The sequence below is a fragment of the Pseudonocardia sp. Ae331_Ps2 genome, from assembly GCF_001932405.1.
In the GTDB taxonomy this organism is placed as follows: domain Bacteria; phylum Actinomycetota; class Actinomycetes; order Mycobacteriales; family Pseudonocardiaceae; genus Pseudonocardia.
Genome location: NZ_MCIM01000001.1, coordinates 432,879 through 487,692, shown reverse-complemented (window position 1 = coordinate 487,692; position 54,814 = coordinate 432,879). Strand labels below are relative to the sequence as shown.

Here is a 54,814-nt window from a genome sequence, read left to right as displayed (position 1 = left end):
GCGTCCGACACGGGGCGGCGGGGCCTCCTGCTCCCGGCGGCAGCCGTCCTGCTGCTCCTGCTGGCCCTCACCGGTGCGGTCCTCGTCGGACTGGGCTGGGTGTCCACCAGCCGCGCCGAGGCCGACCGGCGGGAGATCACCGACGTGTCGACCCGCGTCGTGAACGACTTCATCAGCATCGGCGGCGACAACGCCCGCCAGCGCAGCGAGGACCTGCTCGCCGTCGCCGCGGAGCCGTTCCGCACCGAGCTCGGCCGCTTCTCCGAGGTGTTCGGGAAGATCCTGGTGGAGGGGAAGGTGTCGACCGAGGGACGCATCGACGCCGTCGGGATCGAGCGGGCCGACGACGACACCGCCGTCGTGCTGGTCAGCGCGAGCACCACCGTCCGCAACTCCGAGGTCCCCGACGGTGCCAAGCGGGACTTCCGGATGCTGCTGACGCTCGCCCACCAGGAGGGCTCGTGGAAGGTCTCGACCGTGGAGGTCGCACCGTGAGGGTCCCGCTCCCCGGCCGGCGCGCCGTGACGACGACGGCAGGCGTGCTCGCCGTGGTGGTCGCCGTGGCGGCGGTCGTGGTCCACCTGGTCGTCGTCCGCCCGGCCCAGCAGATCGAGCAGGCCAGGACCGACGGGCTCGCCGCCGCCCGGACCCTCACCGAGCAGGTCCTCAGCTACCAGCCCGCGTCCCGGGACGCCGACCTCGCACGGGCCCGCGGGCTCGTCACCGGCGACTTCGGCCGCCAGTTCGGCACCGTCCTCGACTCGGTCGTGGGCCCGGCGCTGGACCGCGGGGTCGGTACCCGTACGACGGTGACCCGGGCCGGTGTCGTCGACGCCCGGCCCGACCGGGTCACCACCCTGCTCTACCTGACCCAGGACGCCAGCCGCGGGTCCGACGACAAGCGGACCACCGTCGGCCGTGCCGAGGTGATCGTCGAGTTCGTCGACGGGCGCTGGTTGGTGTCGGACCTGCGAAACTTCTAGTACGCGAACTGCGAGTCGAGAGGCCACGAGATGACGGGCGTCGAAGTGAAGGTCGAGGGGCTGACGAAGTCCTTCGGTCGGGTCAACATCTGGTCGGACGTGAGCCTGACCCTGCCCGCGGGCGAGGTGTCGGTGTTGCTCGGGCCGTCGGGTACCGGCAAGTCGGTGTTCCTGAAGTCGCTGATCGGGCTGCTGAAGCCTGAGCGGGGATCGATCGTCATCGAGGGTGTGGATCTGTGCAAGTGCTCGGAGTCGGAGCTGTACGAGATCCGGAAGCTGTTCGGGGTGTTGTTCCAGGACGGTGCGTTGTTCGGGTCGATGAACTTGTTCGACAACATCGCGTTCCCGTTGCGGGAGCACACGCGTAAGTCGGAGTCGGCGATCCGGGACATCGTCATGGAGAAGATCGACATGGTCGGTCTGGTGGGTGCGGAGGGGAAGTTGCCGGGGGAGATCTCGGGTGGTATGCGCAAGCGTGCGGGGTTGGCGCGGGCGTTGGTGTTGGATCCGAAGATCATTTTGTTCGATGAGCCGGACTCGGGTCTGGATCCGGTGCGTACGGCGTATCTGAACCAGTTGATCATCGATTTGAACGCGATGACGGATTCGACGTTCCTGATCGTGACCCATGACATCAACTCGGCGCAGACGGTGCCGGACAACATCGGTCTGCTGTATCGCAAGCATCTGGCGATGTTCGGTCCGCGGGAGGTGTTGTTGACCTCGGACGAGCCGGTGGTGGCGCAGTTCCTGAACGGGCGTCGTGAGGGTCCGATCGGGATGTCGGAGGAGAAGGACGCTGCGCAGGCTGCCCGGGAGATGGAGGAGGCGGGTGAGCTGGAGGGTCGTCCGCCGATGAAGCCGCAGTTGGTGGCTTCGACGGGGATGCCGGACCGGAAGGCGGTGCACCGTCGCCGGGAGCGGGTGATGGAGATGTTGCACGAGCTGCCGCCGTCGGCGCAGGAGGCGATCCGGGAGCAGTACGCCGATGTCGACGCGACCGCGCAGCTCGCCGGGCCGTCGCGGGACGGCAGCACCCGGCAGGAGGCGCGGGCGGGAGCGGGCGGCGACGACTGGCCCACCGACGTGCAGCCGCGGGTGCGGGGCTGAGGCGGGCCGTTCCCGGCCCGACGTCGTGGCGCCCGCGCCGGGTGGGACCCACCCGACGCGGGCGGACCGTACTCAGGGGGACAGCACGATCAGCGGACAGTCCGCCGACGGGTGCGCCAGCACCGTCGCGGTGACGCCGTAGACCGCGGCGATCCGCTCCGGGGTCAGCACCTGCGCGGGTGTCCCCGTGGCCACGGCCCGGCCGGCGTCGAGCAGGCACAGCCGGTCGCAGTAGCGCGCGGCCAGGTTCAGGTCGTGCAGGGCCACCAGCGTGGGCAGGCCCAGCTCGCGCACCAGCGCCAGCAGCTCCAGCTGGTGGCGGACGTCGAGGTGGTTGGTCGGCTCGTCCATCACCAGCAGCGCCGGGCGCCCGACCAGTGCCCGCGCGACCAGTGCGCGCTGCCGCTCACCGCCGGACAACGTGGCGAAGCGGCGTCCGGCGAGGCGGGAGAGCTCCAGCAGCTCCAGGGCGGCGGTGACCAGGGCGTCGTCGACCGGGTCGTCGGCGGCGAGCGGGCGCTTGTGCGGCGAGCGCCCCATCGCGACGACCTCGCGCACGGTCAGCGGGAAGTCCGAGGGCATGTCCTGCAGGACCACGCCGACCCGCTGGGCCACCCACCGCGCCGGGGCCCGCCGCACGTCGGTCCCCTCGACCAGGACCGTCCCCGACGACGGCACCCCGACGCGGTAGACGGTGCGCAGCAGCGAGGACTTGCCGCTGCCGTTCGGGCCGAGCAGCCCGACGACCTCGCCCGCGCCGACGGTCAGCGAGACCCCGGCGACCAGCGTGGCCGCCCCGGCGACGACGTGCACGTCGTCGATCTCCAGCGGGGTCACCGCGCACCCTCCCGGCGCCCGTCGCGGCGCAGCAACCACACGAAGAACGGGCCGCCGACCAGCGCCGTGACGATCCCGACCGGCAGCTCCTCGGGGATGACGACGGTCCGCGCGACCAGGTCCGCCAGCACCGTGAACAGTGCGCCGACCAGCACCGCGACCGGCAGGCCCCGCCGGTGACCGGACCCGACGAGGAACCGGACGACGTGCGGCAGCATCAGCCCCACGAAGCCGATCACCCCGCTCACCGCGACCGTCACCGCGACCAGCACGGCGACGACGACGAACATCGCCTGCCGGAACCGGTGCACGTCCAGTCCGAGGGCGCCCGCGCTCTCGTCGCCGGCCAGCAGCAGGTCCAGGTCACGCGCCCGCGACACGAGCACCACGACCCCGGCGCCGAGGACGACCGCCGGCACCACCAGCACGTCCCAGCGGGCGGCGCCGAACCCGCCGAGGGTCCAGAACAGCACCTGCGACGCCAGCGTGGGGCTGGGCGCGGTCAGCACCAGCAGGCTGGTCAGCGCCGACAGCACCGACCCGACCGCGACACCGCCGAGGATCAGCCGCAGGACGGTGATCCGCCCGCCGGAGCGGGCGATCACCAGCACCACGGCGAGGGTCAGCAGCGCCCCGGCGAACGCGGCCACGTTGAGGGTGAGCGCGCCCGCGCCGAGCAGCCCGAACCGCATCACGACCACCGCGCCCGTCGCCGCGCCCGCGGAGACGCCGATGACGCCCGGCCCGGCCAGCGGGTTGCGCACCACGGCCTGCAGCACCATCCCGGCCACCGTCAGCGCCGCGCCGACCAGCCCGGCGAGCAGCACCCGGGGCAACCGGGTGTCGGCGATGATCAGGTCGTCGGCCCGCGACCAGTCCGGGTCGGGCACCCAGGCGGTGCCGCCGACCCGGTGGGCGAGGATCCGCCAGGTCACCGACCAGGGCACGTGCACCGAGCCCGTGGTGAGCGCGAGACCGGCGGCGAGCACCAGCAGCACCGCCAGGACGGCGACCGCCGTCGCCGTCGGCACCCGGCCGCGCCCGCCGTCGCGGCCCGCGCCACGACCGGCGCCGCGGGCCGGCGCGGGATCGGGGAGCGGCCCGTCCGGGCGCAGCACCGCGAGGAGCCGCGCGCGCCCGGTCACCGGAACCGGTCGGGGTGCAGCTCGCGGGCCAGCCGCTCGACGGCGTCGACCGAGCGCGGCCCGGGCTGGGCCTCCGACAGCGGGACCGTCGGGAACGGACCGGCCAGAGCGGGCAGTCCGGCGAGTGCCGGCGTCGCGCGCAGCGTCGCGATCTTCGACTCGACGCTCGGGTCGAGGTAGTCGTAGATGAGGACGACGGCGGGGGCGCGGCGTACGACCTGCTCCCAGGACACCTCGCCCCAGCGCTGGTCGAGGTCGGCGAACACGTTGCGCCCCCCGGCACGCTCGATCATGTCGGTGAGCAGCGCCCGGCCGCCCGCGGTGCGGGGCGCGTCGGTGCCGCTGTTGTAGACGAACACCGGCACCGGATCGACGGTCCCGAGCTGCGCCGCGACGGCGTCGAGCCGGGCCCGCATGCCCTCGACGCTGCGCTCGGCCCGCTCCGGCACCCCGAAGATCGCGCCGATCCGGGTCGTCTCGCCGAACAGGTCCTCGAAGCCCGAACGCCCCTCCCGGCACGACTCGGGGTTGAGGTGGCTGTCGATGCCCAGCTCGGCGAGCCGCGCACGGGTGTGTCCGCTGGACTCGGAGAATCCGTCGGGGTAGCCGGAGTAGACGAAGTCGGGCTCGGCGGCGAGCAGCTGCTCCAGCGACGGCTGGCCCGGCGCGAGCACCGGCACCGTCGCGTACGCCGCGGCGTAGCGCTCGCCGATCTGCCGGTTCCTCAGGTACGCCGTCCCGACCATCGACCGCTCCACCCCGAGCTCCAGCAGCAGCTCGGTGGCGTTCGAGGTCAGGGTGACCGCCCGGGTGGGCGGCGCGGTGTAGGTCGTGGTCACGCCGCAGTTGTCGTCGACGACCGGGAACCCCGCGGCCGGCGCCCCACCGGCCGGGGCGTCGGTGACGGCGGCGCCGCACCCGGCGAGCAGCAGCAGGGACAGGGCGGCGCCGACGACGCGCAGACGGGGTGGGGGCACCGACCCAATGTATGAAAACCTCGTCAGATGTCCATAGTGTCCGGTGTGAGATGGGGCGTGCTCACCCACGCGGCCGGCCCGCGCGACGCGGCGTCCGAGCTGGCCGACACCGTCGGCCTCGCGGTGCTCGCCGAGGAGCTGGGGTTCGCGTCGTTCTGGCTGGCCCAGCACCATCTCGGCGCCCAGCAGGGGCACGCGTCCTCACCGCTGGTGGTCCTGGCCGCGGTCGCCGCAGCCACCTCGCGGATCCGGCTGGGCACCGCCGTCGTCGTGGCGTCGCTGGAGCACCCGCTGCGCCTCGCCGAGGACGCGGCCACCGTCGACGTGCTCAGCGGTGGCCGGCTCGAGCTGGGACTGGGCGCCGGGTCCGACCCGGGCGTCGCCGAGGCGTTCGGCGCCGACCCGGCGCAGCGGTACGCCCGTCTGGGCGCCGCCCTGGACGCGCTCACCGGCACCGGGCCGGCCGTCACCCCGCGGGCACCGGGTCTGCGGGAGCGGCTGTGGCTGGCGACCTCGTCCCCCGAGGGCGTCGACACCGCCGCGCGCCACGGCCTGGGGCTGCTGTCGGGGCGTCGCTCCGGCCCGGCCGGACCCGACGACCGACGCTCCGCCGGGCTGCTGGCCCGGTTCCGCGCCGCCGGGGGTGCCCGGGTCGGGCTGTCCCGGCCGGTGCTTCCCGGCTCCTCGCGCGCGGCCGTGCACGCGCTGCTCGCGCCGCACGTCGCCCGGCGCGGACACGATCCGGCGGCCTGGTTCGCTGCCGGGAACGTCCACGCCGGCACCGGCCCCGAGGTGCGCGCCGCACTGGAGGCGGATCCCTGCCTGCCCTACGCCACCGACCTGCTCTGCCACGTCCAGCCCGCCCGGCTGACCCTGGCCGAGCTGCGTCCGGTCCTGCGCGGGCTGGCGGAGCTGGCCGGCGCACCGCCGGTCGCGGCCGGACCGGGTACGACCGGGGCCACCCCGGCCGGCCGCGGGGGCGCCCGCTGCGGGCCGCTCAGCCCGGCGGCAGCGCCGGATCGGCCTTGAGCGCGACCCCGGACAGCTTCAGCCGCCGCGCCTCGCTCATCAGCAGCGCCAGGGTGGTCGCCGCGGCGGCGTAGCCGGTGCCGTGCGGCGGGCGGACGTTGGAGATGCAGTTGCGCTCGGAGTCGCGGCGCCCGCGGTGGGCGTCGTAGGTGAAGTACAGCCCCAGCGAGTCCACCGAGCTCATCCCCGGCCGCTCCCCGACGAGCACGACGACGTGCCGGGCGCCGAGGGCGGAAGCGATCTCGTCGCCGAGCGCGACCCGGGCCTGGGTGGCGATCACGACCGGGGCCACCCGCCAGCCGTCGAGCCGTTCCAGGATCTCGGCGAGCATCCCCGGGGCGTGCTCGGCGACCGCCCGCGGCGAGAGCCCGTCGGCGACGACGAGCGCCACGTCGTGGTCGCCGCGGGGCAGCTCGGTGCCCGCGGCGAGGCGGCGGCCCAGGTCGGGCCGGGTCAGGTACTCGGTGCGGTCGGCGGGCGCGCCCGCGGCGTGCAGCGTGGACACCCCCAGCCCGGTGATCCGCTCGGCGAGCGCGTCGACGTCGAGCGGGGTGTGCACGGCGTCGCGGGCGGCGGCGTGCGCGGCGCGCAGCTCCAGCAGCCGCGCGGTCGGCAGGGCGTCCCCGGCGCGGCCGAGCGCCACCCGGGCCCGGGTGGAGGCGCGCAGCACGTCGAGCGGGTCGCTCACCGGACACCCGCGGTCAGGGTCCGGACGGCGCCCGCGGGCAGGTCCCGCAGCCGCCCGTCGCCGTCGAGCATGTCCATCGTGGTCAGCCACGCCTCGAACTCCGGCGCGGGACGCAGCCCGAGCACCTGGCGGGCGTAGAGCGCGTCGTGGAAGGACAGCGACTGGTAGTGCAGCATCACGTCGTCGCCGCCGGGCACGCAGATGACGAACGAGCAGCCCGCCGCGCCGAGCAGGGTGAGCAGCGCGTCGGTGTCGTCGGCGTCGGCCTCGGCGTGGTTGGTGTAGCAGACGTCGACACCCATCGGGACGCCGAGCAGCTTCCCGCACATGTGGTCCTCCAGCCCGGCGCGGGTGATCTGCTTGCCGTCGAGCAGGTACTCCGGCCCGATGAACCCGACGACGGTGTTGACCAGCAGCGGGTCGAACGCCCGCGCCACGGCGTAGGCGCGGACCTCCAGCGTCTGCTGGTCGACGCCGTGGTGGGCGTCGGCGGACAGCGCGGACCCCTGGCCGGTCTCGAAGTACATGCACTGCGTGCCGACGGTGCCGCGGTCCAGCGACAGCGCGGCGGAGTGCGCCTCCCGCAGCATCGCCAGGGTCACCCCGAACCCGGTGTTCGCGGCCTCGGTCCCGGCGATCGACTGGAACACCAGGTCGACCGGGGCGCCGCGTTCCATGATCTCGATCGAGGTCGTGACGTGGGCGAGCACGCAGGACTGGGTGGGGATGTCGTAGCGGGTGCGGACCTCGTCGATCAGGTGCAGCAGGTCGGTGGTGCGCTGCGGCGAGTCCGTCGCCGGGTTGATGCCGATGACGGCGTCGCCGCAGCCGAGCAGCAGCCCGTCGACGATCGAGGCGGTCACCCCGGCGGGGTCGTCGGTGGGGTGGTTGGGCTGCAGCCGGGTCGCCATCGTGCCGGGCAGCCCGACCGTCGAGCGGAACGCGGTGACGACCGGGGTGCGCCGCCCGACGGCGATCAGGTCCTGCAGTCGCATGAGCTTGGAGGTCGCCGCGACCATCTCCGGGGTCAGTCCGGGGGCGAGCGCGGTGGTGTCGGTGGCCGGGTCGAGCAGGTGCTCGCGGAACTCGCCGACGGTCATCGACGCGACCGGGGCGAACGCGTCGGCGTCGTGCGAGTCGACGATCAGGCGGGTCACCTCGTCGTCCTCGTAGGGGACGACCTGCTCGTCGAGGAAGGTGGCGAGCGGCAGGTCGGCCAGCACCGTCTGGGCGGCGACCCGTTCCTGTTCCGAGCGGGCAGCGACCCCGGCAAGCACGTCCCCGGACCGTTGTGGCGTGGCCGCGGCCAGCAGTGCGCGCAGGTCGGCGAACTCGTGGGTGTGGCCCCCGAGCGTGGTCCGGCGGACCGTCACGTGAGCTCCTCCTCCGCGCGGGCCAGCGCGGCGAACTCCTCGTCGGGTGCCGCGGCGACCAGGTGGTGTCGTGAGTAGAGCGCGAAGTACAGCATGAACAGGGCGAAGGCGCCGAGGGTCGCGCCGGCGGCGACCGGGTCGACCAGGAAGGTCGCGACGACCGCCAGCACCGCGACGACCAGGGCGAACCCGGTCGTCGCGACCCCGCCCGGGGTGCGGTACGGGCGGGGCATCTCCGGCGCGCTCCGGCGCAGCACGATGTGGCTGACCATCATCAGCACGTACGACAGTGCCGCCCCGAACACCGCCATGTTGAGCAGCACCGCGCCCTGCCCTGTCAGCGACAGCAGGAACCCGATCACGCCGGGCACGACGAGCGCGAGCGTGGGGGCCTTGCGACCGTTGGTCACCGACAGGGCCCGGGGCAGGTACCCGGCCCGCGACAGCGCGAAGGTCTGCCGGGAGTAGGCGTAGATGATCGAGAAGAAGCTGGCGACGAGCCCGGCGAGACCGACGTAGTTGACGACGACGCCCGCCGTGGACCCGCCGAGCGCCTCCACCAGCGGGTTGCCCGACTCCGAGAGCGCCTGCGCGCCGAGCGCCCCGGTCGCCAGCACCAGCACCAGCGCGCCGGTGACGAGCAGGACGAGCATCGCCGCGACGATCCCGCGGGGGACGTTGCGCTCCGGGTCGCGGGCCTCCTCCGCCGCGAGCGGGACGCCCTCCAGGGCGAGGAAGAACCAGATCGCGAACGGCACCGCCGACCAGATCCCCAGCCAGCCGAACGGCAGGAACGCCGAGGCGCCGGCGGCGTCGGTCGGCGGGATGTCGACGAGGTTGCCCGCGTCGAACAGCGGCACCGCGGCGACGGCGAAGATCAGCAGTCCGACCACGGCGATCGCGGTGATCACGAACATGACCTTGAGCGCCTCGCCCACGCCGGCGATGTGGATGCCGATGAACAGCACGTACGCGGCCAGGTAGACCCACCAGCCGTCGGTGATGCCGAACAGGCCGAGCGACTCGACGTAGGCGCCGATGAAGGTGGCGATGGCGGCCGGGGCGATCGCGTACTCGATGAGGATCGCGGTGCCGGTCGCGAACCCGCCCCACGGGCCGAGCGCGCGCCGGGCGAAGGTGTAGCCGCCGCCCGCCGCCGGCAGCGCCGAGGACAGCTCGGCCATCCCCAGCACCATCGCGAAGTACATGGCGGCGATGACGACGCCGGCGATCAGCAGCCCGCCGAACCCGCCCTCGGCGAGACCGAAGTTCCATCCCGAGTAGTCGCCGGAGATGACGTAGCTGACGCCGAGACCGGCGAGCAGGACCCAGCCCGCCGCCCCGGTGCGCAGCCGTCGTCGCTCCAGGTAGTCCGACGGATCGTTCGCCATGGCGTCCTCCCGGGGCGCGTCGTCACCGACGGGGCCCGTCGGGTGTGGACAAGCTAGGGAGTCCGGCCCGGTCGCGGACAGGGCCGCGCGGGGTAAACGGTGTGAGGAATGTGTGTCGCCACAGGGGCGGTAGGACACACGATCGTCACAGTCGACGGGTACGGGACGGCCGACCGCGCCGCGGGGTCAGCGCTCGGCCGGCGGCGTGCGCAGCGCCGCGTCCACCATGTCCAGCAGGTCGGCCTCCAGCCGCTCCCGCACCGCCGGTTCCAGGTCCGCCGCCCACAGCGGTCGTCCGCCGATCCCGTCGGCGGCGGCGAGGACCAGCGTGCGCGTCGCCTCCGGCACCCCGTCCCCGGCGAGCGCGGCCTGCCAGCGCTCGTCGTCCACCCGGGCCAGGTCGAGGACCTCGGGCACCGCGAGCAGCTGCGCGATCAGGGTGAACCGTTCCAGGGCCTCGCCCTCGTCGACCGGTGCCAGGCTGGCCCGCACGTAGGCGCGCACCAGTCGTCCGGGGGTGCCCTCGGGTTGGTCGAGGTGGGCGTGCACGGCGTCCCAGAACGCGTCGAGCTCCACCTGCGCCAGGGCGACGAGCAGCGCGGTCTTGCTGGGGAAGTGGTAGACGAGTCCGCCCTTGGAGATCCCGGCCTCCCGCGCGACGAGGTCGAGCGTCGCCCCGATGCCGTGCGTGCGGATGGCGGACGCGGCGGCGTCGAGCACCAGCTTGCGTGTGTCCTCCGGGGACCGTCCGGTCGTGCGACCCATGCGTCCATCCTCCCGTCCGGTGCCGGCGAGACGGACACCACGTCGAAACTAAACCGACCAGTTGGTACAGTTTTGCTCATGTACGCCGACACCACCACCCAGGGGCTCACGCCCCGCCGCCGCTGGGCGGCCCTCGTGGTGCTGTCGATCGCCGTCCTGGTCCTCGCGGTCGACAACACCGTCCTCTACCTCGCCGTGCCCTCGCTGACCGCGGACCTGTCGCCGACGGCGACCGAGATCCTGTGGATCGGCGACGTCTACTCCCTGGCGCTGGCCGGGCTGCTCGTCGTCATGGGGTCGCTGGCCGACCGGATCGGCCGCAAGCGGCTGCTGCTGGTCGGCGCCGCCGCGTTCGGGGCGGCATCGCTGTTCGCGGCGCTGTCCACCAGCCCCGCGATGCTCATCGCGGCCCGGCTGCTGCTCGGCGTCGCCGGCGCGACGCTGATGCCCTCGACGTTGTCGCTCATCCGCACCGTGTTCACCGACCCGGCCGAGCGGGCCCGGGCCGTCGCGGCCTGGGCGGCCGCGGCCAGCGGCGGTGCCGCGGTCGGCCCGCTGGTCGGCGGCGCGCTGCTCGAGCACTTCTCCTGGGGCTCGGTGTTCCTGATCAACGTCCCGATCATGGTCGTGCTGATCGTGGCCGGGGTGTGGCTGCTGCCCGAGTCGCGCGACCCCGCACCGGGGCCGTTCGACCTGGTCTCGGCGCTGCTGTCGATGGCCGCGATCGTGCCGGTCGTGTGGGCGGTCAAGCACACTGTCACGGCCGGGATCGACGTCGCCGGCGTCGCCGCGCTGGCGGCCGGGCTCGCGTTGGGCGCGCTGTTCGTCCGTCGCCAGAGGCGTCTGACCGTCCCGCTGATCGACGTGTCGCTGTTCGCCCGCCCGGCCTTCGCCGGCTCGGTGTTCGCCGGGTTCATGGCCGTGTTCGCCCTCATCGGGACGCTGTTCTTCTTCTCCCAGTACCTGCAGCTCGTGCGCGGGTTCTCACCGCTGCAGGCCGGTCTCGGGGAGCTGCCGACCACGCTGTCGGCGGTCGCCGTCGTCGCCGTCGTGGGGCGGTTCTCCCGCGTGCTGGGGCTCGGCCGGGCGATCGCGGTGAGCCTCGGGCTGGTCACCGGGGGGCTGGTGGCCGTCGCGGTCGCCGAGGGCTTCACCAGCTACCTGTGGCTGGCGCTGGCCCTGGTCCCGCTGGGGCTCGGCGTCGGCCTGACACAGACGCTGACCACCGACGCGGTCGTGTCGTCGGTGCCGCCGCGCAAGGCGGGAGCGGCGTCGGCCATCTCCGAGACGGCGCTGGAGCTGGGGGTCGCGATGGGCGTCGCCGTCCTCGGGTCGGTGGTGTCGCTGATCTATCGCGACCGCCTCACGCTGCCCGCCGGGCTGGACCCGGCCGCGCGGGCCGCGGTGACCGACTCGCTCGCCGCGGGCACGAACGCCCTCGACCCGGCCTCGCCGGTGCTCGACGGTGCCCGCGCCTCGTTCACCGTCGCCATGCAGACGACCTCGCTGATCGCCGCGGCGGTCACCCTGGCCGCGGCGATCGTCGCCTGGCGGACCATCCCGGCGACGGCCGGGACGGTCGCGGAGGACGCGCCGTCGCGTCCGGTCACCCACCGGGGCGGAGCGCGCCGGGGGTGACGGGCGGAGCGGGTCAGTTCCCGCCCGCGCCGCCCCCGCCGGGGCCACCTCCGCCGGGGCCGCCCGGGGTCGCCGCGACGGTGGCCTGCGGCAGCAGGACCTGCTGGCCGTCGTCCAGGCCGGAGCGGACCTCGGTGAACTGGTCACCGACCAGGCCGGGGACGAACTGCCGGGTCACCGGGGCGCCGTCGTCGCCGGGCACGTCGACGACCGAGCGCCCGCCCTCCTGCCGGACGGCGGTGTTGGGCACCCGCAGCACCCCGTTGCGGGCCTCGGTGCGCACGTCGGCCTGTGCGGTCTGGCCGTCGCGCAGCTGGGGGTCGGTACGGTTCAGCACGACGGTCGCGTAGTAGCTCACGACGCCGGAGAGCTGCGTCGCGGTCGGCGCGACGGCCACCACGGTCGCGGGCAGGCTCACCCCGGGCAGTGCGTCGACGGTGACGTCGACCGTCTGGTTCGGCGCGACCCGGGCGGCGTCGCTCTCCTCGAACGGGACGACCAGCTGGTAGGTCTGCAGGTCGTTGAGGGTGATGAACGGGGCCCCGCCGGCCGCGGACGCGCCGCCCCCGGTGGCCCCCGCGGTGCCCGATGCCGCCGACGCCGACCCGACGGCCTGCGGGATCCGGGCGTCGGAGCCGGGGGCGAGCGCGGTCGTGGAGCTCGCGGCGGGCACGACGTCGCCGACCGCGCCGTTGATCGCGGACACGGTGCCGGCGACCGGGCCGCGCAGCAGCGTGTCGTCCAGGCCGCGCTGGGCGTCGGCGAGGGTGTTGCGGGCGTCGGCGACCACGGCGTCCTGCACCGCGACGTCGGCCGGTGCGTCGTTGTTCGCCCCGGTGAGCTGGGAGCGGGCGTCGGCGACCGCGCTCTCGGCGTTCGCGATGGAGACCCGGCCGGAGGCAGCCCCGGTGTCGCGGGTGCCCTCGGCCTGCGCCAGCGCCGTCTGGGAGGCGATGACCTGGCCCTTCGCCGTCGTCACGGCCTGCTCGTCGGCGGCGACGGCGGTGCAGGCCGGGTCGGTCGTGGCCGCGCCGAGTCCGGACCCGCCCGACGTGCCGGACCCGCCGGACAGGCCGCCGAGCAGGCCGCCGCCGGAGGACGCGGCGTCGGGCTCCGGGGTGGCCGGGTCCGGGGTGGCGGTCGCGGTGCTGCCACCGGAGCGCTTGCAGGCCCGCCGGTCGGTCTCCAGCTTCTCCTGCGCCGCGGCGAGCTGCTTGCGGTCGAAGGCCAGCTGGACCTTCGCCCGCTCGACGGCGGTGTCGTTCGCGGCGTTCTGCGCACCGACCTGGTCGCGGGTCGCGGCGAGCACCGACTCGGCCGAGCCCAGCGACGTCTGTGCGGCCTCGACGGTGTTCGCGCCGGTCAGCTTGCCCAGCGACGCCTGCTGCTGGTCCAGGGCGGCCTGCGCGGCGACGACCTTCGACCGGGCCTCGGCGTCGTCCAGCCGGGCCAGCGGCTGCCCTGCCGCGACGGTCTCGCCGACCTCGACCAGCAGCTCGGTGATCCGGCCGCCCGCGGTGAACCCGAGGTTCTGCTGGGTGATCGACACCAGCGAGCCCGACGCCGACACCCCGGTGGAGACCACACCCCGGTCGACGATGGCCGTCGGCGGCGGTTGCTCCCCGCCGCTGCAGGCCGTGAGGCCGACGAGTCCGGCGAGCAGCAGGCTGCCCGCGAGCCGCAGTCGGGTCATGAAGTGCTCCTCAGCTGCTGTCACTGGTGCCGCAGTGCGTCGATGGGCCGCATCCGTGCGGCCCGGTTGGCGGGGAAGCCGCCGGCGAGCAGCCCGATCAGCAGGCTCACCCCGAAGGCGAGCACCACCGATCCGGCCGACACCGTCGGGGCGGGGAAGTCGGGCACGAGGCGGGGCAGGACGATCCCGGCCAGCACGGACACTCCGACGCCGAGCAGGATCCCGATGACCCCGCCGATGCCGGTCAGGACCATCGCCTCGATGAGGAACTGCTGCAGGATCGCGCGGCGGCGTGCGCCGATGGCCTTGCGGATGCCGATCTCGCGGGTCCGTTCGGTCACCGTGACCAGCATGATGTTGGCGACGCCGATGCTCCCGACCAGCAGCGAGATGCCCGCGACCGCCGCGACGAAGATCGTCACGAAGCTCAGGACCTGCGAGGACTGGTCGAGCAGGCTCTGCAGCGCGGTGACGGTGTAGTCGCGGTCCTGCGGGTCGTCGATGCGGTGCCGTTCGTCGAGGATCGTGGTGACCTGCTCGACCGCCTGCGGCACCGCGTCGGTGGACACCGCCCGCACGGTGATCTGGTCGACGTCGTCGCCGCCGCCGGTCAGGTAGGCCCGCGCGGCACCCAGCGGCATGACCGCGACGTCGTCCTGCTGCCCGTTGGCCGCGAGCACGCCGATCACCCGGAACGAGGTGCGACCGATCCGCACCTCCGAGCCGAGCGCCTCGCCGGCGCGGCCGCCGAACAACGTGGCCACCGGGTTGGGGCCGAGCACCACGACCTTCGCCCGGGTCGTGGCCTGGCGGTCGTCGAAGAACGACCCGACGACGAGCTCCCGGTTGGCGATGTCGAGATAGTCGGCGTCGGCGCCGGTCACGCCGCTGCGGACGCTCCCGCCGCCGGCCAGCTGCAGCTGCGCCGAGCCGGTCACCGACGGGCTGACCGAGGCGACCGCCGGGGCGGAGGCCCGGTCGCGCAGGGCGCGGACGTCGGCGTCGGTGAGGTCGCGCGGGGTGCCGGTGCCGCTGATGCCGCCGCGGTCCGGGGTGATCTGGATCTGGTTGGCGAGCGGCCCGAACGCGTCGGCGACGAAGCGCTGCAGCCCGTTGCCGAACGCGACCAGCACGATCACCGCGGCGACCCCGATGATGATCCCGAGCATCGTCAGCAGCGACCGCAGCGGCCCGGCACGCAGGCCCCGTACCGCGATCCGCGCGGACTCCCAGATCGTCATCGGCGCTCGTCACTCACGATCCGGCCGTCGCGCAGGGTCACGACCCGCTTGGCGAACTCGGCGACCTCGGGTTCGTGGGTGATCAGCACGACCGTGCGGCCGGACTCGTTGAGCTCCACGAACAGGTTCATCACGTCGGTGGTCGAGGTGGTGTCGAGGTTCCCGGTCGGCTCGTCGGCCAGGATCATCGACGGGTCGGTGACCAGTGCGCGGGCCACCGCGACGCGCTGCTGCTGGCCGCCGGAGAGCTCGTTGGGCCGGTGGTCGCCGCGGTCGGCGAGCCCGACCCGCTCCAGCGCGCGCCGCGCCCGGCCCCGGCGGTCGCGCCCGCCGGCGTAGACCAGCGGCAGCTCCACGTTGGCCAGTGCGGTGGTGCGCGGCAGCAGGTTGAACGACTGGAAGACGAAGCCGATCTTCTGCAGCCGGATGTCGGCGAGCCGGTTGTCCGACATCCGGCCGACGTCGATGCCGTCGAGCCGGTAACTGCCGGAGCTCGGCACGTCGAGGCAGCCGAGGATGTTCATCATCGTGGACTTGCCCGAGCCGGAGGGGCCCATGATCGCGACGAGGTCGCCGTCGTCGACGCGCAGGTCCACGGAGTCGAGTGCGCGCAGCTCGAGGGCTCCGTTCCGGTAGACCTTGGAGACCCCCTCGAGTTCGATCACGATTCCGGAGATTACGCACGCCGGCATTCCGGGAATTCGTCGGGTCGACTCCGGGAATGGTGGGCAAAAATGCGTCGCCACTCGATCGAGTGAATCACATCACAGGGCCGTCACCTGCGGTTGGTTGATCAGTTTACGCGGAATCGTTGCCATTCCAGGGAGGCGACAGGGTGATCGCCCTCGACGGGGCGCGATGAATTCGTGACCATCTCGTGACCGATCCCGCCGCGAATGCGGCCGGCCCTGTCCGGCTACGGTGCCGTGGACCGAAGCCGGGAGGCCGCATGAGCGAGAGCCGACACCTGCTGGAGGGGCTCGCCGGCCCGACCGTCGCGCTGGAGGCGGTGACCCGGGCGACCCACGAGTTCACCGGGAGACAGGCCCGGCGGGCGGGGCTGCACCCGACCGACCTGTGGGCGCTGCGGCTGCTCGACGTGCACGGCTCGCTCGGGCCGACCGAGCTGGCCCGGCGGCTCGACCTGCGGCCGGCCTCGACCACCGCGCTGATCGACCGGCTCGAGGCGGCAGGTCACCTCGAGCGGGTGCCCGACCCGCACGACCGCCGCCGCGTCACCGTGCGCTCGCGGGAGGAGTCCTTCCGTGCGCGGCTCGCGCAGTGGGAGCCGGCCGTCCGGGCCCTCGACGACGTCGCCCGCCGCCTCTCCGACGACGAGGGTGCGGTCGTCGAGCGCTACCTGCGCGAGGTCGTCGCCACGCTCGACGAGCTCGGCGCCGGGTAGTCCGGGAGGCCGAACGTGTCGACCGCGCCGGTCGGCGTGGCCCCGAGCATTCCGGTGACCCGTTTCCCGGCCGGGCTCGCGACGGCCCGGAACGCGGTGCGCAGCGTCCGGATCCCGGCCCGGGTCCGCGGGTTGGCCAGCCTCAGCGGCGGGAGCTTCTGTGCCCGATCGGTCGCGGGCCGCAGCAGCTCCTCGTAGCGGCGCAGTGCGCCTGCGGTGTCGCCGGGGTGGGAGGCCAGCTCCCCGGCCAGCACGTAGGCACCGATCAGTGCCAGGCTCGTGCCCCCGCCGCCCAGTGGCGACGGGCAGTGCGCGGCGTCGCCGAGGAGCACCACCCGTCCCGAGCTCCAGCGCGGGGCCATGACCTGCCCGACGGCGTCGAAGTACATCGGGGCTCCGTCCGGCCCGTCGCCGAGCTCGCGCAGGATCCGCGGGGCGACCCAGCCCGCGGCGGCGAAGGTCCGGCGGAGGACGGTGCGGACGTCGGCGTCGCCGAGGGTCTCCAGGCCCCGCACCCCGGACAGGAAGGTCAGCATGGCGCGGGTGGTGCCCAGGTTGTCCGGGCGCAGGTGCACCCCGCGCGAGCCGGTCCCGTGGAACCAGTTCCACCAGGCGTTGTCGTCGGTGGTGCGGGGGATCGTCAGGTAGGCGCCGTACATGCCGGTCTCGCGGACCGTGACGTCGTCGAAGACCAGGTCGCGGGTGCGCGACCGCAGCCCCTCGGCGACCACGATGAGGTCGGCGGTGACGGTCGTGCCGTCGTCGAGGGCGACCCGGGCCGGGCCGTCGGCGGTGCCCCGGTCCTCGACGCCGGTGATCCGGGTGCCGAACCGGAACGTCGTGGACGCCGGCGCGGCCTCGATCAGCACCCGGGCCAGCTCCCCGCGCAGGATCTCCAGCTCGGCGGTCGGCCCGTCGGTCGGCCCGGTCGGGTCCATCGGGATCTCCGCGACGGCCCGCCCGTCGTCGCCGATCACGCGGAAGCCGACCTCCCGGGTGCCCGCGGCCCGCACCGCGTCCTCCAGCCCCATCCGTCGCAGGACCTCGCGTGCGGCGCCGCGGACGTCGACGTTGTGCCCCTCGTCGCGCCGTCGCGGCGTGCGCTCCAGGACGGTGGTGCGCCAGCCGTACGCGGCCAGGCGCAGCGCGAGCGCGGAGCCGGCGATGCCGGCGCCGGAGATGAGTGCGTGCCGGGAGGAGGTCATGGTAGTTAGATGACCGAACTACCCAGTCGGCTAAACCTGCGCGACGACCTCGTCTCCCGAGATGGAGCAGAACGCTGTGCCAGATACGATGCGGAACAGCGTTCCGGGCGGCAGGGAGTCTGTGGTGGGTGTGCAGCGGGAACCGGTGCGGTCCGACGCCCGGCGCAGTCGCGCCGCCCTGCTCGAGGCCGCCGCGGCCGAGTTCGTGACCTCGGGCGTCGACGCGCCGGTCCGGGCGATCGCCGCCCGCGCGGGGGTCGGTGTGGGCACGGTCTACCGGCACTTCCCGACCCGGCCCGACCTGGTGGTCGCCGTCTATCGGCACCAGGTCGAGAGCTGTGCCGCGGCCGCCCGGGCCTGCCTGGACGCCGGTCCGACGCCGTTCGACGCGCTCGTGGCGTGGGTCGGGGAGTTCGTCGACCTGGTCGTCACCAAGCACGGGCTGGTCGCGATGCTCGTCCACGACGACGGCCGTTCCGCCGCCCTGCACGAGCTGTTCGTGGAGCGGCTGCTGCCGGCGGCGGAGGAGATCGTCCGGGCGGCTCGGGATGCCGGGCAGCTGCCGTCCGACGTCACCACCTACGAGGTGCTGCGCGGGATCGGCAACCTGTGCTTCGGTGCCGACGCCGACCCTGCCGACCCTGCCGACGCCGACCCTGCCTACGACGCCCGGCGCGCCGTCGGCTTCTTCCTCGCCGGCCTTCGGGTTGCCTAACCGGAACATCGTTCCTCTATAGTAACGGAGGAGGCTCCGTTTCGGGGTCTCCACTCCGTCTCCCGAAGGAGCGCACCATCGTGGACTCCACGATCTCCCTCACCGTCGACGGCCGTCGCCACGAGCTGACGGTCGACACCCGCACCACCGTCCTCGACGCGCTGCGTGACCGGCTCGGCGTGACCAGCGCCAAGAAGGGCTGCGACCACGGCCAGTGCGGTGCGTGCACCGTCCTGATGGCCGGGCCCGGCGAGCAGGGGCCGGGCCGCCGCGTGCTGTCCTGCCTCTCGCTCGCCGTCGCCCACGACGACGCCGCGGTCACCACCGCCGACGGCCTCGGCGACGGGGCGGACCTGCACCCGCTCGCCGAGGCCTTCGTGACCCACGACGCCTACCAGTGCGGCTACTGCACCCCCGGCCAGATCTGCTCGGCCGTCGGGATGCTCGATGAGGCCCGCGCCGGGCACCCCAGCGCGGTCACCTCCGACCTGTCCGCCGACGGGCCCGCCGTGCTGGACCGTGCCGAGATCGCCGAGCGCCTGTCCGGGAACCTGTGCCGCTGCGCGGCCTACTCCGGCATCGTCAGCGCCGTCAGCGCCGTCAGCGCCGTCAGCGCCGTGGGCACCGGAGCGGGGGCGTCGCGGTGAAGCCGTTCGCCTACACCCGCCCCGGCGACGCCGCGGCCGCCGTCGCGACCGTCGCCGCCGACCCGTCCGCCGTCTACCTGGCCGGGGGCACCAACCTCGTCGACCACCTCAAGCTGGGCGTGGCCGGCCCGGGCACGCTCGTCGACGTCACCGGGCTGCTGTCCACCGCGATCACCCCGACCGCCGACGGCGGCGTGTCCATCGGCGCGGGCGCCCGCAACACCGACGTCGCCGTGGACCCGCGGGTCCGGCGCGACTACCCGGCGCTGTCCGCGGCGCTGCTCGCCGGGGCCTCGGGGCAGCTGCGCAACATGGCGACGACCGGCGGGAACCTGCTGCAGCGCACCCGCTGCTCCTACTTCGCCGACCTCACCGCGCCCTGCACGAAGCGGGACCCGGGGCAGGGCTGCTCCGCGCAGCAGGGCTGGGCCCGCCACCACGCGATCCTCGGCGCGCCCGAGGGCGGCTGCATCGCGACCCACCCGTCGGACATGGCGGTCGCCCTGGCCGCGTTCGACGCCAGGGTGCACGTCCTCGGCCCGGACGGGGAGCGCACCGTCGCCGCGACCGAGCTGCACCGGCTGCCCGGCGACGACCCGTCCCGCGACACCGTGCTGGAGCACGGGGAGCTGATCACCTCGGTCGAGCTGCCCGCACTGCCGGTCGCCGCGCGCTCGGCCTACCGCAAGGTCCGCGACCGCGCCTCCTACGCGTTCGCGCTGGTGTCGGTGGCCGCGGCCCTCGACGTCGCCGACGACGGCACCGTCCGCGACGTGCGGATCGCCCTCGGCGGGGTCGCGCACCGGCCGTGGCGGGCGCACCGCGCCGAGCAGGCGCTGCTCGGCGGGCCCGCCACCGACGAGGCGTTCCGGGCCGCCGCGGCGGCCGAGACCGCCGACGCCCGTGCCGTGGACACCGCCGTCGGCGGCAACGCCTTCAAGATCCCGCTGGTGGCCGGGACGGTCACCGCCACCCTGCGTGGCCTCGCCGCGCACCGGACGGAGGCCGCATGACCAGCACCGTCACCCCCGGCACCGCGGGCACCGCGCACACCCGGATCGAGGGCCCCGCCAAGGTCACCGGCAACGCCGTCTACGCCTACGAGCAGGACACCGTCGCGCCGCTGCACCTGTGCGGTGTCGGCGCGACGATCGCCCGTGGCCGGGTCCGCGCGGTCGACACCGCCGCCGCGGCCGCGGTCCCCGGGGTGGTCGCGGTGCTCACCGCGGACACCGCGCCGCGGCTCGACGACGGCGCGAGCACCGAGCAGGCCGTCCTGCAGACCCGCGCCGTGCACCACCGCGGCCAGTACGTCGCCGCGGTGCTCGCCGAGACCGCCGAGGCGGCCCGGGAGGCCGCCGGCGCCGTCGTCGTCACCTACGACGCCGAGGACGCCGTCACCGCGTTCGACCCCGACTCGTCGCAGGCCTACACCCCCGAGGTGGTGGTCGCGTTCCCGCCGGACACCCGCACCGGCGACCCGGAGACGGCGTTCGCGCAGGCCCCGGTACGGATCGACGCCACCTACCGCACGCCGATCGAGTACCACCACCCGATGGAGCCGCACTCGACCGTGGCCCGCTGGGACGGCAGGCACCTCACCCTGTTCGAGGCCTCGCAGTCGGTCTGGGACGCCCGGCGCCAGGTCGCGGCGTTGTTCGGGATCGGCGACGACGACGTCACCGTCGTCTCGCCGCACGTCGGCGGCGGGTTCGGGACCAAGGGCGCGCTGCACGCGGGGTCGGTGCTGGCCGTGCTCGCGGCGCGGGCCGTCCCCGGCCGGTCGGTGAAGCTGTCGCTCACCCGGCGCGAGATGACCGACACCACCGGCTACCGGCCGGCGACCGTGCAGCGGGTCCGGCTCGGCGCGGGGACCGACGGTCGGCTGCACGCGCTGGCCCACGACGTCGTCGAGGGCGGGGCACGGATGGCCGAGTACGGCGAGCCGACCGCGGTGATGAGCCGGCACCTGTACGCGGCGCCGCACCGGGCGACCTCGCACCGGGTGGTGCCGTTGGACCTGTCGACGCCGACGTACATGCGCGCCCCCGGCGAGGCGCCCGGCAGCTTCGGTGCGGAGTCCGCGGTCGACGAGCTCGCCGTCGCGCTCGGGATCGACCCGGTCGAGCTGCGGATCCGCAACGAGCCCGACGTCGACCCCGACACCGGCAGGCCCTTCTCCAGCCGCAACCTGGTGGCCTGCCTGCGGCGGGGCGCCGACCGGTTCGGCTGGGCGGACCGCGACCCGCGGCCGCGCACCCGGCTCGTCGACGGCTGGTGGCACGGCACCGGTGTCGCCGCGGCGTTCTTCCCGACGTTCGCGATGCCCGGCTCCGCCGCCGCGATCCGGTACTCGGCCGACGGGACCCCCGGCGCCGGAGCGCCGGGTCGCTACCGGGTGGACATCGCCGCGTCCGACATCGGCCAGGGCGCCCGCACGGTGCTCACCCAGATCGCGGCCGAGGCGCTCGGGGTGCCACCCGCGCAGGTGGACCTGAACCTGGGCGACACCGGCCTGCCGCACGCGACCATGGCCGGGGGCTCCGCGGGCACCGCGTCCTGGGCGACGGCGATCGTCGAGGCCGCCGACCGGTTCCGCGACAAGTGGGGCACCGACCCCGAGGACGGGGCGGAGGCCGACGGCGTCGCCGGGCACAACCCGGCGATGGCCGAGTACGCGATGGGCGCGCACGGGGCGCACTTCGTCGAGGTCGCGGTGCACGCCGACACCGGCGAGATCCGGGTGCCGCGGATGCTGGGGGTGTTCGCCGCGGGACGCATCCTCAACCCGCTGACCGCCCGCTCGCAGTTCCTCGGCGGGATGGTGTGGGGGCTGTCGATGGCGCTGCACGAGGAGGGCGTCGTCGACCCGGCCCGCGGGCACGTGGTCAACCACGACCTCGCCGGCTACCACGTGGCGGCGAACGCCGACGTCGGCGACATCGACGCCGAGTGGGTCGACGAGCACGACCCGCTCGTCAACCCGGTGGGTGCCAAGGGCATCGGGGAGATCGGGATCGTCGGGGTGGCCGCGGCCGTCGCGAACGCCGCCCACCACGCCACCGGCGTGCGGGTCCGGTCGCTGCCGATCACGCTGGAGCACTTCCTGGCGGTCTGAGCGCGAGGGCCAGGACCCGCTGCGCCCGTTCGGCGAGTCGCTGCGGGTCCTGCGCCGCCGTCGCCGCCCGGAGCGCGTCGGCGTCGAGACCGTCGGGCACACCGAGGGTGAACCAGCGCTCCAGCAGGTCCACGGTCATCTCGGGGTGGAACTGCACGCCCACGCTGCGGCCGGCCAGGAACGCCTCGTGTCCGGCCCCGCTGGTCGCGAGCAGCTCCGCCCCGGGCGGCGCGACGAGCTGCTCGGCGTTCCAGCAGAACCACGGTCCGGCCGGGAGGCGGTCGTCGACCGGGTCGACCGGGTGCCATCCGATCCGGGCGGCCGGCAGCGTCGTCCGGCCGCCGCCGAGGGCCTCGGCGAGGAGCTGGGCACCGAAGCAGACCGCGAGGACGGGCACGCCGGCGTCGTGCGCGGCACGCAGGAAGTCGACCTCGCGGCCCGCCCACCCGGCGATCCGCTCCCGCGGCCACGGCGCGCCGAGGGTGACCACCAGGTCGGCCCCGGCGGGGTCGGGGAACCGGGTGTCGACGTCCGGGGTGTCGTACCGGGACGCGGGCACCACCGTCGTCCACTCCGGACGGACGCCGTGTCGTTCCAGGGCCGGGCCGAGCAGCCCGAGCCCGGCGACGTGGTCGTGGCCGATCACGATGGCGCGCACCGGCCCACCCTGCCACCGGCCGGGTTTGTGCCGCACGGCCGCAGGTAGCCCTCGTCCGGCCCGCGCCCGTGTGCGCACGGCGCCACCCCCGGACTCCACCGCGTTCCCCGCGGCCGACGGGTGGTCAGGGCCCTCGCGGTCGAACAGCCGGCCCCGCTTCCCACACCACCTGCACGACCGACGGAGCCGTCGTTGATCCCGCACCACCCGAACTCCCCGGCCTCCCTGTTCACCGAGGGATTGCGCCACCGCATGCGACTGGCCTGGCGGGCCGGCGCCGCGGCCGGCGCGGCCTGGTACCTCGCCACCCTCGTCCCCGGTGTGCTCGGCCAGTACCCCTACTACGCGCCGCTCGGCGCCCTGCTCGTCTGCTACCCGACCGTCTTCGACTCGCTGCGCCAGAGCCTGTTCGCGGTGCTCGCCTCCGGCATCGGTGTCGGTCTCGGTGCCACCGCACTGCACCTGGGCGGGGCCCGGTGGTGGGCGGTGGCCGTCGCCGTCCTGGCCGGGATCGCGGCGGGCGCGGTGCCCGTGCTGGCCGCGGCGCGGGACCTGATCCCCACGGCGGCGCTGTTCACCATCCTCATCGGGGCCGCCGACCCGTCCGGGTTCATGGCCGGCTACCTCGGCCAGACCCTGCTCGGTGTACTGGTCGGGATCGCGGTCACCCTGGCCCTGCCACCCCCGCCGCAGAACGCCCGCGCGCACCGTGTCGTGACGCGGCTGCGCGACGGCATCGCCGACCACCTGCAGGAAATGGCGGAGGTCCTGGCCGAACGGTGGCCACCCGAGCGCGAGGAGTGGACACACCACCGCCACGACTTCGAGCCGCTGATCGACGCGACGCGGGAGGCGGTCCGCTCCGCCGACGCGGGCCGGCGCGCCAACCTGCGGGCACGCGCCTACCGGGCCCGCGGACAGCAGCTCTACGAGGCCGCGCAGACCCTGGAACAGCTCGCGGTGCTCGTCCGCGACATCAGCACGGTCCTGGCCCAGACGGCGTGGGCCGAGCGCACCGTCCTGGTCCTCGACCCGGAGCTGCGCACCCCGGTCGCGGAGGCGATGGCGGACCTGGCCACCGCGATCCGGTCGGCGGAGCTGGCGCACCTGACCCGCGGTCCCGCCCGATCCGGGCTCGACGGGCACCGCCGACACCTGGCCGCCGCCCGCGAGGCGCTGGACCGCGTCACCGACCGGCTCGACTCGCAGCGCGCGGGCTGGGAGGACAGCCTCGCCGCGTCGGGGATCGTGCTGCACCTGCGGCGGTGCCTGGACCACCTGCACGCCGGCCCGGCCGACCGCAGCCCGGATCTGCATCCGGCCGGCCGATGACGTGTGGGCGGCCGCCGACCGGGTATGCCAGGACCATGCCGGCACTCGTACCCGGGGCGTACGCCGGCCCAGGTCCTGTCGGTTGAGATCCTGCAGCCGGCGGGGCCGCCCCCCGGACACCGAGGAGCGGCAGATGACGGCACGGCGGTCGCCCTGGACCGACGAGCTGTCACAGCGGCCCTCCGGGGAGTTCCGTGCCGACGCCGACGCCGCCCGCGCCCCCGAGGAGCTGGCCGGCGTCATGGCCGGGCTGTCCCGGCACTTCTACCGTGCCCAGGACGCCACCGACGCCTGCGAGCGTGTGATCGAGGCCTGCACCGGCCTCGTGGAGGGCTGCACCCACGCGACGCTGACCCTCACCACGGGCGGCCGGATCGTCACCCCGGCGAGCACCGGCCCGTCCGCGCAGATCCTCGACGACCTGCAGCGTGAGCTGGGCGAGGGTCCGTGCCTGCAGGCGATCCGCGCCGACCGCAACGTCGTGTCGGCGGATCTGGAGCACGACCCGCGCTGGCCCCGGTTCGGCCCGGCCGCCGCGCGCCGGGGGATCGGCTCGGTGGTGGCGTCGCGGCTGTTCACCGACGACCGCACCACCGGCGCCCTGAACGTCTTCGGCGCCGCCGGCGCGTTCGACACCGCCGCGCAGGACCGGATCGCGGTGCTGGCCGCGCACGCCGCCGTCGCCATCGACGCCGCACGCACGCGGGAGAACCTGCACGAGGCCGTCCGGAGCAGGCAGGTGATCGGCGAGGCGATCGGTATCCTGCGGGAGCGCTACGGGATCACCTCGGAGCAGGCCTTCGACCGGCTCACCCGCGCCTCGCAGCACCTCAACATCAAGCTCCGCTCGATCGCCGAGCACCTGGCCCGCGACCCCGCGGCCGGCGGGGTCACACCGCCAGCGGACGGAACCGGCGCAGCCGCAGACTGTTGAGCACCACGCACACCGAGCTGAACGCCATCGCCGCACCCGCGATCATCGGGTTGAGCAGCCCGAACGCGGCCAGCGGGATCGCGGCCGTGTTGTAGGCGAACGCCCAGAACAGGTTGCCCCGGATCGTGCCCAGCGTGCGCCGGGACAGCCGGACGGCGTCGGCCGCGGCCCGCAGGTCGCCCCGGACCAGGGTGATGTCCGACGCCTCGATCGCCACGTCGGTGCCGGTGCCCATGGCCAGGCCCAGGTCGGCCCGGGCCAGCGCGGCCGCGTCGTTCACCCCGTCGCCGACCATCGCGACGACCCGGCCCTGCTCCTGCAGCCGCGTCACGACGGCGAGCTTGTCCGCGGGCAGCACGTCGGCGACGACGGTCTCCGGGCCGGGCTCGATGCCGACCTCACGGGCGACGGTCTCGGCGACGGCACGGTTGTCCCCGGTGAGCAGCACCGGGCGCAGCCCGAGCCTGCGGAACTCCGCGATCGCCTCCGCCGACGTCGGCTTCACGGTGTCGGCGACGACGAGCACGGCGCGGGCGGCCCCGTCCCAGGCGACGGCGACCGTCGTGCGGCCCCGTGCGGCCTCGTCCGCGGCGACCGCGGCGAGGTCGTCGGACAGCGGGACCGACCACTGCTCGAGCAGCCGCGGGCGGCCGACGAGCACGGCGTGACCGTCGACGACGCCCTGCACGCCGAGACCCTCGTGGTTGGTGAAGTCGGAGACGGCGGGCAGGTCACCGACCCGCTCGGTGGCGGCCCCGGCGATCGCGGCGGCCACCGGATGCTCCGAGGCGCGCTCCAGCGCTCCGGCGAGGCGCAGCACGGTCGCCTCGTCGGTGTCGTCGGCGGTGTGCACATCGGTCAGCGCCATGGTGCCGGTGGTGACGGTGCCGGTCTTGTCGAGCACGACGGTGTCGACCCGGCGCGTCGACTCCAGGATCTCCGGGCCCTTGATCAGGATGCCGGTCTGGGCGCCGCGGCCGGTGCCGACGAGCAGCGCGGTCGGTGTGGCCAGCCCGAGCGCGCACGGGCAGGCGATGATCAGCACGGCGACGGCCGCGGTGAACGCGGTCGAGGCCGGGGCGCCGGTGAGGATCCAGGCCAGCAGCGTCGCGGCGGCGATCACGGCGACGACCGGCACGAACACCGCGGAGATCCGGTCGGCGAGGCGCTGCACCTCGGCCTTGCCGTTCTGCGCCTCCTCGACCAGCCGCGCCATCTGCGCGAGCGCGGTGTCCGAGCCGACCCGGGTGGCCCGCACGACGAGCCGCCCGCCGGAGTTCACGCACCCGCCGACGACGGTGTCACCGGCCCGGACCTCGACCGGCACCGACTCGCCGGTGAGCATCGAGACGTCGACCGCCGAGCGGCCGTCGACGACCTCGCCGTCGGTGGCGACCTTCTCCCCGGGGCGCACGACGAACTCCTCGCCCACCGTGAGCTCGTCGACGGCGACGCGGACCTCGGCGCCGTCGCGGAGCACCGTCACGTCCTTCGCGCCCATCTGCAGCAGCGCGCGCAGCGCGGCGCCGGCCCGGCGGCGGGAGCGGAGCTCGACGTAGCGACCGGCCAGCACGAACGTGACGACCGCGGCGACGACCTCCAGGTAGATGTTCCCGCTGCCGTCGGTACGCGAGATCGTCAGCTCGAAGGGGTGCACCATGCCGGGCATCCCGGCGGTGCCGAGGAACAGCGCGTAGAGCTACCAGGCGAGCGCGGCCGTCGTCCCCATCGAGACGAGGGTGTCCATCGTGGCGGCGCCGTGACGCAGGTTCGTCCAGGCGGCCCGGTGGAACGGCGCCCCGGCCCAGCCCCACACCGGCAGGGTGAGCAGCAGCGAGGCCCACTGCCAGCCGACGAACTGCCACGCGGGCGTCATCGCGAGGACGACGACCGGCACCGACAGCACGACGGCGCCGATCAGCCGGTTCCGCAGGTCGCGCAGGTCGCGTTCGGGGTCCGGGTCGGGCTCGGCGCTCGGCGGGGTGGCGGTGTAGCCGGCCGCCTCGACGGTCCCGAGCAGGGTGTCGAGCCCGACGCCGCCGGGGGCGCTGATCCGCGCCTTCTCGGTGGCGTAGTTGACGGTGGCGGTGACGCCGTCGAGCTTGTTGAGCTTGCGCTCGATGCGGTTCGCGCAGGACGCGCAGGTCATGCCGCCGACGGCGAGCTCGATCTCGGTGACGGTGCCGGCTGTGCTGCCCGGGCCGGCTGTGCCGGCTGTGCTGGCTACGCTGCCTGGGCCGCTCTCGGCGACGGTCCCGGTCGCGGCTGCGCGGGGCAGGGCGGTGACGGGTCCGTGGGCCGGGGACGTGTCGCTCATGGTCGGTCCTCCGGGGCGACCCGGCGCGGGTGGCGGTCGCGACCCGCGCCGGGTGGGTGGTCGGGTGGGGTGCTCAGACGAGCTGGTAGCCCGCCTCGCGCACGGCGTCGCGGACGGCCTCGGTGGAGACCTCGTCGTCGCTGGTGACGGTGACGGCGCCGGTCGGCAGGTCGACGGCCACGTCGGTGACGCCGGCGATCTCGCTGATCTCCTCGGTGACCGAGGCGACGCAGTGCTGGCAGGTCATGCCGGTGACGGTGTAGCTGGCGGTGCTCATCGTGCTCTCTCCTGTGCGGGGTTCGGCGCCATCGGGGTCCGGCGCCATCGGGGTCAGGATCGGACCAGCCGGGCGATCGCCGCGCTGGCCTCCTGGATCTTCTCCTCGGCGACGGGGCCGCCCTCGGCGGCGGCGTCGGCGACGCAGTGCTTCAGGTGCTCGTCGAGCAGGCCCAGCGCGACGGCCTCCAGGGCCTTGTTGACCGCGGCGACCTGGGTCAGCACGTCGATGCAGTACTTGTCCGACTCGATCATCTTCGTGATGCCGCGGACCTGGCCCTCGATCCGGCGCATCCGCTTGACGTGCGCGTCCTTGGTGTCGGCGTAGCCGGGCATCGCGTCCTCCTCGGGGTCCACCGCGACCATACCCCTAGGGGGTAGTGGTATCCACCCCGCCGGTACGGTCGAGGTGTGACGGACCGGACCCGGCTGCTCGTGCTCGTGCTGCCGGTGCTGCTCGGGCTGCTGGGGATGCACGCGCTCGCGGCGCCATCCGCGCACTCCGGTGTACACGACCGTCCCGCGGGCACGCCGCACGCCGCCCCGCACCCCGCACTGCACTCCGCCTCGCACTCCGCACTGCACTCGGCACTGCACGATGGACCGGCCCGCGCCGCCGCGGTACCGGCGCACCCCGTCCCGGACGGCGCGTCGGCGGGGGCCACACGTCCCGGTCCCCACGGATCGTCGCACGACGGGGCCGCGCACCTGCTGCACCTGTGCCTGGCCGTGCTCGTGGCCGGGGTCGTCCTCGCCGCGGCGGTGCTGCTGTCCGGGTGGGCGCCGCTGCCGGCGTCGCGGGGGCCGGTCGGCCCGGGGCGCCCGCGGACCGGACCGACCGGCCGCTCGCCCCCGGTCCCACGGCGGCTCGCGCTGCTCTGCGTGTCGCGGACGTGACCGGCCTCCGGCGCGGGAGAGCGCCGGAGCCGCCGAGCACCCACGACACGGGAGTACCGACACATGACACACACGAACGTGGCGCTCGCCGCCACGGCACTGACCGCTGCCCTCGTCCTGACCGGCTGCGCCGGCGGAGCCGCGTCCGCACCGCCGGTCGCGTCGTCGAGCAGCGCCGACGTCACCTTCGCCCAGGGCATGATCCCGCACCACGAACAGGCGATCGCGATGGCACGGCTCGCCGACGGCCGCGCCGGGGCCCGCGTGGGCGCCCTCGCCGACCGGATCGAGGCCGCCCAGGGCCCGGAGATCGGGCAGCTCCAGGGGTTCCTGGCCGACTGGGGCGCCGCGCCCGCCGCGGACCCCCACGCCGGTCACGGTGACATGGCCGGGATGACGGGGATGATGTCCGACGAGCAGATGGCCGGGCTGGAACGCGCGTCCGGCGCCGCGTTCGACCGGTCGTTCCTCGAGATGATGATCGCCCACCACGAGGGTGCGGTGACCATGGCCCGCGCCGAGCTCGACGCCGGGGTGGACCCGCGGGCACGGGAGGTGGCGCAGCGGATCCTCGACACGCAGCAGGCGGAGATCGCGGAGATGCGGGCGCTGCTGGGCTGAGCGGAGATCGTCGCGACTGAGGGATCCGGTGCCGGGAACGGCACCGGACCGCTCGGTCGTGACGATCATCGTCGCGGCGTCAGCTGAACGAGATGTGCACGTGGTCCATGTGGTTCGCCGTCGCCCCGCCCCGGTCCTCCTGGGCCGTCCAGCCGCTGCCGGTGTCGATGCGCTGCCGCCAGATGATGTAGGAGATCCCGAGCTCGTCCCGGTGCTGCTGGGCGTAGGCGGCGAGCCGGTCGCCCGTCGCCCGGTCGACCATGAAGTCCAGGGCCTTGCCGCTCGGGTGGTCGGAGGCGTTGCCGCGGCTGCCGATGCCCAGCACGGAGTCGACGCCGAACAGGCAGCGCAGCTTCTCCCCGGCCCTCGCCACGTTCGCGGCGACGCCCTCCATGCCCGCGGTGCCCAGGGCACACGTGGGGGAGCCGGTCGGGCCGCCGGCCGAGGGTGCGTCGGCGGCCCCGGCGGAGGAGCGCGCGGAGTCGGCGGCGCGGGCGGCCGCCTCCCGTGCCTCGCGGGCGGCGGCCCGGGCGCGCTCGCGCGCCTCGTCGCGGGCGGTCACCGCGGAGCCGACCGCACCGTTCGCGGCGCCGACGATCGCGTCGACGTCGACCGGGGGCGGCGGCTCGGCCAGCGACCGCGCCGTTCCGGAGTGTGCCGACGGCGCCGCGGTGGCCGCGTCGGTCGGCGACGCGTCCGCGGCCGGGGAGCTGAAGGCCTGCAGCGCGAGGTCGTCGACCCGGGGGAGTCCGCCGCCGGTCGCGGCGTGCGCGGCGACGAGTCCGCCGCCCGCGAGCGCGGAGGTGAGGACCTGCAGGGTGCGGGCCCGGCCCGCGCGGCGGTGCCTCCCGCCCCGCTCCGGGCCGACGTCACGGGTGACGACGGTCGTCGACGGCAACGGTCGGCTCGGGTCGGCCCGGCTCGGGGAGCGCCGGGCCGCCACGGAGCCGGGGATGTTCCTCGGCACGCAGGGCGTCCTTCCTCGTCGGAGACGGCTGCGCCCGGATGCCTGGGGAGCGGGGCGCGCGGGTCCTGCTGGGGATCAGGACCGTGACCGTTCCGTGATCGACCGTACGGACCGGGTTGCCGACGCGGGGTCGGTCCGCGACCACCGGCCGTCGCGGTGCTGCGAGTGGCGGGCGGCTCGGCCGGAAGGATCAGCGGCGATCCGCCGGTTGCCGAGGTGGTCAGGCGTCCTGGACGTCCCAGGTGCCCGCGGCGTAGTCGAGGGTGACCCGCAGCGCTCCGCCGTCCCCGTGGCCGCCGTCGCCGTGACTGACGTAGACGAGCCGGTCGTCGGTGGCCTCGGCCACCTCGGTCCGCGCGTCGTACAGCCAGGGATGGCGCCGGCGTAGCCCGATCAGCTCCTGGTGCACCGCGAGGACGTGCGGGTCGGCGCCGTCGGGGAACGACCCGTCGGCGGGGAACTCGGGGCGGACCGCGTCGTCGCCGCCTGCCCGCTCCTCCTTGACCCCGGTCAGGCCGAGCTCGTCGCCGGCGTAGACCGAGGGGGTGCCGCCGACGGTGCACAGCACGGCCACGGCCAGCTCGATGTGGCGGCGGTCGTGCAGCTGCGACGCGAGCCGGGTGACGTCGTGGTTGCCGAGGAAGGTGTTCGGCACCGCGGCGGCGACGAACCGGTCGTGGCGCTGCAGCGCCCACGCCAGCTCGTGCGGGTTGCCGTCGTTGAGGCTCGACCAGACCGCCTTCCACAGCTCGTACTGGGTGAGCGCGTCGATCGTGGTGGCGGCGGTGACCGCGTCGTGCTCGCCGTGGATGACCTCGCCGAGGAACCAGGCGCCCGGGTGGCGTGCGCGGACGCGGGGGAGGACGTCGGCCCAGAAGTCGTCGGGGACGGTGTACGCGGCGTCGAGCCGCCACCCGTCGGCGCCGCGGTCGAGCCAGTGGCAGAGCACGTCCACGACGTGGTCGCGCACCGCGGGGTTGTCGTGGTCGAGGGTGTGCAGGCCGGGGTGGCCCTCGAAGACGGCGATCTCCCCGTCGTCGGTGTGCCGGAACCAGGCGTCGTCCGGCCCGCCGGGGTCGGCGCGGGCGGCGAGCAGCCTGGGGTGCTCGGGCCCGACGTGGTTGAAGACGCCGTCGAGCAGGATCCGCAGGCCGCGCCCCTTCGCCTCGGCGACGAGCGCGTCGAAGTCGGCGCCCGAGCCCAGGCGCGGGTCGATCCGCAGGTGGTCGGTGGTGTCGTAGCCGTGGGTGGCCGAGGCGAACACCGGGCCGAGCAGCAGTCCGTTCGCCCCCAGCGCGACCGCGTGGTCGAGCCAGCCGATGATCCGCCGCAGCGAGTGGTCCGCCCCGTCGCCACGGTCGGGGTGGGCCCCGGTGAACCCCAGCGGGTACACGTGCCACCAGATCGCGTGCCGTACCCAGTCCATCCGCGCGACCCTAGCCGTCGGACGGTTCCTCGGCCCGGTGCCCGTCGAGCCAGGCGAGGACGGCCTCGGTGTGCTCGCCGACGGCCGGGACCGGGTCCATCCGCGCCCGCCGCCCGGCGACGGTGATCGGCGGCTGCAGCGCCCGCAGCGGCCCGACCGGGCTGTCGACCTCGGTCCACCGGTCCCGCGCGGCGAGCTGCGGGTGCTCCAGCACCTCGCCGACCTCCCGCTGCCGGGCGTGCGCGATCCGCGCCGCCACCAGCCGCGCGACGAGCTCGTCGCCGGTCAGGCCGGTCAGCACGGTGTCGATCTCGGCGTGCAGGGCGGGGCGGTTCTCCACCCGGGCCCGGCCACTGGAGAACCGCGGGTCGGTCGCGACCTCCGGGCGGCGCAGCACGACCTCGCAGAACGTCACCCACTCGCGCTCGTTCTGGATCGACAGGACGACGTCGGTGCCGTCACCGGCGGAGAACGTGCCGTACGGAGCGATCGCGGCGTGGCTGGTGCCGGTCCGCCGCAGGGCGGTGCCGCCGTAGCCGGCGTAGTAGAGCGGGTAGCCCATCCACTCCACCAGCGAGTCGAACAGGCTGACCTCCAGGTCGGTGCCCAGCCCGGTGCGTTCCCGCTCGTAGAGCGCGGACAGGATGCCGGAGAACGCGTACATGCCGGCGCCGATGTCGGCGGCCGGGATGCCGCTCTTGGCGGGGGCGTCCTCGGTGCCGGTGATCGAGACGAGCCCCGCCTCGGACTGGATGAGCAGGTCGTAGGCCTTCGCGTCGCGGTACGGGCCGGAGCTTCCGTAGCCGGAGATCGAGCAGGTCACCAGCCGGGGGTACCGCTCGCGCAGGGCGGCGGCGCCGAGCCCGAGCCGCTCGGCGGCACCCGGGGCGAAGTTCTGCACGAACACGTCGGCCCGCTCCAGCAGCCGCAGCATCGTGGCGCGTCCGTCGTCGGACTTCAGGTCGAGGGTGACAGACTCCTTGGACCGGTTGAGCCACACGAAGTGGCTGGACATGCCGTGGACGGTCTCGTCGTAGTCGCGGGCGAAGTCGCCGGAGCCCTCGCGTTCGATCTTGATGACGCGAGCGCCGAGGTCGGCGAGGTGCCGGGTCGCCAGCGGCGCGGCGACGGCCTGCTCGCAGGAGACGACGAGCAGGCCCTCCAGGGGGAGCTGTGCGTCCGTGGCCATGACGGCTCCTCGGCGTCGAGACGATGCCTGGTCCCCCGGATCATGCACGACCCCGACCGACGACGCCCCGCCCGGCCGTCGTGGGCCCGGCCGGGGTCAGCCGGCGTCGCGGGCGGCGGCGACGAAGTCGCGGATGCGCCCGTGGTCCTTCACCCCGCGGGCGGACTCGACGCCGCTGGAGACGTCGACGCCCCAGGGCCGCACCCGGCGCACCGCCTCACCGACCGTGCCGGGGTCCAGACCGCCCGCGAGCAGCCAGCGCCCGTCCGGCTTCGGGTCGAGTGCCTCGGCGTCCCAGCGCTCGCCGGACCCGGCGACGGGGGAGTCGAGCAGCAGGACCTCCTCGCCGTGCAGGCCGACGGTGAGGTCCGGGTCGTCCGTCAGCGAGGTGGCCCGCCACAGGGTCACCGGGTGCCGCCCGGCGACGGCGAAGTCCCCGGCGGTGTAGCGGCCGTGCAGCTGCAGCACGTCGGCGCCGGCGCCGGCGGTCACCGCGGCGGCCTCGCCCGCGGGCAGGTCGGCGACCACGACCACCGACCGCACCCCGTCCGGCACCCGCGCGACGAGCGCGGCCAGCCCGGCCGGGTCGACGTGGCGGGGGCTCGGCGGGTACACGACGAACCCGACCGCGTCGGCGCCGGCGGCCACGGCCGCGTCGACGTCGGCCGGGGTGGACAACCCGCACACCTTCACGAACACGGGGTCGACCCTACGTGGCGCGGCCGCGCCGCCCGGCGCGCCGGGAAGGAGGCCGGCGGATCGGCTACAGGTCCAGCACGAGCCGCGGGGACCGCGAGCGGGACACGCAGACCATCATCACCTCGCCCGCGGCGCGCTCGTCGTCGGAGAGCAGCGAGTCTCGGTGGTCGGGTTCGCCGCCCAGCACCCCGGTCTCGCAGGTGCCGCAGGTGCCCTCCCGGCACGAGGACAGCATCGTGATCCCGGCGCCCTCGAGCGCGTCGAGGATCGAGCAGCCGGCCGGGACCTCGACCACCCGGCCGGACCCGGCGAGCTCCACCTCGAACCCGTCCTGCGGCCCGTCGAGCGCGCCGTCGGCGGGGGCGAACCGTTCGAGGTGGACGTCGAGGCCGAGCCGGTCGCCGAGCTCGGAGACGGCGTCGAGCAGGCCGCCGGGACCGCAGCAGTAGACCGGCCGGTCCCCGGCCGCCCCGAGCACGGCGGCGAGGTCGGGCGGCCCGTCCTCGTCCTGCGGCACCAGGACCACGCGGTCGGGGTACCGCTCGGCGAGCTCGGTGAAGGCCATCGACGCCCGGGCGCGGCCGCCGTAGACGAGCCGCCAGTCCGCGCCCGCGGCCTGTGCCGCCGCGACCATCGGGACGATCGGGGTGATCCCGATGCCCCCGGCGACGAACAGGTAGCCGGGCGCGTCGACGAGCCCGAAGTGGTTGCGGGGGCCGTCCACGTCGACGGTGTCGCCCTCGGCGAGGACGTCGTGGACGTACGCGGACCCGCCGCGGCCGTCGGCCTCCCGCAGCACCGCGACCCGGTAGACCGACCGTTCCCCGGGGTCGCCGCAGAGCGAGTACTGCCGGACCAGGTCCGGCCCGGTCCGCAGGTCGATGTGCGCGCCCGGTTCCCAGGCCGGCAGGTCCGCGCCGGACGGGTCGCGCAGGGTCAGCAGCACCACGCCGTCGGCGGCGGCCTCCTTCTTCTCCACCACGAGAGGGGTGCTCATCGCGTCGCTCCTTCCAGCTCCCCGCCGGGCGGACGGCGGCTCGGGCAGCGGGTGGTGGCCGTCGGGGTGGGCGAGCAGCCACTCCCACAGCGGGACGGGGTCGTCGAAGACGCGTTCGGCGCCGCAGTGGCACACCGCGCGTTGCAGGTCGGTGCCCAGCACCCAGTGGATGCGCTGCACCCGGCGCCCGTGCAGCACCGGGGGCGCCTCGGGGATGTCGCTCACCGGACGGTCGCCGCCTGCGGTGCCGAGGCCATCCTGGCCAGCATCCGGCGGGCGGCGAGCCCGCCGGTGTCGATGTTGACCGACAGCTCCTGGTAGCCGGGCGGCTCGGTCGCGACGACCTTCTCCAGGACGTCGAGGGCCTCGACGTCCTGCAGCACCACGGTGCGGTTCTGCTCGGCCAGGAACGCCGAGACCTCGACGTCGTCCTGGGCGAAGTCGCCCGCGACCATCCAGAAGTCGTGCGTGGAGTGCTCGGTCTCCGGCGTGATCGCGTAGACGACCTCGACGTGGAAGGCGTCCGGGTCGGTGCCGTCCGGGTTCGGGACGGAGCCGACCGGCGCGATCCGGGAGTGCAGCTTGTACAGGCACGGCGGGGTGTACTCGATGTCCTGCCAGCGCGAGATCCGCCCGGACAGGCCGGTGGAGCGCTCGTAGAACGGCGGGCACTCGGCGTCGGCCATGTGCCGGGAGACGTGGACGATGCCAGCGTCCTCGTCCACCTCGGTCGAGATCGGGGTGGCCGCGACCTCGGGGGTGCCGATGTAGCCGCCGTGCAGGTAGGTCTCGTGCGACAGGTCGAGCAGGTTGTCCACCAGCAGCGAGAACCGCGCCGCGAGGGGCTCCATGCCGCGCACCGTCGTCCACGCGTCGTCGTCGAGGTAGGTCGCGCGCGGGATGCGGGTCGCGTCGGCGCGCTCCGGGGCCCCGATCCAGACCCAGATCAGCGAGTCCTGTTCGACGACCGGGTAGGCCGCCAGGCGGGCCGTGCGCGGCACCCGCTTCTGGCCCGGCACCGCGACGCACGCGCCGTCGGCGCCGTAGGTGAAGCCGTGGTAGCCGCAGACGACGGTGTCGCCGACGAGCCGGCTCGGGGACTGGGACAGCGGGAACCGGCGGTGCACGCAGCGGTCGGCGTGCGCGGTGACCTGGCCGGCCTCGGTGCGCCAGAACAGGATCGGCTCGTCGCAGATCGTGCGGCCGAACAGCTCGCGCCCGATCTCGGCGGAGTAGGCGGCGACGTACCACTGGTCGCGGGGGATCGAGCTCATGCGGGGACTCCCTGGGTGGTGGGGGCGCCGGATCGGCGGAGCAGCAGGACGAGGACGGCCGCGCCGACGAACACCGCGGCGAAGAGCAGGTAGAGCGACTGCGGGGTGGCGCCGCCGTCGAGCAGCGCCCCGGCCAGGGTCGGCGCGAGGATCGCCCCGGACCGGCCGACGGCGAGTGCGGTGCCGACGCCGGTGGTGCGCACGTCGGCGCCGTAGGAGGTCGGGGCCATCGCGTACAGCCCGGCGACGCAGCCGTTGACGAACAGCCCGACCAGCGCGGCGACGACGAACGCCACCGCGAGCGAGGAGGTGCTGGCGATGAACACGGCGAGCAGCACCGCGGTGGCCAGCAGGTACCCGGCGAGCACGTGCCGCAGCGCGAACCGGGCGGCGAGCAGGCCGAGCCCGGCGGCGCCGAAGATGCCGCCGACGTTGAGCAGGGTGCCGCCCGCGATGCCCGCGTCCGGGGAGAGCCCGGCCTCGACGAGCAGCGTCGGCGTCCAGCTGGTGACGAAGTAGAACCCGGCCATCACGCAGAAGAAGCTGATCCAGAGCAGCACCGTGGTGCGGCGCAGCGCCGGGCGCAGCAGCGCGCCGTACCCGGCCGCGACACCGGTGCGCGCCGGAGCGTCCCCGGGGAGCGCGGGCAGCGCCGCGTGCCCCATCCGGGCCAGCAGCGCGTTGACCCGCTCCAGCGCCCCGGCCGGGCGACGCACGAGCAGGAAGTCCAGCGACTCCGGCAGCCGCCACCAGACCAGCGGGACCGCCGCCAGGGTGGCCAGGCCACCGACGAGGAACACCGACCGCCAGCCGAGCTGCCCGATCAGCGTGGCGGCGAGCACGCCGCCGAGGACGGCCCCGATCGCGTAGCCGGTGGAGTTCAGGCTGACCGCGAGCCCCCGCCAGCGGGCCGAGGCGTACTCGGCGGCGACGACGTTGCTGGTGGCGAGGATGCCGCCGACACCGAGCCCGGTGACCAGCCGCAGCGCGCCGAGCTGACCGGGGGACTGCGCCGCGGACGAGGCCAGCATCGCCAGCCCCGCGACGACCAGGCAGCCCAGCACGATCGGCCGTCGCCCGATGCGGTCGGCCCACGGTCCGATGAGGACCGAACCGGCGGCCATGCCGACCAGGCCAGCGGACAGGAGCAGGCCGAGCTGGCTGCCGGACAGGCCCCACTCGGTGGCGACCGAACGGCCGGTGAAGGCCATGACCAGGACGTCGAAGCCGTCCAGGACGTTGAGCAGGACGCACGCCGCGACCGCGCCCCACTGGTAGCGGGACATGGGGGCGTCGTCGAGCAGGCGGCGGACGGTGTCCGTCGCGGGTGGTGGGCGCATGGTGGACTCCGTCGTCTCCGCGCGGTGGTGGTGCAGCGAGGATGCGGGGCGACGGGGCGAGCGCCGTACGTGCCTTCCGGAGAATGGAAGGGTTTCAGGGCGTGGTGGTGCTGAGCGCGCGGCTGATCCCGGCGGCGGTCGTGCGCACCAGCGGGGCCAGCGCACGGGCGGGCACGCTGCCGTGCCGCACCACGAGCGAGACGGCCGCGACGACCTGGCCGCGGGCGTCGGAGACGGGGGCGCCGACCGACAGCGCGTCGTCGGTGACCTGCCGGTCGCTGACCGAGTGGCCGTCGCGGCGGACGTCGGCGAGCATGCGGCGCAGCCGCTGCGGGTCGGTCACGGTGAACGGGGTGTAGCGCTCGATCCGCCCGCCCAGCACCTCGTCCTGCAGCTCCGGCGGCGAGTGCGCGAGCAGCACCAGGCCGACCCCGGTCGCGGTGAGCGCGAAACGCCCCCCGACCCGGGTCTGCACCGGGACCGCGCCGGACCCGGCGAGCCGTTCGACGAACACCACCTCGGCGCCCTCGCGCACCGCGAGCTGCACGTTCTCCCGGGTGACCCGGGACAGGTCCTCCAGGAACGGCAGCGCCGTCTCGCGCAGTGCCTGCCCGCGCGGGGCGAGCGCGCCCAGCTCCCACACGCGCAGCCCGATCCGGTAGCGGCCCTGCTCGTCACGCTCCAGCGCACCCCACGCCGCCAGGTCGGCGACGAGCCGGTGGGCCGTCGACAGCGGGACGTCGGCGTGCCGGGCGAGGTCGCTGAGCGACAGCGCGGCCCGGTCGGGGCCGAACGCGTCGAGCAGGCCGAGCGCGCGCACCACGACCGACCCGGTCGGTCCCACCGGGTGGCCGCGACGCGACGTGGTCATGCCCGCCAGTATCAGGCGTCGTGGTCAGGCGTCGTAGTCGACCGTGGCGGTCCCCGTCACCGGGCGGGACTGGCAGGTGAGGACGAACCCGGCGGCGACCTCCTCGGGCTCCAGCGCGTAGTTGCGCCGCATGGTCACCTCGCCGTCGGTCACCTTCGCCCGGCAGGTCCCGCACACCCCGCCCTTGCAGGCGAACGGCAGGTCTCCGCGGACCTGCTGCGCGGCGTCGAGGACGTACGCCCCGGCCGGGACGGCCAGCGTCGTCGACCGTCCGTTCAGGACGACCGTGACCTGCGCGCCGTCGCCGTCCGGCTCGGGCTCGTGGCGGTCGACCTCCGGCGGCGGCTCGTCGACGTAGAACAGCTCGCGGTGCACCCGGCGCCGCTCGACACCCAGCTCGCCGAGCACCGCGACCGCGGCCTCGGTCATCCCGAGCGGGCCGCACAACCACCAGTCGTCGACGTCGCCGGTGTCGACCAGCGCGGTGAACAGCAGCCGCAGCCGGTCGGCGTCGAGCCTGCCGTTGACGATCTCGGCCTCGGTGGGCTCGCGGGACAGCACGTGGAGCAGGTGCAGCCGCGGGCCGTAGCGGTTCTTCAGGTCGGCGATCTCCTCGGTGAACATCACCGTGTCGGTCCGCCGGTTGCCGTAGACGAGGGTGACGCGGGTGTCGTCGTGCGCGGCCAGCAGCGACGCCGCGATCGACAGCACCGGGGTGATCCCGGACCCCGCGGCGACGAGGCCGTGGTGCGTGCCCGCCGTCAGCTCCGGGGTGAACGACCCGGCGGGCGGGCCGACCTCGACGACGTCGCCCGGGGTCACCTCGTCGACCAGCCACGCGGAGAACAGGCCGCCGTCGACCCGGCGGACCCCCACCCGCGGCGCGGTCCCGGCGGCCGAGCAGATGGAGTACGACCGGCGCTCCTCGCCGTCGGCGGTGACCTTCCGCAGGGTCAGGTACTGGCCGGGCCGGAAGTCGTAGTGCGCGCGCAGGTCGTCGGGCACGTCGAAGGTGACGGCGACGGCGTCGTCGCACAGCCGGTCCACCTCGGTCACCACGAGCCGGTGGAAGCCGACGGGCAGCGCGTCGTCCCCGGCCAGCAGGGCCTCGATCTCGTCGTCCAGAGCGAGCGTCGTCCTGCCGTACGCCTGGTTGGCCCGGGCCTGCCACGCCGCCGCGCGCCGCTCGCTCATCAGTTCTCCTCGCCGGTTCGGTCGATCACCGGGCACGCTCCGCTCCTCGCTCGCCAGGGCTCGCCGCGATGCTCACGCACCCTCAGATCTCCTTCATGTGCTCGAACGGCTCACGGCAGGTCGTGCACCGACGCAGCGCGGTGCACGCGGTCGGGCCGAAGCGCGACAGCTCCTCGGTCGCCCGCGACCCGCACTGCGGGCAGGGCACGACCGTCGACGGCGCGTCCAGCGTCAGCGGGATCGGCCCGGTGGTGCGCGGGGCGCTCCCGGGCGGTGCGACGCCGGCCTCGGCGAGCTTGCGACGACCGGCCCCGCTGATCCAGTCGGTGCTCCAGGCGGGGGAGAACACCGTCCGCACCTCGACGCCCGAGTACCCGGCCGCCGTGAGCGCGCCGCGGATGTCGGCCCGCATCTCCTCGATCGCCGGGCAGCCGGAGTAGGTCGGGGTGATCGTCACGGTCACCGTGCCATCCCGTTCGGAGACCGACCGGACCACCCCGAGGTCGTCGAGGGTGAGCATCGGCATCTCGGGGTCGACGACCCGGGCGACGACGTCGCGGGCACCGAGGTCCCGGTCGCTCAGGTCCCGGTCGCTCAGGTCCACCGTGGTCACCACGTCGCCCCCGGGTGTCTGCGCGCCAGGCTCTGCATCACCACGAGTGCGTGCTCCAGCTTCTCGGTGTGCAGCCCCTGCCGGCCGCCGCGGCCGCCGACCGTGCCGGTCGGCGGTACGTCCGGGCGGGTCAGCGTGGCCCGCTCCAGCACCTGCGCGAGCACGGTCTCGACCTCCTCGCGGGTGTCGGCGGGGTCGACCGCGACCCCGGCCGCGACCAGGCGCCGTTCCTGCTCGGTGGTGCGGAACAGCTCCTCGATGTGCGGCCACACCCACTCCAGCGCGTCCTGCATGCGGCGGTGGGACTCGCCGGTGCCGTCGCCGAGGCGCAGCGTCCAGCGGGCGGCGTGGTCACGGTGGTAGGTGACCTCCTTGACCCCCTTCGCGGCGACGGCGGCGACCACCGGGTCGGCCGAGCCCTGCAGCCGGTGCAGGAGCGCGAGGCGCCAGGTGGAGAACACCAGCAGCCGCGCGATGCACCGGGCGAAGTCCAGGTCGTCGGACGGTTCGACGAGCCCGACACAGCGGAACTCCTCGACCTCGCGCCAGTAGGCCAGCGCGTCCTCGTCGCGGCCGGTCAGGTGCCCGGCGCGCGAGAGCAGCACCCGGGCCTGACCGAGCAGGTCGAGCGCGGTGTTGGCGAGCGCGACCTCTTCCTCCAGCTCCGGGGCGTTCGAGACCCACTCGGTGAGCCGGTGCGACAGCACCAGCGCGTCGTCGCCGAGCATCAGGCAGTACGCGGCCAGGTCGGCGGGGTCGACGCCGTCCGGGACGGGCGCGACGATGTCGGCCTCGGAGTCCTCGAAGCCCGACCCGAACGCCCAGCGGGGGTCGTCGCCCTCTTCGGTCAGCGCGTCGTAGACGGAGCCGCTCACAGGTGCGGCACCTCCTCCGGGATCGCGTAGAACGTCGGGTGCCGGTAGACCTTGTCCCCGCTCGGGGCGAAGAACGGGTCCTTCTCGTCCGGACTGGACGCGGTGATCGCGTCCGCGCGGACCACCCAGATGCTCACGCCCTCGTTGCGACGGGTGTAGACGTCGCGGGCGTTGTGCAGGGCCATCTCGTCGTCGGGGGCGTGCAGCGACCCGACGTGCACGTGGTTGAGCCCGCGCTTGCCGCGGACGAACACCTCGTAGAGTGGCCAGGCGCGACGGCCCGGCCGCTCGCCCTGCCCGGTCTCGACGCCCGTCGTCGGGACGGCGCCGTGGCCGCCCTCGGCGCTCATGCTCGTTCCGCGTGCCTTGCTCTCGGTGTTCATGCTCGTTCCGCGTGCGCTGCTCTCGGTGCCCACGTCCTGCTCGCTCATGCCCGTGCCCCCTGCTTCTCGGCGTAGGCCCGGGCCGCCTCGCGCACCCACGCCCCGTTCTCGTGCGCCCGGCGGCGGTGGTCCAGCCGCTGCCGGTTCGCCGGTCCCGCCCCGGAGACGACGGCGGTGAACTCCGACCAGTCCGGCTCCCCGAAGTCGTGCGCCTGCCGCTGCTCGTTCCAGCGCAGGTCCGGGTCGGGCAGCGTCACGCCCAGCGCCGCCGCCTGCGGCACGGTCATGTCGACGAAGCGCTGGCGCAGCTCGTCGTTCGTGTGCCGCTTGATGCCCCACGCCATCGACTGGTGGGTGTTGGGGGAGTCGCCGTCGGCCGGGCCGAACATCATCAGCGACGGCCACCACCAGCGGTCCACGGCCTCCTGCACCATCCGCTTCTGCGCCTCGGTCCCCGCGGTCAGGGCGAGCAGCGACTCGTAGCCCTGGCGCTGGTGGAACGACTCCTCCTTGCAGATGCGGATCATCGCCCGGGCGTAGGGCCCGTAGGAGCAGCGGCACAGCGGCACCTGGTTCGCGATCGCCGCGCCGTCGACCAGCCACCCGATCACCCCGATGTCGGCCCAGGACAACGTCGGGTAGTTGAAGATCGAGCTGTACTTCTGCTTGGCGTCGATCAGCTTCTCGGTGAGCTCCTCGCGGTCGACGCCGAGCGTCTCGGCCGCCGCGTAGAGGTACATCCCGTGGCCGGCCTCGTCCTGCACCTTGGCCAGCAGGATCGCCCGGCGCCGCAGCGAGGGCGCACGCAGCAGCCAGTTGCCCTCCGGCTGCATCCCGATGATCTCCGAGTGCGCGTGCTGGGCGATCTGCCGGATCAACGTCCTGCGGTAGGCCTCGGGCATCCAGTCCCGCGGCTCGATCCGCTGGTCCGCCGCGATCGTCGCGTCGAACCGCTCCGCCAGCTCCGCCGGCGATGGCGCGGTGCTCGTCACTGGACACCTCCGTACCGAATGTTCGTTCGGCTACGAGTGTGGCCGATGCCGGATGGTCCCGCAACCCCGACGCCGGGCGTCGCGTTCCCGTGGTTCCGACCACACGAACGCGACACTCGACGACGAGTGGAACCGCAGCGCCCCTGGTGTCGTCCAAGACCCATGGATCTCACGAGGCCCTTCCACGGGGCGACGGCGGTCCGCGCCGGCCTGGTCACCCCCAACGAGCTGCGCGGCCCGCGCTTCCGGCGTCTGGTGCGGGGCGTCCACGTCCGCGCCGACGTGCCGGTGACCTACCTGCTGCGGTGCGAGGCGGTCGCGCTGACGGTCGGAGCGCTCGCCGCCACGGGGCGACCTCGGCCGGGCGACGCCCGTACCGCGCTCGCGGGCTGGGCGGCGGCGGAGGTGCACGACGCACGGTGCGCGCCGCAGGGCGTTCCGGTCGAGATCGTCGTACCGGGTGGCAACCGGCGGCTCGACGGCGTGCTGGTCCACCGTGGCCTGCTCGCGCCGGACGAGCTGGTGGCGGGGGTGCGGATCCCGGCCCCCGGTGGCCGGCGGCCCAGGTTCGTCCCCGGCCGGACGGTCATGGCCACCACCCCGCTGCGCACCGCCTTCGACCTGGCCCGCCGGGTGCCGCGCACGGAAGCGGTGATCGCCCTCGACGCGCTGGCCCGGGTCGGCGGTTTCGCCCCGGTCGCCGTGCTCGATCTCGCCGGGCGGTGTCCGGGAGCGCGGGGGATCCGGCGGCTTCCCGGCCTCGTCGCGCTGTCGGACCCGCTCGCCGGGTCCCCGATGGAGACCCGTGTCCGACTGGCGCTGCACGACGGCGGGCTGCCGCCACCGGTGCTGCAGCACCCCGTCGGCCCCTACCGGATCGACCTCTCCTTCCCGCGCGTACGACTCGGCATCGAGTACGACGGCGAGCACCATCGTGACCCGGCGCAGGCCCGGCGGGACCTGGAGCGGCAGCAGTACCTGTCCCGGGCGGGCTGGGTGATCCTGCGTCCCTCCGCTGCCGACGTCCTCCGGCACCCGGACCTGCTCGCACTCACCGTCCGGGCCCACCTCGAGCGTCGCGAATCCGTGGTCGTGGGCACCGGTTCGTGACGCTCGGCGGGTGTCAGGGGGCCGGGACGATGCCGCTGAAGGCGGCGCGGACGACGTCCTGCGGCAGGGTGGCGGTCCCGGGGCGGCCGGGGCGGTACCACTCGACGATCGAGTTGATCGTGCCGGACAGCAGTCGGGCGGCCAGGGCGGGATCGACGTCGGGGCGGACCTCGCCGGCGTCGACGGCCTCGCGGACCAGGGCCCGCACGGCCCCGTCGAACGCGCGGCGGCGTTCCAGCGCCCAGCGCTCGGTCTCGGTGTTGCCGCGCACCCGGAGCAGCAGGGTGACGTAGGGCAGCTCGGCCATGAGCACCCCGACCTGCGCGGCGACGATCGCCCGCAGCCGCTCGGCGGGGGAGCCGGCGCGGGCCTCGGGCAGGTCGAGCACCCCGAACAGCCCGTCGACGGCGCGTTCCAGCGCCGCGCGCAGCAGCGCCTCCTTGCCCGCGAAGTGGTGGTAGAACGACGACTTCGTGATCCCGGCGGCCCGCGAGAGGTCCTCCATCGACGTCGCGTCGTAGCCGCGGTCGATGAACTCGCCGACCGCGGTCTCGAGCAGCGCGTCGCGGCCCCCGCTCGGGCGCCGGGCCCGCTTGACCGGCGAGCTCATCGGCCCTCGAAGACGGGCTTCTTCTTCGCCAGGAAGTCGCTCACGGCCTGCTGGTGGTCGCGCGTGGTCGACAGCCGGATCTGGGCGTCGGCCTCGTACTCCAGGACGGCGGGGAGCTCGTTGACCGCGCCGAAGCGCAGCGCGCCCTTCACCTCGGCGTAGGCGCGGGTGGGGCCCGCCGCGAGGTGCCGCGCCAGGTCCAGTGCGGCCTCGAGGACCTTCTCGGCGGGCACGACGTCGCGCACCAGCCCCCAGTTGCGGGCGTCGGAGGCGGTGAACTGCTCGTTCAGCATCACCAGCTCGGTGGCCCGGGAGACCCCGACGGCGTGTGCGAGCGACGCCGCGAGCCCGCTGTCGGTGGACAGCCCGATGCCGGTGAACGCGGTCGCGAACTTCAGTCCGTCCGCGGCGATCCGCAGGTCGGCGGCCAGGGCGATGCCGAGCCCGGCGCCCACGCAGGGCCCGTTGATCGCGGCGACCACCGGCTTCGGTGCCTCGTTGAGCGCGCGGATCAGCGGGTTGTAGTGCCGGCGCACCGTGCCCAGGGCCCCGACCGGGTCGGCGTCGAGCGCCGCGGCGTGCTCGCCCAGGTCCTGCCCGACGCAGAACGCCTTCCCCGCGCCGGTCAGCACGATCGCGCGTACGGACTCGTCCCCGGCGACCTCGACGACCGCGGCGAGCAGGGCCTCCTTGAGCTCGACGGTGAGCGCGTTGTACTTCGCCGGTCGGTTGAGCGTGACCACCGCGACCGACGGGTCGGTCTCGTCGCGGGTCACGAGGACGGCGGGATCGGTGCCGGTGGCGGGGGAGGTCATCCGGTGAGCCTAACGGCCGACCGAACGATCGGTCTCCCTGTCCGGCGGGCGACGTCGGGAGGTGTCCCGCGCGTGCTGTCAGGCCCGTTGTCCGGGTGCCGTCGGACGCCCGGACGGACCCTGGTGCGGCTCCGTGGACCGGTGCTAGGTTCCCCGAACGAACGGTCGGTCCAATGGCCGACCCGCGACGACGAAGCGCGACGGAGGCCCGCCGATGACCCTGCTCCGCAGTCACCTCTCCGGTACCTGGCAGACGGGGAGCGGCGAGGGCCGCCCGCTGTACGACGCGGTGACCGGCGACGAGGTCGCCCGCATCTCCGCCGACGGCCTCGACCTCGCCGGGGCGCTGGAGTTCGGGCGGCGGACCGGCGGGCCCGCGCTGCGCGCGCTCACGTTCCACCAGCGCGCCGCCCTGCTGAAGGCGCTCGGCCAGCACCTGCGCGAGCACCGCGAGCAGCTCTACGCCGTCTCCGCGCGGACCGGCGCGACGCTCGGCGACTCCAAGTTCGACGTCGACGGCGGCATCGGCGTCCTGCTCGCCTACGCGTCCAAGGCCAAGCGCGAGCTGCCCAACGACACGATCCACGTCGAGGGCGACGTCGAGCCGCTCGGCCGCGGCGGGACCTTCCTCGGCCAGCACGTGCTGACCCCGCTGCGCGGGGTCGCGGTCCAGGTCAACGCCTTCAACTTCCCGGTCTGGGGCCCGCTGGAGAAGCTCGCCCCGGCCTTCCTCGCGGGCGTCCCGACGCTGATCAAGCCGGCGTCGCCGACGGCGTTCCTCACCGCGGAGCTCGTCGAGCTGATCATCGGCTCCGGCCTGCTGCCCGAGGGGTCCGTGCAGTTCGTCGCCGGGTCGCTCGGCGACGCCTTCGACCACCTCACCGGGCAGGACCTGGTGAGCTTCACCGGCTCGGCGTCGACCGCGCAGACCCTGCGCAGCCACCCCGGGATCGTCCGCAACTCCGTGCGGTTCTCCGCCGAGGCCGACTCGCTGAACCTGGCCGCGCTCGGCCCGGACGCGACGCCCGGCACCGCGGAGTTCGACCTGTTCGTGAAGGCCCTCACCACCGAGATGACGGTCAAGGCCGGACAGAAGTGCACCGCGATCCGGCGCGCGTTCGTGCCGCGCGCGCACGTCGACGCCGTCGTCGAGGCGGTCACCGCGCGGCTCGCGACGGTCGTGGTCGGTGCGCCCGGTGCCGAGGGCGTCCGGATGGGGGCGCTCGCAAGCCTCGACCAGCGCGAGGAGGTCCGCCGCAGCGTGAAGTCCCTGCGCGACGCCGGCCGGATCGTGTTCGGCGACCCGGACCGCGTCGAGGTGACCGGCGCCGACGCCGACCGCGGCGCCTTCGTCTCCCCGCTGCTGCTGGTCGGCGACCCGGACCGCGCCGAGCCGCACGAGGTCGAGGCGTTCGGCCCGGTGTCGACCGTGCTGCCCTACGACTCCACCGACGAGCTGATCGACTACGCCGCCCGCGGCCAGGGCTCGCTCGCCGGCTCCGTCGTCTCCGCCGACCCCGCGTTCGTCCGCGAGGTCGTGCTCGGCGTCGCCCCGTTCCACGGCCGCGTGCACGTGCTCAACGCCCGCGACGCCGGGGAGTCCACCGGGCACGGGTCGCCGCTGCCGCAGCTCGTCCACGGCGGACCGGGCCGGGCCGGCGGTGGCGAGGAGATGGGCGGCGTGCGCGGGGTGTTCCACCACATGCAGCGCACCGCGGTCCAGGCCGACCCCGACTCGCTCGCCGCGATCACCGGCCGCTGGGTCACCGGAGCGCAGCGCAACACCACCGACGTGCACCCCTTCCGCAAGCACCTGGAGGAGCTGCGCCCGGGCGACTGCCTGGTCGCCGGCCCACGCCGGGTGACCCGGGAGGACGTGGAGCACTTCGCCGAGTTCACCGGCGACACGTTCTACGCGCACATGGACGAGGCAGCTGCCGCGGCGAACCCGCTGTTCGGGCAGCGCGTCGCGCACGGCTACCTGGTCGTGTCCCTCGCCGCCGGGCTGTTCGTCGACCCCGACCCGGGCCCGGTGCTCGCGAACTTCGGCGTCGACGGGCTGCGGTTCCTCACCCCGGTCCGCTTCGACGACGAGCTCACCGTCACGCTGACCTGCAAGCAGCTCACCCCGCGCGAGTCCGCCGGCTACGGCGAGGTCCGCTGGGACGCCGACGTCACGCGGCAGGACGGCGAGTCCGTCGCCCGCTACGACGTGCTCACCCTCGTCGCGAAGAAGGACGCGTGATGACCGCGGCCACCAAGCGCCTCGGCGACGCGCCCCCGGCGGAGCTGCTGGACCCGGCCGAGCGGATGTCGGTCGACGAGCTGCGCACCCTGCAGCTGGGGCGTCTGCAGTGGACGTTGCGGCACGCCTGGGACAACGTCCCGTACTACCGGCGGAGGTTCGAGGAGCACGGCGTGCACCCCGACGACTGCCGCGAGATCGCCGACATCGCGAAGTTCCCGACGACCACCAAGGCCGACCTGCGGGAGACCTACCCGTTCGGCATGTTCGCGGTGCCCCGGGAGCGGATCGCACGGATCCACGCGTCGTCGGGCACCACGGGCCGCCCCACCGTCGTCGGCTACACCGCGGGCGACCTCGACCGGTGGGCCGGGCTCGTCGCGCGGTCCATCCGCGCCGCGGGCGGGCGCCCCGGCCACCGCGTGCACGTCGCCTACGGGTACGGGCTGTTCACCGGCGGGCTCGGCGCGCACTACGGCGCGGAGAAGCTGGGCACGACCGTCATCCCCGTCTCGGGCGGGATGACCCCGCGCCAGGTGCAGCTGATCGGCGACTTCGCCCCCGAGGTCATCATGCTGACCCCGAGCTACATGCTGACCCTGCTCGACGAGTTCGAGCGCCAGGGCGTCGACCCGCGGGCCACGAGCCTGCAGGTCGGGATCCTCGGTGCCGAACCCTGGACCGAACGGATGCGCGCCGAGATCGAGGAGCGGGCCGGCATCCACGCCGTCGACATCTACGGGCTCTCCGAGGTCATGGGGCCCGGCGTCTCGCAGGAGTGCGTGGAGACCAAGGACGGCCTGCACATCTGGGAGGACCACTTCCTGCCCGAGGTCGTCGACCCGCTCGACGGCACCCCGCTGCCCGACGGCGCCGAGGGCGAGCTGCTGTTCACCAGCCTCACCAAGGAGGGGCTGCCGATCATCCGCTACCGCACCCGCGACCTCACGACGCTGCTCCCGGGCACCGCGCGGCCGCAGATGCGGCGGATGGCCAAGATCACCGGCCGGTCCGACGACATGATCATCCTGCGCGGGGTGAACGTGTTCCCGACCCAGATCGAGGAGATCGTGCTCCGCACGCCCGGGCTCGCGCCGCACTTCCAGCTGGAGCTGACGACCCGGGGCAGGCTCGACGCGATGACCGTGCGCGTCGAGGCCCGCGGCGACACCCCCGCCGACCGCCGCGACCCGGCCGCCGCCGAGCTCGTGCGCGCGGTGAAGGAGACCGTCGGGATCTCGGTGACCTGTGAGGTCGTCGACCCCGACACCCTGGAGCGCTCGGTCGGGAAGCTGCAGCGCCTCAAGGACCGGCGGGAGCCGAGGGCCTGACCTGTCCGGCGCGGGAATGCCGCGGGTCGCGTGCGGGTTGCGACCGGTCGTGAAGCTCGAGATCTGGTCCGACGTCGTCTGTCCGTGGTGCGCGATCGGGCGGGCGCGCCTGGAGACGGCGTTGTCCGGCTTCGCGCACCGCGACGAGGTGACACTGCGATGGCGCAGCTTCGAGCTCGACCCGACCGCGCCGCGCGAGCAGCCCGGTGACCGCGCCGAGCACCTGGCGGCCAAGTACGGCGTGAGCGTCGCGGCGGCCCGCCGGATGGAGGAGCAGGTCACCGCCACCGCGGCCGCGGACGGGCTGGAGTTCCGCTTCGACCGGGCCCGCCACGGCAACACCGTCGACGCCCACCGGCTGCTCCACCACGCCTGGGCGACCGGCGGGTCCGGGCTGCAGGACACGCTGAAGGGGCGGCTGCTGCGCGCCTCGTTCACCGACGGCGAGCCGATCGGCGATCCCGAGGCGCTCGCCCGGATCGCGATGGCCGCCGGTCTCGACGACGGCGGGGTGCGCGCGGTGCTCGGCTCCGACCGGTACCTCGACGACGTCCGCGCTGACGAGGACATGGCCCGCCGCCTCGGCATCACCTCGGTGCCGTTCCTCGTCGTCGACGACCGCTACGGCGTCGCGGGCGCCCAGCCGGTGGACGCGCTGCGCCAGCTCCTCGACACCGCCTCGTCCGAGCAAGGGACACCCGCCCGGAGCTAGCGGGACTCGTCCTCGAAGATCAGGATCGTCCGCGTCGACACGACCGTCGGGAGCGCCTGCAGGCGTTCGAGCACGACGCTGCGCAACGCGTCGTTGCCGGTGGTGCGCACCAGCAGCAGCACGTCGAAGTCCCCGCCGACCAACGCCATGTGCCGGACCTCGGGGATCGCGCGCAGCTGTTCGCGCAGCTCGCGCCAGCTGTTCTGGCGCACCGTCAGTGTCACGTACGCCGAGGTGTGCAGCCCCACCCGGTGCGGGTCGACGACGGCGGTGAACCCGGTGATCACGCCGTCGTCGACGAGCCGGGCCAGGCGGGCGTAGGCGTTCGCCCGCGAGATCGTCAGGCGCTCGGCCAGCGCGCGCCCGGTCAGCCTGCCGTCGTGCTGCAGCTCCGCGACCATCCGCCGGTCGATGTCGTCGAGCACCGCCGCCTCCGTTCGTCTCGCCGGGACCCGCCGGGCGACGGTGCCCGGGACCACTCGTCCGGGGCGGTGTCGCGCTCAGGGCCGATCGTCTCGTCCTCTTCGCGATCCAGGCTGATCGTACGGATCATGCGCCATTCTCGGAGCACTGTGTCCGCACGGAAGGGAGTCGTCGTGGACGACCGGCACGAGACTGTCCGCCTCGTGGAGCCCGACGGCACCACGGTTCCCAGGGCCCAGCTCCCGTCGCCCGACCGGCTGCTCGCCGGCTACCGCGGGCTGGTGCGCGCCCGTCGGCTCAACGAGCAGGCCGGCGCGCTGGTCCGGCAGGGACGCCTGGCCGTGTACCCGTCCTCGCGCGGGCAGGAGGCCTGCCAGGTGGCCGCGGCGATGGTGCTGGCCGACGGCGACTGGCTCTTCCCGACCTACCGCGACACCGCCGCGATCGTCGCCCGCGGTGTCGACCCGGTCGAGGTCCTCACGATGCTGCGCGGGGACCGGCACTGCGGCTACGACGTCGCCGCCCACCGCGTCGCCCCGCAGGCGACCCCGCTCGCGACGCAGCTGCTGCACGCGGTCGGCGTCGCCCACGCCGCGCGGCTCACGGGCGAGCCCGACGCCGTCCTGGCGCTCTGCGGCGACGGCGCCACCAGCGAGGGCGACTTCCACGAGGCGCTGAACTTCGCCGCGGTCTTCCGGGCGCCGGTGGTGTTCCTGGTGCAGAACAACAAGTACGCGATCTCGGTGCCGCTGCACCGCCAGAGCGCCGCCGCCAGCCTCGCGGACAAGGCGGTCGGCTACGGCATGCCCGGTGTCCGGGTCGACGGCAACGACCTCGCCGCCCTGCTCACCGTGCTCGACGACGCCGTGGAGCGGGCCCGCGCCGGCGACGGCCCCACGCTGGTCGAGGCCGACACCTACCGGATGGACGCCCACACCAACGCCGACGACGCCGGCCGCTACCGCAGCGACGGCGAGGTCGCCTCCTGGGCCGCCCGCGACCCGCTCGCGCGCCTGCGCGCCCGGCTGCGCGCCGACGACCTGCTCGACGACGACGCCGAGCGCGCTCTCGTCGAGGAGACCGAGCAGATGGCCGCCGACCTGCGCGCCGGCATCGCGGCCGAGTCCCCGGTCGACCCCGAAGAGCTGTTCGCGCACGTCTACGCCCACCCCACCCCGCAGCTGCGCGAGCAGCGCGACCAGCTGCGTGCCGAGCTGGAGGTCACGCCGTGAACACCGGCACCGCGAACACCGGCACCGTGCACACCGGTCCCGTGAAGCTCACGATGGCGCAGTCGATCAACACCGCGCTGCGCGAGGCGATGGCCGCCGACCCGACCGTCGTCGTGTTCGGGGAGGACGTCGGCCCGCTCGGCGGGGTCTTCCGGGTCACCGACGGGCTCACCGCCGAGTTCGGCGAGCACCGCTGCTTCGACACCCCGCTCGCCGAGTCCGGCATCGTCGGCACGGCGGTGGGGATGGCGATGAACGGGCTGCGGCCCGTCGTCGAGATGCAGTTCGACGCGTTCGCCTACCCGGCGTTCGAGCAGATCGTCAGCCACGTCGCGAAGTTCGGCAACCGCACCTCGGGCCGGATGCGGCTGCCGATGGTCATCCGGGTGCCCTACGCCGGCGGGATCGGCGGCGTCGAGCACCACTGCGACTCCTCCGAGGCGTACTACGCCCACACCGCAGGGCTGACCGTGCTCGCCCCGGCCACGAACGCCGACGCCCACGGCCTGCTCCGCGCGGCGATCGAGTACCCGGACCCGGTGATCTTCCTGGAGCCGAAGAAGCACTACTTCACCTCCGAGGAGGTCGACACGGCGGTGCCGGTGCCACCGATCGGACGTGCCGTCGTCCGCCGCCCCGGGGCCGACGCGACGCTCATCGCCTACGGGCCGACGGTCCCGGTCGCGCTCGCCGCCGCCGAGGAGGCCGCTCTGGAGGGCCGTGACCTGGGCGTGGTCGACCTGCGGTCGATCGTCCCGTTCGACGACGAGACCGTCTGCGCGCAGGTGCGCCGGACCGGGCGGGCGGTCGTCGTCGCGGAGGCACCGGGGTTCGCCTCGGTCGCCTCGGAGATCGCCGCCCGGGTCTCGGAGCGCTGCTTCCACCACCTCGAGGCGCCGGTGCGCCGGGTGACCGGGTTCGACGTGCCCTACCCGCCGCCGAAGCTGGAGCAGCACCACCTGCCCGGGGTGGACCGGGTGCTCGACGCGGTCGACTCGCTCGGCTGGGAGGACGCGGCGTGAGCGCGCAGGTGTTCACCCTGCCCGACCTGGGGGAGGGGCTGACCGAGGCCGAGCTGGTCCGCTGGCTCGTGGCCGACGGGGACACCGTCGGCGTGGACCAGCCCGTCGCCGAGGTGGAGACGGCGAAGGCCGTGGTCGAGGTGCCCTCGCCGTACGCGGGCACGGTGCTGTCCCGGCACGGCGCGGAGGGCGAGACGCTGCGGGTCGGGGAGCCGCTGGTGTCGGTCGGGGACGCCACTGAGGCCGCCGGGGACGCCGGGTCGGGCAACGTCCTGATCGGCTACGGGACGACCGGCGGGCACGAGGGGGCCCGCCGGCGTCGCCGGGCGGTGAAGCGCGCCTCCGCGGCCGCCACTCCCGCGGCCGCCACTCCCGCGGCCGCCACTCCCGCGGCCGCCACTCCCGCGGCCGCCGCACCCACGGCCGCCGTACCCGCGGACGCCCCCGCGTCGGCTCGCCCGTCCGCGGTCCCGGCAGCGACATCCGCGGTCCCGGTGGCGACGTCGGCCGCCGACGGCGCACCGGGCGAGCGTCGGCCGGTGCAGTCGCCGGTGGTGCGGCGGCTGGCCCGTGACCACGGCATCGACCTCGCGACGGTCGAGGGGACCGGACCCGGCGGGATGGTGCTGCGCCACGACGTGGCCGTCGCCGCGGCCCGTGCTGCCGCACCGACCGCCGCCGCCCCGCCGCCCGCCGCTGCGGAACGAGCCACCGTCCCGACCGCGACGGCCGCGACCGGCACGGCCGCGATGGCGACGGCCGCGACCGGACCGACCGCGACCGGACCGACCGCGACCGGACCGACCGCGACCGGACCGACCGCGACCGGACCGACCGCGACCGGTCCGACCCCGGCCGCGCCGGACCGCGACCCCCGCACCGGGCTCGCGGTCCGCGAGGTCGTGCCGCTCCGCGGCGTCCGCCGCGCCGTCGCCGAGACCCTGACCCGCAGCCGCGCCGAGATCCCCGAGGCCACGACCTGGGTCGACGTCGACGCCACCGACCTGCTCGCCCTGCGCCAGCAGCTCACCGGCGCCGACGGCCGTCCGGTCGGGCTGCTCGCGATCCTGGCGCGGTTCGTCGTCGCCGGTCTGGCCCGGTTCCCCGAGCTCAACGCCCGCGTCGACACCGGGTCCGCGCAGATCGTGCACCTCGACGGGGTGCACCTCGGCATCGCCGCGCAGACCGACCGCGGCCTGGTCGTCCCCTCGGTGGCCGACGCCCACCGTCTCGGGATGCGCGGCCTCGACACCGAGATCCGCCGCCTCACCGCGGCGGCCCGGGACGGCTCGGTCACCGCCGCCGAGCTGACCCGAGGGTCGTTCACCCTGAACAACTACGGGGTGCTCGGCGTCGACGGCAGCGCCGCGATCATCAACCATCCCGAGGTCGCGATGCTGGGCGTCGGACGGGTGCTGCCGCGGCCGTGGGTCGTCGACGGCGCGGTCGTCCCGCGGTCGATCACCCAGCTGTCGCTGGTGTTCGACCACCGGGTCTGCGACGGCGGCACCGCGGGCGGATTCCTCCGCTTCGTCGCCGACGCCGTCGAGTCGCCGCTGTCCGCGCTCGCCGACCTCTGAGCGCGCCCGGTTGAGCGCGCCCGGTGCTCAGCGGCGGCGGGTGATCACCACCGGCTCGATCCGCTGGGGCACCTGCGCGAACGCCGACTCGGGCACCCCGAACGACGCGGCCAGCACGTCCCGGGGGATCGCGTTGAGGCTGCCGACGATGCCGATGTCGTCGTCCGGCTCGGCGGTCGAGGTGTTGAACACGATGAGCACGTCGAGCGGCTCGGTCGTCGACGCGTTCTCGAAGTAGTGGAACAGGCCCGTCGGCGCGAACACGAGGTCACCGCGCTCCGCGGTGAAGACGTCGTTGTGGTACTCGCCGTCGGGGTGGGTGCCGAGGATGGTCCACTTCGCGGTGCCGGAGACGATGTAGTTCAGCTCCCACGCGGTCGGGTGCCAGTGCGGTTCGCGGATCCCGCCGGGGTCGAGGTGGGCCAGGTACACCGACCCCTGCTGGCCGGCGAGCACCGGGAAGTTCTGCTCGTTCGCCCCGCGCAGCCATCCGCCGTCGAAGTTGTTGGGCTCGGTCGCCGCGAGGTGGAACAGGTGGCCGGGCTGCCCGGTCCGCGGCGGCGTCGGAGCACCCGCCCCGGCGGTCCCGCCCGTGGCGGCCAGTCCCGCCATCCCCGCCACCCCTGCGACACCCGCGCCCAGGGCCCGTCGCCTGCTGATCCCCGTCATGGTCTTCTCCTTCCGCCGAAATCGTTGCCAGTCGCAACGGTATGGCGGACGGTGATCCATCGGGGTGATCACTTTCAGCGGCTTCCGTGATTGCGCAGTCACGGATCGGCGCAGCTCAGCGCGCCGGGACGACCGTCCAGGACGGAGCCTTCGCCGGACGGCCGTCCCCGGACGACCGGCCCCGCAGACGTCGTCCGACCCAGGGCAGGACGTGGGTGCGGTAGTAGGCGAGCGCTGCGGCCGGTCCGGTCGGCGGGTCCGCGGCGACGGTCGTCGCGGGCGTCGCCCCACGCACACCGAGCGCCTCCAGCACGATTCCCGCGGCGCGCAGATGCCCGGGCGTGCCCAGGTGCAGGCGGTCGTCCGACCAGTAGCCGGGCCGGCGGATCTCGGCGTCGCCGAACACGTCGACGAAGGTGAGTCCGCGTGTGGCGGCGAGCGTGCGCACCGCCGCCGACAGCTCCGCGCCGCGGCGGTGGACGACCCGTCCCAGTGGAAGCCGGTCCGACGGGTCGGCACCGCTGAGCAGCACCAGCCGGACCCCGGCCGCCGCGCAGCGGTCGACGGCGCGGGTGGTGAGCGCGGCGAGCCCCGCGACGTCGGTGCGGGGGCGGAGCATGTCGTTCCCCCCGCCGTTGAGGGTGATCAGGGTCGGTGCGGGGTCCAGCGCCAGTGCGGCATCGAGCTGCGGCCCGACGACGTCGGCCAGCAGCCGGCCTCGTACGGCCAGGTTCGCGTAGTGCACCGGCTCACCGGAGGCACCGGCCAGCCCGGCGGCGACCCGGTCGGCCCAGCCGCGGGGGACACCTGCCGCGTCCTCGTCGCCCACGCCCTCGGTGAAGCTGTCCCCGATCGCCACGTACCGCACGGCGCCAGCATCCGCGTCGCGGTCACCACGGCTCCGCCCGGGGGTGGTGACGGCTGTTACCCTCGACCCGTGCGCGGTCGGATCATTACCCGGCGCGCCGGCTGAACCCAGGGAGCCGGCGCGTGGCACGTGGTGCCCGCCGGACCTGGCCGGATCCTGACGTTCGCCCTCGAACACCGGAGATCCGATGAACGCCCCCACCGCCGAGCGCGCCCGCACCGGGACCGATCCCGCCGAGCACGGCCACGTCGTCTCGCTGCTCTTGACCGATGCCGATGACGGCCTCTACAAGGTCCTCACCATGCTGCGGTCGCGCCGCTGGAAGGTCCGCTCGCTGCAGGTCGACATGTCAGCCGAGATCAGCCGGGTCGACCTCGTCGTC

The 54,814-nt window shown here is 74.6% G+C and carries 54 protein-coding genes and 1 pseudogene (2 of these 55 only partly in view); 22 read left to right on the top strand and 33 right to left on the bottom strand.

Annotation, left to right across the window (positions count from 1 at the left end):
• The 3 genes in view from Ae331Ps2_RS02420 to Ae331Ps2_RS02410 are tightly spaced (at most 30 nt apart) and all read left to right on the top strand, a layout consistent with a single transcriptional unit that may run on beyond the window.
• Positions 1 to 495, top strand: the 3' portion of a protein-coding gene (locus tag Ae331Ps2_RS02420) for a hypothetical protein (protein ID WP_075310987.1). The gene continues 207 nt to the left of window position 1, outside the view; 495 of the gene's 702 nt are visible here — the last part of the coding sequence; its start codon lies off the left edge, out of view; it ends in the stop codon at positions 493 to 495.
• The gene (locus Ae331Ps2_RS02415; protein WP_139318962.1) at positions 492 to 983 is read left to right on the top strand and encodes a hypothetical protein; all 492 of its coding nucleotides are present in this window, start codon (positions 492 to 494) and stop codon (positions 981 to 983) included. The genes Ae331Ps2_RS02420 and Ae331Ps2_RS02415 overlap by 4 nt, the downstream gene beginning before the upstream one ends.
• A 30-nt stretch (positions 984 to 1,013) precedes the next feature.
• The gene (locus tag Ae331Ps2_RS02410) at positions 1,014 to 2,093 is read left to right on the top strand and encodes an ABC transporter ATP-binding protein (protein WP_075310989.1); all 1,080 of its coding nucleotides are present in this window, start codon (positions 1,014 to 1,016) and stop codon (positions 2,091 to 2,093) included.
• Between the two features lie 72 nt (positions 2,094 to 2,165).
• On the opposite strand, the gene Ae331Ps2_RS02405 is transcribed toward Ae331Ps2_RS02410, so the two are convergent.
• From Ae331Ps2_RS02405 to Ae331Ps2_RS02395, 3 genes are read right to left on the bottom strand one after another with little or no spacing between them, the layout of a single operon-like run.
• Positions 2,166 to 2,930, bottom strand: a complete 765-nt coding sequence (locus Ae331Ps2_RS02405; protein ID WP_075310991.1) for an ABC transporter ATP-binding protein — start codon at positions 2,928 to 2,930, stop codon at positions 2,166 to 2,168.
• Positions 2,927 to 4,075 (bottom strand): iron ABC transporter permease, encoded by a 1,149-nt coding sequence (locus Ae331Ps2_RS02400; protein WP_075310993.1) that lies wholly within the window; start codon positions 4,073 to 4,075, stop codon positions 2,927 to 2,929. The genes Ae331Ps2_RS02405 and Ae331Ps2_RS02400 overlap by 4 nt, the downstream gene beginning before the upstream one ends.
• Positions 4,072 to 5,052, bottom strand: a complete 981-nt coding sequence (locus Ae331Ps2_RS02395; RefSeq protein WP_233147626.1) for an ABC transporter substrate-binding protein — start codon at positions 5,050 to 5,052, stop codon at positions 4,072 to 4,074. The genes Ae331Ps2_RS02400 and Ae331Ps2_RS02395 overlap by 4 nt, the downstream gene beginning before the upstream one ends.
• A gap of 45 nt (positions 5,053 to 5,097) precedes the next feature.
• Between Ae331Ps2_RS02395 and Ae331Ps2_RS02390 the strand changes: the two genes are divergently transcribed.
• On the top strand, positions 5,098 to 6,081 hold the full coding sequence (locus Ae331Ps2_RS02390; protein WP_158071512.1) for an LLM class flavin-dependent oxidoreductase: 984 nt from the start codon (positions 5,098 to 5,100) through the stop codon (positions 6,079 to 6,081).
• Here the strand turns inward: Ae331Ps2_RS02390 and eutC are convergent.
• The 4 genes from eutC to Ae331Ps2_RS02370 form a co-directional block, all read right to left on the bottom strand.
• A complete protein-coding gene (gene eutC, locus Ae331Ps2_RS02385) occupies positions 6,050 to 6,769 on the bottom strand; it encodes an ethanolamine ammonia-lyase subunit EutC (protein WP_075310997.1) in 720 nt (239 codons plus the stop codon). The two genes, Ae331Ps2_RS02390 and eutC, sit on opposite strands and share 32 nt — an antisense overlap.
• Positions 6,766 to 8,142 carry an ethanolamine ammonia-lyase subunit EutB gene (locus Ae331Ps2_RS02380; protein WP_075310999.1) on the bottom strand — a complete coding sequence of 459 codons (1,377 nt, stop codon included), beginning with the start codon at positions 8,140 to 8,142 and terminating at the stop codon, positions 6,766 to 6,768. The genes eutC and Ae331Ps2_RS02380 overlap by 4 nt, the downstream gene beginning before the upstream one ends.
• Positions 8,139 to 9,533 carry an ethanolamine permease gene (gene eat / locus Ae331Ps2_RS02375; protein WP_075311001.1) on the bottom strand — a complete coding sequence of 465 codons (1,395 nt, stop codon included), beginning with the start codon at positions 9,531 to 9,533 and terminating at the stop codon, positions 8,139 to 8,141. Before eat ends, Ae331Ps2_RS02380 begins: the two co-directional genes overlap by 4 nt.
• Positions 9,534 to 9,719: 186 nt before the next feature.
• Positions 9,720 to 10,298, bottom strand: a complete 579-nt coding sequence (locus Ae331Ps2_RS02370) for a TetR/AcrR family transcriptional regulator (RefSeq protein ID WP_075311003.1) — start codon at positions 10,296 to 10,298, stop codon at positions 9,720 to 9,722.
• A gap of 78 nt (positions 10,299 to 10,376) precedes the next feature.
• On the opposite strand from Ae331Ps2_RS02370, the gene Ae331Ps2_RS02365 reads away from it, so the two are divergent.
• Positions 10,377 to 11,936 carry an MFS transporter gene (locus Ae331Ps2_RS02365; RefSeq protein ID WP_075311005.1) on the top strand — a complete coding sequence of 520 codons (1,560 nt, stop codon included), beginning with the start codon at positions 10,377 to 10,379 and terminating at the stop codon, positions 11,934 to 11,936.
• A 13-nt stretch (positions 11,937 to 11,949) separates the two neighbouring features.
• Here the strand turns inward: Ae331Ps2_RS02365 and Ae331Ps2_RS33935 are convergent, their stop codons facing one another.
• Genes Ae331Ps2_RS33935 through Ae331Ps2_RS02350 form a run of 3 tightly spaced genes read right to left on the bottom strand, consistent with a single transcriptional unit; the run spans position 11,950 to position 15,562 of the window.
• Entirely contained in the window at positions 11,950 to 13,629 is a 1,680-nt protein-coding gene (locus Ae331Ps2_RS33935; RefSeq protein ID WP_075311007.1) for an HlyD family efflux transporter periplasmic adaptor subunit, read from the bottom strand.
• Between the two features lie 20 nt (positions 13,630 to 13,649).
• Positions 13,650 to 14,870 (bottom strand): ABC transporter permease, encoded by a 1,221-nt coding sequence (locus Ae331Ps2_RS02355; RefSeq protein WP_020622710.1) that lies wholly within the window; start codon positions 14,868 to 14,870, stop codon positions 13,650 to 13,652.
• Positions 14,867 to 15,562 carry an ABC transporter ATP-binding protein gene (locus Ae331Ps2_RS02350; protein ID WP_075554119.1) on the bottom strand — a complete coding sequence of 232 codons (696 nt, stop codon included), beginning with the start codon at positions 15,560 to 15,562 and terminating at the stop codon, positions 14,867 to 14,869. The genes Ae331Ps2_RS02355 and Ae331Ps2_RS02350 overlap by 4 nt, the downstream gene beginning before the upstream one ends.
• A 257-nt stretch (positions 15,563 to 15,819) precedes the next feature.
• On the opposite strand from Ae331Ps2_RS02350, the gene Ae331Ps2_RS02345 reads away from it, so the two are divergent.
• Positions 15,820 to 16,275 carry a MarR family winged helix-turn-helix transcriptional regulator gene (locus Ae331Ps2_RS02345; protein ID WP_075311011.1) on the top strand — a complete coding sequence of 152 codons (456 nt, stop codon included), beginning with the start codon at positions 15,820 to 15,822 and terminating at the stop codon, positions 16,273 to 16,275.
• Here the strand turns inward: Ae331Ps2_RS02345 and Ae331Ps2_RS02340 are convergent.
• Positions 16,227 to 17,480: an FAD-dependent monooxygenase gene (locus Ae331Ps2_RS02340; protein ID WP_075311013.1), complete on the bottom strand. Its 1,254-nt coding sequence runs from the start codon at positions 17,478 to 17,480 to the stop codon at positions 16,227 to 16,229. The two genes, Ae331Ps2_RS02345 and Ae331Ps2_RS02340, sit on opposite strands and share 49 nt — an antisense overlap.
• Positions 17,481 to 17,604: 124 nt before the next feature.
• Here Ae331Ps2_RS02340 and Ae331Ps2_RS02335 point away from each other — a divergent pair, with 124 nt between their 5' ends.
• The 4 genes from Ae331Ps2_RS02335 to Ae331Ps2_RS02320 all read left to right on the top strand — a co-directional run bounded on the left by Ae331Ps2_RS02335 (position 17,605) and on the right by Ae331Ps2_RS02320 (position 21,960).
• Complete coding sequence (locus tag Ae331Ps2_RS02335) at positions 17,605 to 18,195, top strand: TetR/AcrR family transcriptional regulator (protein WP_212567675.1); 591 nt, start codon at positions 17,605 to 17,607, stop codon at positions 18,193 to 18,195.
• 80 nt (positions 18,196 to 18,275) lie between these two features.
• Positions 18,276 to 18,842 (top strand): 2Fe-2S iron-sulfur cluster-binding protein, encoded by a 567-nt coding sequence (locus Ae331Ps2_RS02330; RefSeq protein WP_075311028.1) that lies wholly within the window; start codon positions 18,276 to 18,278, stop codon positions 18,840 to 18,842.
• Complete coding sequence (locus Ae331Ps2_RS02325) at positions 18,839 to 19,855, top strand: xanthine dehydrogenase family protein subunit M (protein WP_075311030.1); 1,017 nt, start codon at positions 18,839 to 18,841, stop codon at positions 19,853 to 19,855. The genes Ae331Ps2_RS02330 and Ae331Ps2_RS02325 overlap by 4 nt, the downstream gene beginning before the upstream one ends.
• Positions 19,852 to 21,960, top strand: coding sequence for a xanthine dehydrogenase family protein molybdopterin-binding subunit (locus Ae331Ps2_RS02320; protein ID WP_075311032.1), 2,109 nt, complete (start codon positions 19,852 to 19,854; stop codon positions 21,958 to 21,960). Before Ae331Ps2_RS02325 ends, Ae331Ps2_RS02320 begins: the two co-directional genes overlap by 4 nt.
• Here Ae331Ps2_RS02320 and Ae331Ps2_RS02315 read toward each other — a convergent pair.
• A complete protein-coding gene (locus Ae331Ps2_RS02315; RefSeq protein ID WP_075311034.1) occupies positions 21,932 to 22,618 on the bottom strand; it encodes a type 1 glutamine amidotransferase in 687 nt (228 codons plus the stop codon). The genes Ae331Ps2_RS02320 and Ae331Ps2_RS02315 overlap by 29 nt on opposite strands.
• 192 nt (positions 22,619 to 22,810) lie before the next feature.
• Here Ae331Ps2_RS02315 and Ae331Ps2_RS02310 point away from each other — a divergent pair, with 192 nt between their 5' ends.
• Together Ae331Ps2_RS02310 and Ae331Ps2_RS02305 are read left to right on the top strand one after the other, a co-directional pair.
• Complete coding sequence (locus Ae331Ps2_RS02310; RefSeq protein WP_075311036.1) at positions 22,811 to 23,950, top strand: aromatic acid exporter family protein; 1,140 nt, start codon at positions 22,811 to 22,813, stop codon at positions 23,948 to 23,950.
• 133 nt (positions 23,951 to 24,083) lie between these two features.
• Positions 24,084 to 24,884: a GAF and ANTAR domain-containing protein gene (locus tag Ae331Ps2_RS02305; RefSeq protein WP_075311038.1), complete on the top strand. Its 801-nt coding sequence runs from the start codon at positions 24,084 to 24,086 to the stop codon at positions 24,882 to 24,884.
• Here the strand turns inward: Ae331Ps2_RS02305 and Ae331Ps2_RS02300 are convergent.
• From Ae331Ps2_RS02300 to Ae331Ps2_RS02290, 3 genes and pseudogenes are all read right to left on the bottom strand, one after another.
• Positions 24,841 to 27,033: pseudogene (locus Ae331Ps2_RS02300) on the bottom strand (heavy metal translocating P-type ATPase). The gene Ae331Ps2_RS02305 and the pseudogene Ae331Ps2_RS02300 sit on opposite strands and share 44 nt — an antisense overlap.
• 241 nt (positions 27,034 to 27,274) lie before the next feature.
• Entirely contained in the window at positions 27,275 to 27,478 is a 204-nt protein-coding gene (locus tag Ae331Ps2_RS02295) for a heavy-metal-associated domain-containing protein (protein WP_020623949.1), read from the bottom strand.
• Positions 27,479 to 27,531: 53 nt separating this feature from the next.
• Positions 27,532 to 27,813, bottom strand: a complete 282-nt coding sequence (locus tag Ae331Ps2_RS02290; protein ID WP_043278418.1) for a metal-sensitive transcriptional regulator — start codon at positions 27,811 to 27,813, stop codon at positions 27,532 to 27,534.
• Positions 27,814 to 27,888: 75 nt separating this feature from the next.
• Between Ae331Ps2_RS02290 and Ae331Ps2_RS02285 the strand changes: the two genes are divergently transcribed.
• Together Ae331Ps2_RS02285 and Ae331Ps2_RS02280 are read left to right on the top strand one after the other, a co-directional pair.
• Complete coding sequence (locus Ae331Ps2_RS02285) at positions 27,889 to 28,374, top strand: DUF6153 family protein (protein WP_075311040.1); 486 nt, start codon at positions 27,889 to 27,891, stop codon at positions 28,372 to 28,374.
• Between the two features lie 63 nt (positions 28,375 to 28,437).
• Complete coding sequence (locus Ae331Ps2_RS02280; protein ID WP_075311042.1) at positions 28,438 to 28,995, top strand: DUF305 domain-containing protein; 558 nt, start codon at positions 28,438 to 28,440, stop codon at positions 28,993 to 28,995.
• Between the two features lie 79 nt (positions 28,996 to 29,074).
• On the opposite strand, the gene Ae331Ps2_RS32960 is transcribed toward Ae331Ps2_RS02280, so the two are convergent.
• From Ae331Ps2_RS32960 to paaA, 13 genes are all read right to left on the bottom strand, one after another.
• Positions 29,075 to 29,962 carry a hypothetical protein gene (locus tag Ae331Ps2_RS32960; RefSeq protein ID WP_233147625.1) on the bottom strand — a complete coding sequence of 296 codons (888 nt, stop codon included), beginning with the start codon at positions 29,960 to 29,962 and terminating at the stop codon, positions 29,075 to 29,077.
• Positions 29,963 to 30,182: 220 nt separating this feature from the next.
• On the bottom strand, positions 30,183 to 31,388 hold the full coding sequence (locus Ae331Ps2_RS02270; protein WP_075311044.1) for an alpha-amylase family glycosyl hydrolase: 1,206 nt from the start codon (positions 31,386 to 31,388) through the stop codon (positions 30,183 to 30,185).
• 10 nt (positions 31,389 to 31,398) lie between these two features.
• Positions 31,399 to 32,577 carry a CaiB/BaiF CoA-transferase family protein gene (locus tag Ae331Ps2_RS02265; protein WP_075311046.1) on the bottom strand — a complete coding sequence of 393 codons (1,179 nt, stop codon included), beginning with the start codon at positions 32,575 to 32,577 and terminating at the stop codon, positions 31,399 to 31,401.
• Between the two features lie 96 nt (positions 32,578 to 32,673).
• Entirely contained in the window at positions 32,674 to 33,276 is a 603-nt protein-coding gene (locus Ae331Ps2_RS02260; protein ID WP_075311048.1) for a phosphoribosylanthranilate isomerase, read from the bottom strand.
• 64 nt (positions 33,277 to 33,340) lie between these two features.
• The gene (locus tag Ae331Ps2_RS02255) at positions 33,341 to 34,273 is read right to left on the bottom strand and encodes a PDR/VanB family oxidoreductase (RefSeq protein WP_075312966.1); all 933 of its coding nucleotides are present in this window, start codon (positions 34,271 to 34,273) and stop codon (positions 33,341 to 33,343) included.
• Positions 34,274 to 34,494: 221 nt separating this feature from the next.
• Positions 34,495 to 35,547 (bottom strand): aromatic ring-hydroxylating dioxygenase subunit alpha, encoded by a 1,053-nt coding sequence (locus Ae331Ps2_RS02250; protein ID WP_075311050.1) that lies wholly within the window; start codon positions 35,545 to 35,547, stop codon positions 34,495 to 34,497.
• Entirely contained in the window at positions 35,544 to 36,887 is a 1,344-nt protein-coding gene (locus Ae331Ps2_RS02245) for an MFS transporter (protein WP_075311052.1), read from the bottom strand. The genes Ae331Ps2_RS02250 and Ae331Ps2_RS02245 overlap by 4 nt, the downstream gene beginning before the upstream one ends.
• A gap of 94 nt (positions 36,888 to 36,981) precedes the next feature.
• Positions 36,982 to 37,758: an IclR family transcriptional regulator gene (locus Ae331Ps2_RS02240; RefSeq protein WP_075311054.1), complete on the bottom strand. Its 777-nt coding sequence runs from the start codon at positions 37,756 to 37,758 to the stop codon at positions 36,982 to 36,984.
• A 24-nt stretch (positions 37,759 to 37,782) separates the two neighbouring features.
• Entirely contained in the window at positions 37,783 to 38,952 is a 1,170-nt protein-coding gene (gene paaE / locus Ae331Ps2_RS02235) for a 1,2-phenylacetyl-CoA epoxidase subunit PaaE (RefSeq protein ID WP_083695149.1), read from the bottom strand.
• A gap of 82 nt (positions 38,953 to 39,034) precedes the next feature.
• On the bottom strand, positions 39,035 to 39,556 hold the full coding sequence (gene paaD / locus Ae331Ps2_RS02230) for a 1,2-phenylacetyl-CoA epoxidase subunit PaaD (RefSeq protein WP_371335778.1): 522 nt from the start codon (positions 39,554 to 39,556) through the stop codon (positions 39,035 to 39,037).
• Positions 39,557 to 39,561: 5 nt separating this feature from the next.
• Positions 39,562 to 40,440, bottom strand: coding sequence for a 1,2-phenylacetyl-CoA epoxidase subunit PaaC (paaC, locus tag Ae331Ps2_RS02225; protein WP_075311056.1), 879 nt, complete (start codon positions 40,438 to 40,440; stop codon positions 39,562 to 39,564).
• On the bottom strand, positions 40,437 to 40,790 hold the full coding sequence (paaB, locus tag Ae331Ps2_RS02220) for a 1,2-phenylacetyl-CoA epoxidase subunit PaaB (RefSeq protein ID WP_226360549.1): 354 nt from the start codon (positions 40,788 to 40,790) through the stop codon (positions 40,437 to 40,439). The genes paaC and paaB overlap by 4 nt, the downstream gene beginning before the upstream one ends.
• Before the next feature lie 77 nt (positions 40,791 to 40,867).
• The gene (gene paaA / locus Ae331Ps2_RS02215; RefSeq protein WP_075311060.1) at positions 40,868 to 41,815 is read right to left on the bottom strand and encodes a 1,2-phenylacetyl-CoA epoxidase subunit PaaA; all 948 of its coding nucleotides are present in this window, start codon (positions 41,813 to 41,815) and stop codon (positions 40,868 to 40,870) included.
• A 162-nt stretch (positions 41,816 to 41,977) separates the two neighbouring features.
• Here paaA and Ae331Ps2_RS02210 point away from each other — a divergent pair, with 162 nt between their 5' ends.
• Positions 41,978 to 42,925 carry a DUF559 domain-containing protein gene (locus Ae331Ps2_RS02210; protein WP_075311062.1) on the top strand — a complete coding sequence of 316 codons (948 nt, stop codon included), beginning with the start codon at positions 41,978 to 41,980 and terminating at the stop codon, positions 42,923 to 42,925.
• 13 nt (positions 42,926 to 42,938) lie between these two features.
• Here the strand turns inward: Ae331Ps2_RS02210 and Ae331Ps2_RS02205 are convergent, their stop codons facing one another.
• Positions 42,939 to 43,535, bottom strand: coding sequence for a TetR/AcrR family transcriptional regulator (locus Ae331Ps2_RS02205; RefSeq protein WP_075311064.1), 597 nt, complete (start codon positions 43,533 to 43,535; stop codon positions 42,939 to 42,941).
• Positions 43,532 to 44,350: an enoyl-CoA hydratase/isomerase family protein gene (locus tag Ae331Ps2_RS02200; protein ID WP_020622258.1), complete on the bottom strand. Its 819-nt coding sequence runs from the start codon at positions 44,348 to 44,350 to the stop codon at positions 43,532 to 43,534. Before Ae331Ps2_RS02200 ends, Ae331Ps2_RS02205 begins: the two co-directional genes overlap by 4 nt.
• 214 nt (positions 44,351 to 44,564) lie before the next feature.
• Here Ae331Ps2_RS02200 and paaZ point away from each other — a divergent pair, with 214 nt between their 5' ends.
• From paaZ to Ae331Ps2_RS02185, 3 genes are read left to right on the top strand one after another with little or no spacing between them, the layout of a single operon-like run.
• Positions 44,565 to 46,595: a phenylacetic acid degradation bifunctional protein PaaZ gene (gene paaZ, locus Ae331Ps2_RS02195; RefSeq protein WP_075311066.1), complete on the top strand. Its 2,031-nt coding sequence runs from the start codon at positions 44,565 to 44,567 to the stop codon at positions 46,593 to 46,595.
• Positions 46,595 to 47,926: a phenylacetate--CoA ligase PaaK gene (gene paaK, locus Ae331Ps2_RS02190; protein WP_075311068.1), complete on the top strand. Its 1,332-nt coding sequence runs from the start codon at positions 46,595 to 46,597 to the stop codon at positions 47,924 to 47,926. Before paaZ ends, paaK begins: the two co-directional genes overlap by 1 nt.
• A 49-nt stretch (positions 47,927 to 47,975) precedes the next feature.
• Positions 47,976 to 48,638: a DsbA family oxidoreductase gene (locus tag Ae331Ps2_RS02185; RefSeq protein WP_075312972.1), complete on the top strand. Its 663-nt coding sequence runs from the start codon at positions 47,976 to 47,978 to the stop codon at positions 48,636 to 48,638.
• On the opposite strand, the gene Ae331Ps2_RS02180 is transcribed toward Ae331Ps2_RS02185, so the two are convergent.
• Positions 48,635 to 49,063, bottom strand: a complete 429-nt coding sequence (locus tag Ae331Ps2_RS02180; protein ID WP_043276485.1) for an Lrp/AsnC family transcriptional regulator — start codon at positions 49,061 to 49,063, stop codon at positions 48,635 to 48,637. The genes Ae331Ps2_RS02185 and Ae331Ps2_RS02180 overlap by 4 nt on opposite strands.
• 171 nt (positions 49,064 to 49,234) lie before the next feature.
• Between Ae331Ps2_RS02180 and pdhA the strand changes: the two genes are divergently transcribed.
• From pdhA to Ae331Ps2_RS02165, 3 genes are read left to right on the top strand one after another with little or no spacing between them, the layout of a single operon-like run.
• A complete protein-coding gene (gene pdhA, locus Ae331Ps2_RS02175) occupies positions 49,235 to 50,293 on the top strand; it encodes a pyruvate dehydrogenase (acetyl-transferring) E1 component subunit alpha (RefSeq protein ID WP_369804843.1) in 1,059 nt (352 codons plus the stop codon).
• A 53-nt stretch (positions 50,294 to 50,346) separates the two neighbouring features.
• On the top strand, positions 50,347 to 51,315 hold the full coding sequence (locus tag Ae331Ps2_RS02170) for an alpha-ketoacid dehydrogenase subunit beta (RefSeq protein WP_083696141.1): 969 nt from the start codon (positions 50,347 to 50,349) through the stop codon (positions 51,313 to 51,315).
• Positions 51,312 to 52,895: a dihydrolipoamide acetyltransferase family protein gene (locus Ae331Ps2_RS02165; RefSeq protein ID WP_075311074.1), complete on the top strand. Its 1,584-nt coding sequence runs from the start codon at positions 51,312 to 51,314 to the stop codon at positions 52,893 to 52,895. Before Ae331Ps2_RS02170 ends, Ae331Ps2_RS02165 begins: the two co-directional genes overlap by 4 nt.
• A 27-nt stretch (positions 52,896 to 52,922) precedes the next feature.
• On the opposite strand, the gene Ae331Ps2_RS02160 is transcribed toward Ae331Ps2_RS02165, so the two are convergent.
• Both Ae331Ps2_RS02160 and Ae331Ps2_RS02155 read right to left on the bottom strand, forming a co-directional pair.
• Positions 52,923 to 53,564, bottom strand: coding sequence for a cupin domain-containing protein (locus Ae331Ps2_RS02160; protein WP_020621661.1), 642 nt, complete (start codon positions 53,562 to 53,564; stop codon positions 52,923 to 52,925).
• Between the two features lie 115 nt (positions 53,565 to 53,679).
• A complete protein-coding gene (locus Ae331Ps2_RS02155) occupies positions 53,680 to 54,432 on the bottom strand; it encodes an SGNH/GDSL hydrolase family protein (RefSeq protein ID WP_075311076.1) in 753 nt (250 codons plus the stop codon).
• 187 nt (positions 54,433 to 54,619) lie between these two features.
• Here Ae331Ps2_RS02155 and Ae331Ps2_RS02150 point away from each other — a divergent pair, with 187 nt between their 5' ends.
• A protein-coding gene (locus Ae331Ps2_RS02150) for an ACT domain-containing protein (protein ID WP_075311078.1) crosses the window boundary here: on the top strand, positions 54,620 to 54,814 show its 5' portion. It continues 81 nt past the right edge of the window; 195 of the gene's 276 nt are visible here — the first part of the coding sequence; its start codon is at positions 54,620 to 54,622; the stop codon falls past the right edge of the window.

Excerpts from the sequence above, each read along its gene's own strand:
- Ae331Ps2_RS02160 (WP_020621661.1), bottom strand. The coding sequence starts at position 53,564 with ATGACGGGGATCAGCAGGCGACGGGCCCTGGGCGCGGGTGTCGCAGGG.
- Ae331Ps2_RS02290 (WP_043278418.1), bottom strand. The coding sequence starts at position 27,813 with ATGCCCGGCTACGCCGACACCAAGGACGCGCACGTCAAGCGGATGCGC.
- Ae331Ps2_RS02265 (WP_075311046.1), bottom strand. The coding sequence starts at position 32,577 with ATGGCCACGGACGCACAGCTCCCCCTGGAGGGCCTGCTCGTCGTCTCC.
- Ae331Ps2_RS02295 (WP_020623949.1), bottom strand. The coding sequence starts at position 27,478 with ATGAGCACCGCCAGCTACACCGTCACCGGCATGACCTGCCAGCACTGC.
- Ae331Ps2_RS02250 (WP_075311050.1), bottom strand. The coding sequence starts at position 35,547 with ATGAGCTCGATCCCCCGCGACCAGTGGTACGTCGCCGCCTACTCCGCC.
- Ae331Ps2_RS02200 (WP_020622258.1), bottom strand. The coding sequence starts at position 44,350 with ATGACCTCCCCCGCCACCGGCACCGATCCCGCCGTCCTCGTGACCCGC.
- Ae331Ps2_RS02270 (WP_075311044.1), bottom strand. The coding sequence starts at position 31,388 with ATGGACTGGGTACGGCACGCGATCTGGTGGCACGTGTACCCGCTGGGG.
- Ae331Ps2_RS02370 (WP_075311003.1), bottom strand. The coding sequence starts at position 10,298 with ATGGGTCGCACGACCGGACGGTCCCCGGAGGACACACGCAAGCTGGTG.
- Ae331Ps2_RS02210 (WP_075311062.1), top strand. The coding sequence starts at position 41,978 with ATGGATCTCACGAGGCCCTTCCACGGGGCGACGGCGGTCCGCGCCGGC.
- paaK (WP_075311068.1), top strand. The coding sequence starts at position 46,595 with ATGACCGCGGCCACCAAGCGCCTCGGCGACGCGCCCCCGGCGGAGCTG.
- Ae331Ps2_RS02345 (WP_075311011.1), top strand. The coding sequence starts at position 15,820 with ATGAGCGAGAGCCGACACCTGCTGGAGGGGCTCGCCGGCCCGACCGTC.
- Ae331Ps2_RS02240 (WP_075311054.1), bottom strand. The coding sequence starts at position 37,758 with ATGACCACGTCGCGTCGCGGCCACCCGGTGGGACCGACCGGGTCGGTC.
- Ae331Ps2_RS02245 (WP_075311052.1), bottom strand. The coding sequence starts at position 36,887 with ATGCGCCCACCACCCGCGACGGACACCGTCCGCCGCCTGCTCGACGAC.
- Ae331Ps2_RS02305 (WP_075311038.1), top strand. The coding sequence starts at position 24,084 with ATGACGGCACGGCGGTCGCCCTGGACCGACGAGCTGTCACAGCGGCCC.
- paaE (WP_083695149.1), bottom strand. The coding sequence starts at position 38,952 with ATGAGCGAGCGGCGCGCGGCGGCGTGGCAGGCCCGGGCCAACCAGGCG.
- Ae331Ps2_RS02280 (WP_075311042.1), top strand. The coding sequence starts at position 28,438 with ATGACACACACGAACGTGGCGCTCGCCGCCACGGCACTGACCGCTGCC.
- Ae331Ps2_RS02255 (WP_075312966.1), bottom strand. The coding sequence starts at position 34,273 with ATGAGCACCCCTCTCGTGGTGGAGAAGAAGGAGGCCGCCGCCGACGGC.
- Ae331Ps2_RS02410 (WP_075310989.1), top strand. The coding sequence starts at position 1,014 with ATGACGGGCGTCGAAGTGAAGGTCGAGGGGCTGACGAAGTCCTTCGGT.
- Ae331Ps2_RS33935 (WP_075311007.1), bottom strand. The coding sequence starts at position 13,629 with ATGACCCGACTGCGGCTCGCGGGCAGCCTGCTGCTCGCCGGACTCGTC.
- Ae331Ps2_RS02340 (WP_075311013.1), bottom strand. The coding sequence starts at position 17,480 with ATGACCTCCTCCCGGCACGCACTCATCTCCGGCGCCGGCATCGCCGGC.
- Ae331Ps2_RS02365 (WP_075311005.1), top strand. The coding sequence starts at position 10,377 with ATGTACGCCGACACCACCACCCAGGGGCTCACGCCCCGCCGCCGCTGG.
- paaZ (WP_075311066.1), top strand. The coding sequence starts at position 44,565 with ATGACCCTGCTCCGCAGTCACCTCTCCGGTACCTGGCAGACGGGGAGC.
- Ae331Ps2_RS02350 (WP_075554119.1), bottom strand. The coding sequence starts at position 15,562 with ATGCCGGCGTGCGTAATCTCCGGAATCGTGATCGAACTCGAGGGGGTC.
- Ae331Ps2_RS02170 (WP_083696141.1), top strand. The coding sequence starts at position 50,347 with ATGGCGCAGTCGATCAACACCGCGCTGCGCGAGGCGATGGCCGCCGAC.
- Ae331Ps2_RS02320 (WP_075311032.1), top strand. The coding sequence starts at position 19,852 with ATGACCAGCACCGTCACCCCCGGCACCGCGGGCACCGCGCACACCCGG.
- Ae331Ps2_RS02205 (WP_075311064.1), bottom strand. The coding sequence starts at position 43,535 with ATGAGCTCGCCGGTCAAGCGGGCCCGGCGCCCGAGCGGGGGCCGCGAC.
- paaB (WP_226360549.1), bottom strand. The coding sequence starts at position 40,790 with ATGAGCGCCGAGGGCGGCCACGGCGCCGTCCCGACGACGGGCGTCGAG.
- eat (WP_075311001.1), bottom strand. The coding sequence starts at position 9,533 with ATGGCGAACGATCCGTCGGACTACCTGGAGCGACGACGGCTGCGCACC.
- Ae331Ps2_RS02355 (WP_020622710.1), bottom strand. The coding sequence starts at position 14,870 with ATGACGATCTGGGAGTCCGCGCGGATCGCGGTACGGGGCCTGCGTGCC.